This is a genomic window from Succinivibrio dextrinosolvens (genome assembly GCF_900116345.1).
GTDB classification, from domain to species: Bacteria; Pseudomonadota; Gammaproteobacteria; order Enterobacterales; family Succinivibrionaceae; genus Succinivibrio; species Succinivibrio dextrinosolvens_B.
On sequence record NZ_FPAH01000004.1, the window covers coordinates 1 to 57,671 of the forward strand.

A 57,671-nucleotide genomic window follows, 5' to 3' on the forward strand; every position below is an offset into this window, starting at 1 on the left:
ACCAGCTGGAGCAGTTTCTAAAATACAAAGCTCAAGAGACGGGCTCTGAAGTACTTAGGGTAAGTGCAAAATACACATCTCAGAGATGTCCCGTATGTGGAAGAATCCACAAACAGAGCAGAGACCATAACAGACATCTGTATAGCTGCCCATGCGGCTATAAATCCAATGATGACAGAGTTGGAGCCATGAATATTCAGAATCTTGGAAAGAGATGGCTGTCAGGAGAAAAGAATCCTAGATACAAAAAGGATAATAAATGATTAAGAGTAAACTCTTTTTCAAAGCGGGCATTGTCAATTGTCCGATGATGCTGGCAGTGTAGGAAGATTACCAATTGGTATCGCTTGTACCTATATTATGCTGACTAGCAAGCCCTCGGGATTTATCCGAGGGTATTTGACCTAAATCAGATTTCCGTATACGTAGCTTTCCTTCGCGGTCTTGCATTTGGATTTTCATCTGCATAGCCCACTATTATGATTCCAGTTACATAATCTTTATCCGTTAATCCTAGTATATTTCTCATTTCATCCTGCTCATACCAACCTGTCCAGCATGTAGCTAATCCCATATGTTGTGCCTGTAATAAAATATGAGTAATAGCTATTGCGCTATCTCTAATGGTACGCTCCATACTATCGTCTTTACGATATGTTGATTTTCCTACACAAACAATAAACACAGGTGCTTGAAGCATCCACTTTTGATTATGGTCTAGCTCACAAATCTTCTCTTTCATTTCTTTTGATTTCACAACAATGAAATCCCATGGCTGTTTATTAGAACCGGAAGGTGCCAATGAAGCAGCTAATATCAAATCACTTATTTGCTCATCTGTAACACTTGTTGATTTATACTTTCTGATACTTCTTCGATTCAGAATTTCAGGTAAAATATCCATGATTTCTCCTTTTTTTATTCAAATCTGTTTCTATTCATAATCACTACAAGCGAGATGGAATCCCTGTCTACCACATTCTATCTGTCTGCCAGGCTCCAATTGCCCCTAGATGATCAGAATGTGATACAATACCATTCACGACCGGGGAGACTGCCAAGGCAGAACCACATCCGGAGGTATTGATGATTATTATATAACATGCCGGAAAACCCACGATTTGAATCGTGGGATATAAGGCATATCGTTTATTTTATGTAATCTGTAGTTATATATTATTTCCGTTTATTTCTTACTTTTTCTGTACTGCAACGGTGTCATTCCACAAAACTTTTTAAAGGCTGTAGCAAAATAAGCTGCATCAGAAAAACCACAGTCAAAAGCAATATCAATAATCCTGTCATCTGTAGTTCCTAGACGCTTTTGAGCAATCATCATTCTGTAGCTTACAAGATACTCATTAAAACTCTGACCTGTAGATTCTTTAAACAGCTTCATGAAATGACTTTCAGAATAGCCACAGTACTCTGCCGCATCACGAACCTGAATACTTTTTCCATACATGATTTCAACAAAATAAAGAGCCTTTCTGATAAGAGTAAAGGTATCAGCATAAGATCCCACATCAGGATTTACTTCTCTTGAAAAACGGTATATTGCATCTGCAATCAGAAATACCTGACCTAAAACCAGCATCTGCCTTGAGGTGTAGCTTTCATGACGATGAATAACAAGTTCATTGACAGGATTGTATAAAGTCCTCTGCAATGGAGTGTTTTTCTTAAGAAAGCAGTCAATTTCACGACTGTGATTTGCCAGCTTTGATAGATAAGAATCGTAAATTTCATCGAATAAGGGAGCACCTTTTAACAGACTGAAATCAAAAATAATATTGAAGTACTCTGTAAAGGTATCTTTGCTTGCCATACTAAGTAAATGGGCATTGTCAGGCAGAATAACCGCCATATCATCCTGATAGAGGATCTCCTCTTTATCCATTATCCTGACCCTTAAAGCGCCACGAGTGACAAATATAAGCTCAAAAACCTCGTGATAATGCAAAGGATAGGAAGTTATAAAATCCGGCATTTTTACATGGTAAACAGTAAATGGATAATTTAATTTTCCATGAACCTTAGATTCTCGGAACGCATTTTCAGTCATTTTTAAAATCCACAATAAATTACATAATATGGTTATTAAAATAATTTATCACTTTGTTGTTAATTTTAAGCTATTTATAAGTGAATTTTAAATAAAGGTAAAAAACACATAATAGGATTTTAAAAGAATTTAAGATTTTTTAAAAAGCAACTTTATGCCATCTCCATTATTCTGAGAATAAAGGAAATCATCCTGATGGAGGAATTATGAATAAAAGTGCTATTTTTCACCGCAATGATTTAAACAATATCTATGCCTTAGACAAAGACACCTTAAGAATTATCTTAAGAACAGGAAAAGATGTTAAAAGTGCAACCCTTTTTGCCAATGATCCGTATATAAACGGTATTTCCAGCAATGCGCCATGGTATGGAAAAGCTTATCAAATGAAGGTGCTGTATGAACTTTCTGACAATTATCTTTTCTATGCAGATATCAATCCTGACTATAAAAGACTGCAGTACTACTTTGAAATATCTGATGACAACCAGAGTGTGATTTATCTTGAAGATGGCTGTCATGAAAAGGATTTTATTACTGACAGATTCATCAAGCATTATTTTAAGTATGGCTTTATCAATGAAGCTGACATTATGACTGTGCCTATATCAGCAAAAGAGACGCTCTGGTATCAGATCTTCCCAGACAGATTTTCAAAAAAGGACTGTGATTTTTCAAAAGAGTGGATTGAAGGCTATTATGATAATTCCATGAAATCATTTAATGGAAATTTAAAAGGTATTACAGACAAACTTTCATATATTTGCGATTTAGGAATTAACGGCATCTATTTAAATCCGGTATTTATGTCTAAATCAAACCATAAGTACGATGTTGATGACTATAAAAAAGTCTCTGAAGATTTTGGCAGCAGCGAGGATTTAAAGGAACTTGTAAACAAGGCACACAGCCTTGGCATCAAAGTTATGTTTGATGCAGTTTTCAATCATTCCGGACTTGGCTTTTTTGCCTGGCAGGATGTAATGAAAAACGGCACGAAATCACCTTATTATGACTGGTACTTTATTAACGGCGATGTTAATGATGAGAACTTCTTTAAAGATCACAACACCCGTGATAGCCGTTATTACTCTTTTGCATATGTTCACAATTTGCCTAAGCTTAATACCAGCAAAAAGGAAGTTCAGGACTATTTTATTGACATCTTAAAATACTGGATTGATGAATTTAACATCGATGCCATACGCTTTGATGTTGGAAATGAAATCTCACATGAATTCATAAAAAGAATAAGATCTGAACTTAAAGGGCATAAAGAAGATCTGTTCTTATTAGGAGAAATCTGGATGGATTCAGGTTCATATTTAAGAGGTGATGAATACGACAGTGTAATGAACTATCCTTTAAATCAGAAACTTATAACATTCTTTGAAGATGAAAAGCAGACTGCAGATGACTTTATGTACGGCGTAAATTACTGTTTGTCCCTATATCAGAAGCAGTGCAATGAGGTAATGTTCAATCTTTTATCAAGCCATGATGTAGATAGAATAACCACCCGCATAAAATCAAAGCAGAAAGCTCTTGAACTTTATGCCATTCTTTTAACGATGCCGGGAGCTCCATGCGTTTATTATGGAGATGAACTGTTGCTTGATGCCCCTTCAAGAGGCACTATGCCATGGAATGAACTGTTAAATAATAAAGAAATGACTGACAGCCTTTATCTTATGAAAAAGCTTATGGAAATAAGATCTTCATATAAAGAACTCTCAAATGAAAAAGTAAGTTTTATAAAAAGTAATAAAAGGTTGTTACACTACTTGCGTCCTCTTTTAAATGGAACTTTAGAAGTTTTTGTCAATGAAGATAAAACCGATGAAATGATAGTTACATCACAGGAGAGCAGAATCCTCTTTGAAAGCAGATATGAGAACGGAATTTTAAAGAGCGGTGGTATTTTAATCATCTTAAAGAATTAATCCTGGAGTCGACAAATGGAAACCATTACAGTAAACAATAAGTCTTTTAACATTGTAAAACTACTTGGCAAAGGAAAAGGCGGTTACTCCTATCTTGCAGATGATGGAAACAGACAGTATGTGGTCAAAAAAATCCATCATGAACCATGTGACTACTATACCTTTGGCAATAAGATAGAAGCCGAGCTTAATGATTACAGACGTCTTTGTGATGCCGGCATCAGAATACCTCACATGATAGATATTGACACCGAAAATGAAACTATCTTAAAAGAATATATTGAAGGTGACACCATCTATCAGATGGTTAAGGAAGACAGGGATGTGTCAACCTTTATTGAGCAGGTAAAAATAATGTGTTCTCTGCTCTACAAAAAAGGACTTAACATTGATTACTTTCCAACGAACTTTGTAGTTCAGAATAATGAGGTCTTCTATATTGACTATGAATGCAATTCATATATGGATGAGTGGAACTTTGAAAACTGGGGAATCAAATACTATTCAAAAACAGAAGAATTTTTAGAGTATATGAATAATCATAAAGATCTGTAAAAGGATCAGATCATGACTGCTGTATCCTGGATTGGTAACAGCAGCTTATTTAATGAAATGATAACATTAAGTACAAATACTGGATATTTATGAAAATCGAACATATTGCTATCTATGTGAAAAATCTTGAACAGGAAAAAGAGTTTTTTGAAAAATACTTCAATGCCAGATCTGGAGCTCTTTATGAAAATAAAACCAAAGGCTTTAGCTCCTATTTTTTTAGCTTTGAGGATGGTGCAAGACTTGAGCTTATGCATAACGAGCAAATGGATGATCCTCATAAGTCATATACAAGAACCGGCTTTATCCATATGGCAATATCTGTTGGCGCCATACAATATCAACTTAAGTCACTTTAAGAAGAATGAGGTATGCTAGCGTCAGTTTTTTCGGGTCGTTATTTAAAAATAGAAGAACAAATTATTTAAAGCATTATGTCTGATACTTCACCTCAACAACTAGCTTCCGGTCCTAAACACGGTAATCTCTTTTCCTTAAGCTGGCCGATCTTTATAGATCTGACCATGCACTTTTTTACCATTATCATCAATACCGCAATGGTAAGTATGCTGTCACTGCAGGCAGTGGCAGAAATGAATCTTGGTGGACAGGCCTTCCAGTTTGCCTTTACTCTGTTTAATTTTGTGAATATCGGTGTCTGCGTTTGCTGTGCTCAGGCCATTGGAAAAGGCAATAAGAAGATGTTAAGACGTATTGTTCATATGTCTTTTGGTCTTAATATTGTATGGGGTATTGCAATTACCTCCGGCTGTTTTTTCGGTGCCAGGATCATCTGCGATATCATGAATATTCCTGAGGATATTTATGAAACCTCAAAAAACTACCTGATGGTCCTATCTATCATGTTCATTGCAGAAGCTGTTAATCTATGCTGTTCTTCAATTTTAAGAGCTTATGGAAGAACCCGTGATCCAATGTATGTGAACATTTGTGGCAACATCTTTGTGATTATCAGCAACTATGCGCTTTTATTCGGTCATTTCGGCTTTCCCCAGATGGGAATTTACGGCGTAGCAATCAGTGCAGTTATCGCTCGTTTTCTGTCAGTCGCTTTCCTTTTCTATCTGATGAGAACCAGAACAAAGATCAGAATTATTCCTAAGTTTTTCTTTGTTGTTAATAAAGATATCCTCAAACAGATTTTTGCAGTTGGAATACCAGGTGCTGGTGAAAACATGACCTGGGATCTGCAGTTCCTGTTCATGACATCAGTAGTAGGTACTCCAGGTTCAACAGCTCTGGCTACACACGGTATCTATATGCAGATGTGTACCATTATTATGCTTTTCTCGATTTCAATTGCTTTAGGTACCGAGATCCTGATTTCTCAGTATGCGGGAGCTATGAAATTAAAGCTTGCCAATAAACAGCTTCTTCACTCTGTGAAAATTGGTCTTTGCATAACCGCTTTACTGGTTATCAATATTCCTATCTGGATGGGTGATGCTGTACTTTCAATTTTTACTTCTGATGCTACGGTTTATGAAATTGCAAGACCAATATTCTATGTATCACTGGTCATGGAAATGGGACGAATTTTAAACATTATCATCATCAACTCTCTGCGTGCGGTTAACGATGCCAAGTTCCCAATGCTGATGGCTATAGTTTCTATGTGGGGCGTATCTGTTCCTGTTGGAACCTTCTTAAGTCTATATATGGGAATGGGGCTTTTAGGTGTATGGATTGGTTTCTGCTGTGATGAGTGTACTCGAGGACTTATCATGCTTCTGCGCTGGAAATCCAAAGCATGGGTATCAAAGGCTAGAGATAACTACAGAAAACATTACAAAACCAAAACTAAAAAGAAGGAATATGCTCTTTAATTGAGCAGTAATCGTTCAATATGTAGAGAGCAGATACTTTGTAAGTTCCATTATCACTGACGGTCTTGATAAGAGTTTTGCTGACACCATACAGGCCATCATCCTTGCAAGATGGCAGATTGAATCAAGACACTGGGTTATTGATGTTGCCTTTGACCAGGACCGACTTCCTTTACGTAATCAGGATTACATCAGAAACTCTACTGTCTATACCAAAATGGCATGTAACGTTTTAAGCTACATCAGAGACAATGTTCCTCTGTATCAATCTAAGCCATGGTCTTTTGACAGCCTGCAGATGTTAGCATCTGATGTTGAGTATGGATTTATGTTTCTTAAAGCTTTCTTTACTCAGGATATGTCTGAAATAGAAAACGATGAAAGATTCATCGGTCTATTTTACAAAGAGCCTGAACCTACAGGTAATGATGTTCCTGACAACCTTGAAGTAAACGGCTTTGAGAACACTATCAGTGACGATACTCCTTTAGGCAGGTTTGCAAGAACCCGCAAAAAGATTAAACGTAAGCGTTAACTGAACAGTTTTTTTACTGAATTACATTTTGAAAGAGCAAGCCTATGTCGTTAAGACACAGGCACTTTGTGCTAGCTGTATAAAATCAGCCTAAATTTACATGCAGAAAACTCTGCTAAAACTTATTAAAACCGGCTCAAACACGTTTGTGATTAAGATCAGATCGTGTTGGCGCCATATATCCGTTTGTGCTTGTAATAATGTGTGTAGTTTGATTATTTGCATATTAAATCGATAAATCGGGATTTGAAGGAATCTTATTATGAATACTGTAAATCAAAAAATCATCCAGGCTGTAATCGACAAGGCAAACATAATATGTCCTAGTTCTTTGACGCTGATTGGAATATATGGTTCGGCTGACACTGAAGACGAGTATGAGAAATCGGATTTGGATCTGCTTATACTGATCGAAAATGATGAGGGATGGAAACTTGGAACAGGATTTATTCTTGATGACAGGAAAATCGGATACGATATATATTGCACTAACCTGAGCGGATTGAGATATGATGCAGAATGCCACCATGCTCGTCTGTCTAAGCTGATGGACTCACGGATCGTGTATGTAAAGAATCAAGATGCATATGACGAGTTAATGACATTGAGAGCGCAGGCAAAACAGCTTCTGAATTCCGAGGAACGCTTTCAAAGAGCTTATGAATCAGTTGATAAGGCAAAAATAGCTTACGCAAACGCCTGTCTGTGCGAGGGATTGGGACAGGTACGTATGGAAGCATACGGCGTTATATCATATATTTCTGATGCTGTAATGCTTTATCACGGGAAATATTTTACACGTGGCGTGAAAAGAACATTTGAAGAACTGGCAGCACTGCCGATTGACGATATTTTTATACAATTAATCCAAAAAGCGATTTCCTGTAAAGATATTGATCAGCTGCGCGATTTGCTTAAGCACCTGATCCTTTATGCGGAAAGTCACATACGAAAAGAGAAACCTAAAGCAAAACCTTCAGAATCACTATCCGGAACATACGAAGAAATGTATTCCAATTGGCGAAACAAAGTTGAAGAAGCAGCACAAAATGCGGATGCTTTTGCTTCTTTTATGAATATGTGCAGTTTTCAATTAATGCTTTCTGAGATCGCGGAGGAAGTTGAAATTGGTTCCTTCTCTGTTATGGATGTGTATGTCCCGGATTCTCTTGAAGATAATGTAAAAATATTTGATAAGTATTTGCAGAAATATGAGCAAGTATATATACGGGCGGGAATAAGCGTCAAACGGTATTCCAATGTTGAAGAATTTGTCGCGGACTATTTGTCTCAATAGCAGATCGTCTGTTTACCAAATTCAGATTTGTCGGTATAACCTATTATCCTGACAAATCTGAATTTGTTGATATCAAAGCGTCAGTATTTCGCTCACGATTTCATAAACGTTCTTATTGACTGTATCCACTTTTATGGTGTCAAGCGTTTGATACATGTCGATCCTTGCAACGCTTCTGTCGATTACATCGTTACTGCGGATCCCCCTGGCGATGTCAGCAGAGAGTCTTTTGCGCAAATTGGTTTCATCGATCATAAGCGAAATTTTTATGACTCTCGCATCTCCTGTGTCCAGTCTATCGATTATTTCGTCAATAATGGATTGTTCATGCATCACCCAGCAGAAAATAATATTTTCATAGGCCATACAGTGGAGAAAACTATTCAGCAGGAAGCAGATGTTGCGCATGACCATGGCTTTTGTTTCTTCTGTTACCTGAAACGGATCGGCATCCCAACACCAATCGCCGTCAAGAAAAACACTGTTCGGCAACTTCTTTTTCAGTTGCTGACTCACCGTCGTTTTACCGACGCCCATTGTACCGCCGATCAGATATATTGTTTTCATATCTGTTCTTCACAAATTCCGATTTATCGATTTAATATGCAAATAATCATACTACACACATTATTACAAGCACAAACGGATATTGCCTTAAGCCTTTCATAAATGTATAGTCTAAAAAAGGAAGCAGCCACTCCGATTACTTTCTTACAAATCTAAATTATCATAGAATACTCATATTTACAGAAAAAATTTCAAACTCTCTCATTTGTCCTCATTTTAAGCTTAGATAATTATGAGAAGGATTTAAAGCTTAACCTCTCTGAACACGCTTTCATACAGCCGATGTGATTACTGCGCGATCATGATGTTTTTTTTTTATTTCCGTTTATTTCTTACTTTTTCTGTACTGCAACGGTGTCATTCCACAAAACTTTTTAATTATTTGCTCTGATGCGTTTAAAGAAATCTGCTTAAAGGCTTCTGCCATTAAAATACCAATACTTAAGGAGAACACTGCTCCTGGCATATTTTCCCAACAATGTCCTGTACCAAGAGGAATGCCTCTTGCGTATAGATTTAAAGAGAAGGAGGCAATAATAACTGTTAGAAGGAGCGCATATTTCTTTTCCAGTGTCTTAAAAATGGCGTAATAAATACAGGAAAGGAAGAACAGATTATTAACATACCAAGCTGGTGCTACTAGATAATTAGTATCGGAGCTTTTTAATACACTGATCAAAAGCGAGGCTAAAAGATTGTCTTCAATTGGATGATAGGCAGTATTAAAATTGTATAAGGCCAATCCAACAATTGTTGTAAATATTACAAGACCTGATAGTCTTAACCATCTCTTCTTTATAAAGAATAAAGCTTCAGATTGTAAATTCTTTGGACTATAAAAAAGAAAGAATCCTGCTATAACGAAGAACAGTTGAGAACGACCTCCATTTACAAAATTATCTAAATAGAAGAATTCCTGCTGCGAGATGTTTATAAAGTTTCCTGCACTATGTTCCAAAATTACGAACATCACTAAAAGAAAACGCAGGATTTCGATATTCATAAATTGTCTTGATTTATAGTGAACGACAACTTTTGATTCGTCTATTTTTTCTCTTTTAAACAGAAAGTTAAAAAGCTGTAAGCAGATAAAATAGGAAATAACGCCTATAGTCAAGATACTTAGAATATTACCATATCTTATGCCAGGAGTTCCCCTCATAGAGAGTCTTTTGTCAATAATTATGGTTGCCTGATCTTTGTCTTTTCCTGAAACCTTAATAGTGGCAGTTTCACGCAGATCACCTTTTAAGAGATTTAAACTATCTCCAACTTTTAAATCTGACTCATTAGTTGCAATTGAATTAAGAGGTGTCTTATCGTGACCTAACTTAATATCCCCAATCTCAAAGCTTCCCGCGGTGTTGTCAAATCTAAACTCAATTCGGTCAATAACTGTGTTTCTTGGTATTTTTAAAATACACTCAAGATTTGAGGTTATTTCTTTTTGAGTTCCAACAGGACATCCTGTTCCAAAAGATCCTCTAAAATTTTTGTTTACAGACTCAAAAGCAGGACGAATAAAAATTTTTGTGGCTGAATCAAAATGAGGGGTGAATTTAAATGAAATTAAAAAATCATCACAGAGAGGTGAATATCTTGAAGATAAACTCATTATTGTGATTACTATTAGAGTAAAAAATAGCGCTAAAAGAACCTTTGTTTTCTTAAACCAAAGGGCTTCCCCCCCCCACTACAATTACGGGAAATGTTTGAATTGTTCATAAATGTAACCAAATAAAATTATTGGAAAATAAAAACATAAAAAGAATTAAATCGATTGAGAAATATTAACTCTAATTCCTAAAAATTAAAACATCTTGAACATAAGCATATAGAAATACCTTCCATATTTTTTCTCAAAGGACATAAATATATTTTCAATTATTTGATGTGCCTCTATTTTTATCATATCCAATTATATTTGTCGCATTTATAATATATTTGAGTAAATATCTTTGTCGCATATCTTATGAAAAACAATAGTATAAAGCTTTACGAAAGGAATGTATTGTCAGGTCAAATTGGGCTAAGGTACAACAAATATATTCCTTGGCTTAAGGTTAAAGACGTGAAGTCTTGTGCTGTAAAAAGCAGGATTTATTCTCATCGTTTTGGAAGGATGTTTCATTTACTTTCTCATGGGGAAGTCATGGCTTTTTATCAGTATGAGTGGGATGACTCCATTACTGAGTTGAGAGAACAATTCCCGCTAGATCCAAAGATAACCATCCAAATATGTGACGACCTTAAGGTTTTACATCCTGGTTATACTCATGGAGGCTCGGTAATGACTACAGATTTTGTCATTACCAAAAAAGGCAAAAGAATTGGAGAAGAAATATACTCAGCTGTACAGATAAAAAACAATCTCTCAGCAATTAATAAACCAAGAACTTATACAAAACTAGAGATAGAACACATCTATTGGCAAAGAAAAGGAATTCCTTGGAAAATCGTTCTGTCTGAGAGTTTTAATAAAGTTTTTTGCAGAAATCTCGAATTTCTTTATCCAATTCGTAATACTCATTTTAATCAAGAATTCCTATGCGAGTTAAGAAATAATCTGAGAGTTTATTTGAAATATGAAGAATATAGACCTCAGGATTTTTATAACCAAAGTATTTCTATTCAATCTCAACCTATTGGAATTACAGAAGGAATAAACATCCTCTGCGCAAAAAAAATCTGGCAGTTTAACATTCGAGACATTCCTTACCATCAATGTAGAATGTCTGATTTTAAGGAGGCTCTTTATGCTAATGAATAATCAAATTATTCTGTGGAATGATGAGGTTTACAGAGTTTTGTGCATCTATAAAGAGCAGGTTGCTTTATATCCAATGGACAGTTCTGATTCGGGAATAAATATCAAAGTATTAAAAACAGCAGAACTTATATCGGCAGAGAAAAATGATGAAATAGTCTCACAGTCTGATATTTATTATGATAACAGGGCAAAAGCTGTACCCGCATTTTATGAAAGACATGTAGAGAACAACTATAGCTTGATTAGAACAATTGTTGAGGATCAGTCTTTGATTTTTAATGTTCGGAACATAAAGAACAGGATCAGAGAGTTATGTATCAATGAGAATAATCGCTCCAAGGAACGTCAAATAAAAAGGCTTTTAAATATATGGTGGAGAAAAGGACAGGCAAAAGGTGTACTTATACCTCAGTTTGGAAAGAAAACTGGAAGACATAGTTGTAAGACCAAGCCGGGAAGAAAATCAAAAATCAGTACTAATGGCGGAACAATAATTACTGAAGAAATCAGGGAAAGATTCGATTACTTCTGTAGAAAAAATGTTTTAAAAGTTAATGGGGATTCGCTAAAAACCGCGTACAGATTATTTCTTAATGAGTTCCTAAATAAACATCCTGAAGTTGAAGAGAAAGACGCTCCTTCTTATCATCAGTTTACATACTTCTATTACAGTGAATATAACATAAGACAAAGAAATGAAGCGCGAAATACCAAGATCCATTTTGACAAAGATATGCGGGCTCTTAAAGGATCTTCACAAGATATAGTGATTGGTGCAGGTTCGATTTATACAATTGATTCAACTCCTGCGGATATTACTCTTGTTGCAGAAGACGACCACAGCAAAATTGTTGGTAGACCCACTCTTTACATTGTTAGAGATGTGTTTACAACTATGATAGTTGGTCTTACAGTGTCATTTGATCCTGCAATGTACAAAACCGCAGCAGATGCGTTGTATATCGCAATGATAAGCAAGGTTGAATACTGCAGAAAATTTGGTCTAGATATTACTGAGGATATGTGGCCTGCAAAAGGAATTCCTGCTTGTGTTGTTGCGGATAATGGAGAGCTTGCAGGCTCAAGAATTGATGTATTTTCTAGCGCCTATCACGTAAAAATAACCACAACCGTACCATATAGAGGAGATCAAAAAGGTATTGTTGAAGAGACCTTTAATGCACTTCAAAAATCTGTTTCTTCAATTTTGCCTGGAATCCCTGATAAGCCTGGCTCCAAAAAATCAGGGTATAAGGAAAAAAGACATGAGGCTGCTTTAACTCTTAAAGATTATACAAAGCTGATGTTGCTTGCTGCCATGGATGTTAATAACCACATATGCAGAACAGTTCCTAAGAGCCTTCCTGCAGAACTAGCTCCAACTCCAAGAAATCTATGGCAATGGAGCAGAGAACAAAACTATACCCAGCTGAGAGAAGTGGAGGATCAGGAAAAACTAAGATTGATGCTTTTACCTAGATTTAAACCAACACTTTCTCGTGATGGTCTCAACGTTAATAAGATTCGCTATTTTTGCGAGGAAGGCGCTAACAAAGGGTATTTTGATAGAGGAATAAGAGAAAAACGTCCTCAAAATATGCAGATTGCAATTGATCCTGCTGATATATCCAATGCATGGCTTTTTCCTGAACCACAAACACAGCCTCTTATGAGTTGGAATTGTACTCTAGCATCAACAAGTAGACATCTTGAAGGAATGACATTGTATGAAGCTGGACTATACATTGGAACAGCAGCAGAAGCAAAAGCAAAAGCCGAAAGAATGGCTGATGTGCTTGGAGGGAAAATTCGTCTAGAGCAGGAGAAACTCGTAAGAGACGCATTAAAAGCAAAACCTAAAACAAGTCTTTCAGTAAATAAGCAGCTAAAACAGGTTGCACAAAACAGAAAAGAAGAAAGGATTAAACAGGAATCACAAAATCCTAGATTGAACTCTGCTCACTCAAATAAACTAAAAAAAACAAATGGAAGTGAGAAGAAAAAACAGATTAAACTATCAAATGATTTCCGATACCCTCAATCATTTGAAGACATTCCAGATTAGATAGTTATGATCTTAGAGAATTTTGAATATCACTTTAGTACGCTTGAATTGTATAGGGGAAATCCTCTAATAGAAGCTCTGCCTGATTTTTTAGAATATAGCATTATTGATATTTCAAAGGCACTTAGAGAATCTCCTTTACCTTGTAATCCTCGAGCAAATCGCAGACAGCGAGATCAGTGGCTGGGAACTTTGGTTGATAAATGCTTTATTCCTTTACCTCGTCATATTCAATTGCTTGAAGTAATCGATCTGATGATTAGACAGGGGTACGTAAATAGAAATCCTAGACAGGAGAAACTTGAAAGAGAAAGATTAGAGAATGCGTATAAGCGCCAGCAGGCAGGAGAGAGAATTCTCATGACCTACGGCAGTACTCAGAAAACGACACCATTGTCTGTGAGTGTACTAGGGTGTTCTGGCGTTGGTAAGACATGTGCCGTAAGCAGAATTCTTTCACTGTATCCTCAAGTATTAAAACATAAGGCAGGACGTGTTGGTTCTGAATGTATTCAGATAGTTTACCTTAGAGTTGAGTGTCCTCATGAGGGAAGCGTTAAATCTTTGTGTATAAATGCTATTGCAGCAATTGATCAGGTTACGGGCGAACATTTCTCTAATTGGGCTCATAGTAGACGTTCTATAGAAGAACTCAAAGCTCGTCTTTCCCAACTTTTAACCATTTACCATGTTGGTTTACTAGTCTTGGATGAGATGCAAAACATCATGGCAAACCGCCAAAACAGAGATACTTTATTCAATTTTTTAGTTAGCATCTCAAATACCTTATATGTTCCTTTAATGTTTATAAGTACACCAAAAATTGCAAAATTTATGGAGCTTGATTTTAAAACAAGCAGACGTTTTGGCTCCTTTGGTACATTTAAATGGGATAGATTAAAAAATACACCTGAAGACCATGCTGAATGGGATATCTTTATCAATGAATTGTCGCAGTATAGCATTCTAATGAACGAATCTCAGTCTATGCCAGAGGATGTTAAAAGCGCCTTCTATTATTACAGTCAGGGGGTTCCGGATATTCTACTGAAGCTATTTATCATAAGTCAGAAGAAAGCTCAGGTTCTTAAAATGGATCGGTTAACTCCAGAACTTATAAGCAATGTTTTCAGAGAATCTTTTTCAGTGGTTGCTACTGCAATTGACGCAATTCGTCGAAACGATCCTATCGCCATAGCTGAATATCAGGATATAGCAATGCCTAATTCCAGTTTCCAAAATATTTCAGATGAAATAAGTGATGAGATTGCTAAGAATGAATTTATGTCTTCTGATTTTAAACAGCCAGAGAACGATTTAAAATCAAGAGTAAAAATATCTTTAGAGCAACTTGGCATAGAATTAACACCTTCACTTGATCAGGCTCTTGAAAGTATTATAACAGGAGATCAGCACCTGTCGCCCGTTGCAGTTTTATCTCGTATTCTTGACGAGTATATGAGTAAAGATAACAAGAAAAAAGCTCGAAAAAAGACTGCTCACAAAAAAGAAGTATTACCCTCAAAACCTGTTTTACCAATTGATACGGAAGGAAATGTTTAGATGGCGATGTTGCCTAAACCGATGGAACGTGAATCTATATATAGCCTTATTTCAAGGACCTGTGATTTATATCGGATTACAGGAAAGGATTTTGCTCAATACTTTTTGGATAAGCCCTCTCTTTTTTTAAATGAATGTTCTCAGTTAAGGTTTGCCAAAACGATTTACGACATAATTTATAAACAAGATAGTGATACACTGTCTTCATTTGATATTTTTCTAAATAATCACTCTGATTTTAAATACGTTACATCGTTTTATACCCAAAAGCAGCGAGTAGAAATATTTGAACATTTGGCTCAACCAATTCCTGAGATTCAAAGAAAATATATAGCAAGACTATCATCTTTCGGTGGTAGATTTTTTGAAGACAAAGTTATATGTCCCAAATGCCTTAAGAAACAAATACAGAATCATGGAACTTACTGGAGACGAATAGAATGGTCTATGTATGGGATGGATATATGCCCTAAACACGGATGTAGGATGTTGTTAGATAATTCGTTTAGATCCTTAAAATCTGTGGAAATATCTTTGCAGGAAAAGAAATACATAGAACAGAAAAATAAAAAAACAGAATTATGGGTTGAAAATATTAGTTTACTAATTAACAAAAAATGTCCTGAGATTTCTCCTATACAAGTCGTAAGCTATTTAAAGGAACATTTCGGAAGAAAAATGTTATCGACCGAATACATTACCGCATATAACGAAACATCACGACGAGTTGAAAAAAAAGGTTTCTTATTGGTTAATAAAGATGATTTGATTGACAATTTAAGTGATTTCTGGGGAGATGATTTTATAAGACATCTAACCTTTTTTAGACATCAAAGGAGCCTTAACAGATATTACGCTGTTGATTCAGTTCCTTCATTATTATCCAATTGGGTCTATTTGACATTAATTCTTCTATTCCTTGAGCCTAAAAAAAACATTATTGAAATAATGAAAGATATTAGCAAAATTGATGGAAAGAAATTTGGTATTCCTAATTTTTCTCCAGAAGTAAGAAAAATCTTTAATATATACATTTAACAAGATAGGTGAGAAAAAAATGCTCTTGTAAAAGAATCTAAACAAATTTCCCTTAATTAAAAATGCGACAAATACAATTGGAATTTTGTGTGACAAATATAATTCGATAACCTCTATTTTTTGCGACAAACTAAATTACCCCTGTACATCAAATGCACACACTCTGTTTAATTAAAACAATATTATTCAAATTATTTATTTCACCTTGTTCCGATAGATCCTTCCGGTTTTATTCTTTATTTTTGTTTGCACCATTATTATCTATCTATTTTCTTTTTTATCTTTTTGTATATAATACTGTTTCTAGTTAGCTTATGCTAACTTATATTATTATACGCTAACTTTTTTTATCGTATGATCGATAATATTTCAGGAAAATAAAAATGAAAAAGACACTTCTAGGAATTGCAATCATAACATCAGGTCTATATGCAAATGCAGCAACTGTTTATGACAAGGATGACACAACCCTTGAGATTGGAGGAAGAGTACAGTCTGTTCTATATAATACAAAATACAATCAGGCTGGAGATCACGATGCATCAATAGTAAATTCATCTCGTTTTTCATTATCAGGAAGAACCAGAATTAACGATTATGTTTCAGGTTTTGCATTTGCCGAATGGGAAATGGCCAATGGAAAAGATGGTATAAGTGCCCGTGAACAGTATGTTGGAGCTGATTTTGAGGATTTCGGCAGGTTATATGCCGGTAAAACCTATGATGCTGTTAAGCATGTAATTCTTGCTACAGATATCTTTGAAGATTTCGGCGGTCTCGCTCAGCCAGAATCAGATGATTTCAGAAACGGAATATTAAAATATGAATATGACAATCACGGATTCTACGCTTCAGCCTCCCTTCAGACAGCCGCAGACAATCAGAAGGTATATGGTGAGCCTGATGATGATGAAGATATCGAAATGAATGTAGACTCTGGATTTGCATTATCAGCAGGCTACACAATTGAAGATGTGGTATTTGGACCACTGTCATTTAATCTAGGTTACAGTTATACCAGACTGCAGAATGATAAAGAAAAGCGCGTAATTGCTGATCCTGATTCAGGAACAGCACTTGATAATGGTAGAAACATAGCTGCTTCAATTTCCTGGGGATCTACTGATGAAGGTCTTTACATTGCAGCCTTATACACTGACAAGAAATGGAACTTTTCCAACAATATCCTAGGTTATACCAGAGGTTACGAAATTGTTGGTGGTTATACCTTTGAGAACGGTATTGGCATATATACCGGTTTTGAAAACTTATATAACACTATGGATGATGGTTACGGAAAACAACCAAACAAAATCGACAGAAGAATTCCTGTATACGTAAATTTCAACGCTAACGAGAACTTCAATGTATGGGCAGAAGCTCGATTCAACGCCGGTAGCACTCCTGAGTTTGGAGGAATGAAATTCCATGAAGAAACAGGATCTGTATTCTCTGTTGGTGCAAGATATACATTCTAATCCGCCGGTTCCATAAAACAAAACACGCAGCTCAGATTAATCATCGGACACTGTCTCCATATTTTGTTCCGATGATTTTTTGTAAAGTCCAATGGATTAGAACGGAGATTAAGAAGGCATTCAGCAGACAAAAAATATGCGACATAAGGAGTATGCCGCATACATTAGTCAAGGAGTAAAAAAATCTTTTTGATTAACCTAGATTGGTAACTTCCTTCCACTCTGTCTCAGTGAACAGCTTGGTAAGATCAATCAGAATTAACAGATCATCCTTGCGGTTGCATACACCGGAGATGAACTGAGCATTCTCTTCTGTACCAACATTAGGAGTATCGTCAATATCATTGGTATTGAGATCTGCAACCTCAGCAACAGAATCAACAAGGATGCCGATCACATGCTTATCAGACTCAATAATCATAATTCTTGTGTTATCTGTAACCTCTGCTGGAGGAATACCGAAACGAGCTCTGGTATCAATTACAGTAACAACGTTACCACGCAGGTTAATAATACCTAGCACATAAGAAGGGGCACCAGGAACAGGAGCGATATCTGTATAACGTAATACCTCACGAACCTGCATAACGTTGACGCCATATATTTCATTACCTAATTTAAAGGTAACCCAACGCAGCAACTCACCTTTTTTTGCATTAACGTCGATTGGATTTTCTGCGATCGCATCTTCTTTTGACATCTCTTAATCCTCGTTATACACACCACACATGATATGGCGCAATTACTCTTTAATTTTATTTTAATAAACTTTAGCAAATTGTAGAGGTTACGTAGTTAAAACTTTGATCATGCACTCATTTGTGCATCAAGATCTTTGAGATTAACACCATTTTCAAACATCTTAATCAACGCTTTCACATGCAGTAACGCACACATTTCCTTTTTAACGATACCAGCAAGCCATGGTCTGTTACCAGCAGTCTGTCTCCAGGTAATATTTTCCTTGCTTAGAATTCTGTTTCCTTCAAGAACATCACAGCCTATTGACCATAGTGTCTTATCAAGGGAAATCATGTATTCGTACTTATCTGACTGTGGAGCATCACTCTTAACCCATTTAAGGGTATCCACAACATTCATTTTACGGCCGCGAATATCAGCAATTCCCTGGAACCAGTCAGGCTTTCCGAATAAAGGAGTAACCTTGTCACACTGGAATATACCACCAAGATTAACCAGAGGTACAGCAAAGCGAATACCTTTTACCAGGAAGAACAGAACCTGAAACTCTTCAGGCATTTCAATATTGGTCCAGTTATATGGAGCCTCATCGTTTTCTGCTTCCTGTTCTGCCTGAGCAACATTCTCATCTGCAACTACAGATTCTGATGCAGCAACCTGCTCCACCTGGGTCTGTTCCTCGACCGCTGTTTCGGTAACGGTCTGTGTTTCTACAGCAGTTTCAACAGCCGTCTCTGTAGGAGTCTCCACAGCAATCTCTGTTTCAAGATGAGTTTTTGGAACTGACTCTAAAAGACTCTCAAGACTCTTGTGTTCTGCAAATGGAAGAGGTTCAGGTTTTTCTTCAACAGTCTGCAACTGAGGCTGTAGCGGAGGAACGTCATCAGATGAGGAATTATCCTCAGGAACGTAATCATCTGCAGCATAATCAATATCATCAGCAGCACTTTCTGCCTGAACTTCTGTATCTGTATTCTCTGCAGCGCTCTCTTCAGACTCAGCAGGCATTTCTGACTCTACCTGAGTGTCAATCGCAGCTTCTGTTTCCTCTGCAGGAGAATCTGACTGTTCCTCTGCAGAAGACATCTCAATATCTTCAGAAGCTGCATATTCAGCAACGGCTTCTTCAGGAACTGATTCATCAGCAACAGCTTCCTGAGCAACCACCTCTTCTTCAGCGGATTCATCAACAGTCTCGTCAGAAGATACACTTTCCTCTGCAGAAGTCATATCCATGTCTTCCTGAGGTACTTCTGAATCCTGTTCTAGGACTGTTTCATCAACCTGTGTTTCACTAACTTCAGTATCAGATCCTATAACCTGCTCATTTTCACTCTGAGCACTTGGTTCTGTCTTGGCAATAACCTTCTCTTCCGACTGAGACTCCGCCTCAGTGGACTGCTGTTCACATTCTTCTTCAAGCATCTGCTTGAAATAAGCTACAAGGGTGTCATCAATATCATTAAATGACATACTAGGATCCTTTATAATTAACTGAGCATAGCATCAACATCACCTGCAATAATATCCATATCTTTATTAACGTCAGATTTTGTATTTTTTTCACCCGAAGCCAAAGAAACTATTGCAGCCGCATTCGGAGATATTCTATCCGGATTAAGCTCAAGCTCTTTTGAGAGTAGTTGTAATAATAATTCACGATAAGCCAATGCACCACGACATTTCTCATCTAGCATGGTTATTGGAAGACCCTTTTGAGAAGACTCTCTGAATAAAGTATCAACCGGAATCTGTCCCTGCCATAAATTATCTTTGTAATGAGCAGTCAGATATTCTAACGAAGTTCTGCTTGCCTTGGTACGTTTATCGTACATTGTAGGGATAACAGTATAGTTAATAATGCAGTTGCTATCTGCTTTACGCATAATGTTAAAAGTACGAACCATACCTTCTAATCCCTTTAAGGACAGAAACTCAGTCTGAGTTGGAACAAGGATTGACGTGCTAGCTACAAGTGCATTCACCATCAAAGCTCCTAAAACAGGAGGACAGTCAATTAAAACTACATCGTAGTCATCCTCGATAAGCTTTAGGGCATTGGTTAGAATACGACCGACTCCTGAACGACCAGACAACTTTCTGTCTATGGTAGCAAGAGTCATACTTGAAGCTATGATATCAAGATTAGGGAAATTCGTATGAGTTATGACAGACTGTACACTCTCCTTGTCAAAGTTTTCCTGAGTATACAGATCATAAAGACTTTTCTCGATATTATTGTAGTCAAAACCTAAATAGCTAGTCAAAGAGGCATGTGGGTCGGTATCAATTATGAGAACATTCAGATTCTCTTTCTGTAACCAACCTGCTAACGATGCGACTGTTGTAGTCTTACCTACACCGCCTTTTTGACTTGCAATTGACCAAACTAGCACAAAAGGCTCCTTAATTTATTCTTATAAACCGAAATCCAGTTCTATAGTGTTACCTTCACCACGCTTAACTTCAACATCACCCTGACCAGCATTAATGCTAGGTTCAGTTGTACCGTTAATCAAACTCTGTTCAACATCAGTTGCGGTAAGAGGAGTCTTTCTTTCCATTGCATATCTAGAAATTGCGATAACAACCTTTCTATTCATTGCTCTTCCGGCAGCTGTCTTATTTGAATACATAGGTGAATACTCACCATAGGCTTCAATTGCCATACGTTCAGGAACAATTCCTGCGCGCTCAAGCTCAGTTAAAACAGAAAGTGAACGGTTTGCAGACAGATCCCAGCTGTTAAGGAAGATTCCATTAGGGATAAATGTATTATCAGTATAGCCACGGATTCTGATGTAGTTATTGATGTTGGAGATTGCAACTGCAATTCTCTGAATAATTGGTCTGGAGGCAGCCAGAATAGAGGCACTACCCTCAGCAAACAGCAGACCGGAATTTACATTGATAGACAGCCAGTGTGGATTTTCCTCAATATCAATATATTTTTCCATACCAGTGTCACTGATAGCCTCAGAGATTGAGCGTCTTACAGCATCAAACTGAGTTCCTACCTTACCTTCACCAATACTGTCAGCGTTAACATCAGACTGACCGCCCTGTTCAAAATGATCAGAGCTACCTCCGGCCTGGAATCCGCCTTCACCGGTCTGAGAACCGCCATCTGGAGCATTGGATTTAGGGTTAACGTTCTTAGATACTGTCTGATTATCAGAAATTACCAGTTCACCTGATGCGTTGGCAGAGTCAGCATTATTCTGACCATCCATCTCATCATCAGATCCTGATGTTGTATCGTCTCTTTCCTGATTAGACTGGGTTGATGTGATCTGGAAATTCATCATCACACCGCCATCTTCGATGATCTGCTTTCCTGTATCACCCTGAGATGACTGCATAGACTGAACAGCTTCCTGAACTTCCTGGGCAAGCTGTTGAGCAAGAGAACCTGGAACCAGCAGAGCTCCGCCTGGAGAGCTGATTGCAGTTTCATTAAAGGCCTGAGCAATACTTTCCACCATTGATTTGGCTTCTGACTGCTTGGCCATAGCGAAAGAATACAGAACCACGAACAGAGCGAACAGCAAAGTCATGAAGTCCGCATAAGACACCATCCATCGTTCAAGGTTTTCGGGCTCTGGAGGCTTTTTCTTCATATTACTGCCTTATTATATTAACTTCCGCCTTCGGTCTTATCGCCACCGGTGTAAACAGCAAGACGGCGCTTTAACATCATGGTATTCTCACCTGATGCAATTGATACAAGACCTTCTAGTGTCATGTACTTGTAAAGGCCCATTTCAGCAATAATACCTTTAACACGGTTAGAAGCTGGAAGACAGATAATGTTAGCAAGAACCAGACCGTAAATGGTTGCAACGAATGCCACCGCAATAGCAGGACCTAACTCATCAGGACGATCCAAAAGTGACATAGCGTGAATCAGACCAAGCACCGCACCGATAATACCCATGGTAGGAGAGTAACCGCCCATAGCTTCTAGCATCTTGGCGTAAGGTTCATATTTAGCTTCTTCAACAGCAATGCCCTGCTCTAAAATTTCCTTCAGAGCATCCTTATCCACACCGTCAACAATCATCTGAATACCGTCACGGGTATAATCATCAGAGGCTGATGATATGGAATTTTCCAGAGCCAGAAGGCCCTGCTGACGAGCAGTTGTTGATAGACCGACTAGAAGTTCAACCTGAGATTCAAAACCAATACGTGGAGGAGCCAGAGTCCATAGCATACATTTGAATGCGCCTATAATCTGAGGCAGAGGAAACTGCACCCAGCAGGCAAAGAAGGACGCACCTACCACAACCAAGAAAGCAGGTAACTCTAACATCATTGCAGGAGATGTACCTTCTAGCATCATAGAACATACAATACATCCGCACGCAAGAAAAATACCAAGAAAGTTCATAGAGACCTGCCTTTTTTCTTATTAACCCAGCTCTTTAACGATACACTCTGCAATCTCTCCCAGAGGAAGAACCAGATCTGTAACGCCAGCATTTACGATTGCCTGAGGCATACCGTAGACCACACAGGTCTCTTCATTCTGAGCCCAGATAACTGCACCAAGCTTCTTGAGGATTGTGCAGCCTTCGCAGCCATCAGATCCCATTCCAGTCAGAATCATAGCCAGAACTTTTCCGCCGTACATCTTTGAGAGGGATGCAAAAGAAACATCCACACAAGGATTGTAGGTGGTTCTGCCAGTATCAGCAATGACACGACATCTTACCTTCACACCGACCTTCTCAAAAATCATCTGAGTTCCGCCAGGTGCAATATAGCAGGTTCCTGCCTCAAGAATATCTCCGTCCTTGGCCTCAACTACATGCAGATTTGAGATAGCATCAAGTCTTGCAGCAAAGGTAGTAGTAAATGATGCAGGCATATGCTGAACGATTACCACCGGAACATTAAGCTTTGGCAGCTTAGGAATAATATCCTGAAGAGCAATAGGCCCGCCGGTTGAGCTGCCTATAGCAACAATAGAATGAGGTTTTCCTGACTTCTTAAAGGTAGTGGTCTCTGACTTATGGTTACCAAAGGTAAACTTCAGAGCACTTGCTGGAGTACCTGGATTTGCAGCCAGCATTGCATTAATCTGGTTATATGCTTCCTTAGCTGAACCTGCTGTAGGGGCAGGAGTACTTGCAGTAGTACCTATAGGAGCACGAGCTGTTGTTACAGCTGGTTTAGCGACAGTAGCTGATGCAGGAACCGTTTTAGTTGCAATGGTTGGTGAAGGAGCAGATGGTCTGAAACCTCTTACACGGCTGCGGGAAACAGCTTTAATTGATGCAATCAGATTCTTGATGGCATCTTCTCTTCGGTGAGCAATGTCATCGAAGTTTTTAGGCATAAAATCTACCGCACCGGCCTCAAGTGCCTTAAAGGTTGCAGTTGCGCCTTCATGAGTCAGAGATGAGAACATGAGAATTGGTGTAGGATTCTTCTTCATGATCTCAGCAACAGCCGTAATACCGTCCATAACAGGCATTTCAACGTCCATGGTTATTACATCTGGACGCAGCTTGGTAGTAAGATCAACGCCTTCCTTACCATCTTTTGCCTCGCCTACAACCTCCATAGTAGGGTCTGATTCAACAATCTCTCTTAGACGCTTACGGAAAAAGCTGGAGTCATCAACAATCAAAACTTTGGTAGCCATAGGTTATCCTTATTCTTCGTTATTATCGTTAGTATTTTCTGGAGCTACTTGTGGAGCATTCTCAGTATCTTCAGCAACCTTTTCTTCTACTACATGCTTATCTGATGGCAGCGGAACACGCTCTGCATCCTTATGAGCATAAGCTCTCATAAGTCCAGGAATATCCAGAATCAGAGCGATACCACCATCAGAGGTGATGGTTGCACCAGCCATACCTGGAGTATGACGCAGGATCTCGTCCAGAGGCTTAATAACAACTTCTTCCTGACCTAAGAGCTCATCTACAACGAAGCCCACCAGCTGAGCAGCAGAAACCTGTACAAGAACAATATGAGCCTTGTTCTCAAGGTATTCCTTGATAGAAACCTTCTCGAACCATTGTTTCAAGAAGAACAGAGGAATAGCCTTGTCACGGATAACAATAGTATTCAGACCATCAACGTTTCTCATTGAATCAAGATCCAGATAGAAGATCTCAGAAACTGAGGTCAATGGCAGAGCAAAGGTTCTGTTAGAAACAGAAATCATCAGAGTTGGCAGAATTGCCAGAGTCAGAGGAACCTTGATTTCAATGGTGGTTCCCTTTCCGTAGGTAGAGATAACATTTACAGTACCGTTAAGCTTGGAAATGTTGGTCTTAACCACATCCATACCCACGCCACGACCTGAAATATCAGTAATCTCAGTATTAGTTGAGAAACCTGGAGCGAAAATCAGATTCAGAGCTTCAGCATCAGAAAGTCTATCCGCAGCGCCCTCATCCAATACGCCTTTCTTAACTGCGACGGCTCTTAAAATATCAGGGTCCATACCCTGACCGTCATCCTGAATCTGTAGAAGAATATGGTCACCCTGCTGAGAAGCTCTCAGTAAAACCACACCGGTCTCAGGCTTGCCTACAGCGACACGATCCTTAGGATCCTCAATACCATGGTCACAGCAGTTACGAACCATGTGAACCATTGGGTCTGCCAGAGCATCAACCAGATTCTTATCTAATTCTGTATCCTCACCTTCCATTCTCAGTTCGATCTTCTTACCAAGCTTACGTGCAAGGTCACGAACAACACGAGGGAATCTACCGAATACTTTCTTAACAGGCTGCATTCGGGTCTTCATTACAGAATTCTGAAGTTCAAGAGTTACAACATCCAGATTGGAAATTGCCTTAGACATATCCTGATCTGAACGTCTTGATGCCATATTAACCAGACGGTTACGTACCAGCACAAGCTCACCGACAAGATTCATGATGTCATCAAGAACCTGAGTTTCAACACGAACTGTAGTATCAACTTCTGGAGCAGATTTTGCTGCATCTGTTTTAGCGGCTGCAGGTTTTGCAGCTGCAGGTGCAGCAGGAGCAGCTGGAGCTGCGGCAGGTTTAGGTGCAGGGGCAGGTGCTGGAGCGGCTGCAGGAGCTGGAGCTGGTGCAGGTGCAGCAGCAGAAGCACTCTTTGAAGCCTCGCTTTGTGCTGTAGCGAGCATCTTGTCAAAATCAGCATCAGTTGCATCAGCAGCCTTGTTTTCATCACCATCAGCACCAGGAGCATGACCTTTTCCATGTAACTGGTCAAGCAGAGCCTCAAATTCATCTTCGGTAATATCGTCAACATCACCTGCTGGAGCTGCTGGTTCTGGTTCTGGAGCCGGTGCAGGGGCAGGAGCCGGAGCAGGCTCAGGTGCTGCGGCAGGAGCAGCAGCTGGAGCTGCACCGCCCGCGGCTAAAGCATGTAATCTGTCAATAAGTTCCTGAGGAGCAGGATCTGGCTGCTGGGCGTTCTTTACAGTGTCGAACATTGATGTGATTTCGTCATAGGCCTGAAGCACAGCATCCATAAGATCTGGAGACATTGAAATGCGGGCATTACGAAGTTCGTCGAACAAGCTTTCTGCAGCATGACAGATGTTAACAAGATTTGTTAACTGCAGGAATCCGGCACCACCTTTAACAGTATGGAAACCTCTGAAAATAGCATTAAGCAAATCCCTATCATCAGGTGTTTTCTCGATCTGGACTAGCTGTTCATTAAGATTTTCAATAATCTCACCAGCTTCTACTATAAAGTCTTGTAGAATTTCCTCATCCATTTTCAGGTCTCCGTTATTATTAGAATCCTAAACTTGCAAGCAAATCATCCACATCATCCTGAGTTGCCGCAATTTTGTCTGATTTGAGTACTTCACCTGTTGCAGGCCCTTGTGGAGAAATTCCATTAACAGCATCACTGTTTTCTAGAATCGAATTCTTTTCCTCATCACTAAAGTGAGTCAAAAACTGCAACAGCTTATCTTCAACCTCAGATACAAGAGTTATCACATTCTGAATCAGCTGACCGGTTAAATCCTGATAATCCTGAGCAAGAAGAATCACATTAAGCTGCTCTGAAACTCTTGCCGCATTATCCTTGGTATGATGAATCAGCGTATCCACATTTCTGCACAGAGTAACGAAATTATCTCTGTTAATTCGGCCCTTCATCAGAGAATTCCATGCAGGCAGAAGTTTATCTACTGAATCATTCAGCGTTTTAACCATTGGAGCACATGCCTCAACTGCATCCAGTGTTTTCGAGGCTGCCGCGTCTGTCATCTGAATTATCGAGGTCAGTCGCTCTGAAGCTCTTGGCATATCAACGTTTGCAATAACTCTTAATCTTTCGTCCTCTGCAAACCTTTTGATAGCCTCGTGCAAATCTCTTGTCAGATTACCGACCTGCTCATAAACCTCATCATTTTTCTGCTGACTGAAGTTCTTTGAAAGAACCAGGAGCTTATCCTCGGCCTGCTCCTGCATACCACATTCAAGCAAGTCCTTGATTTCCTCTAGATCTGCCACAGTAAGTTTTCTGTGTTCTTCTCTAGGCATAGCAATCCTTACTCGAATCTTTCAAAGATCTTGTCAAGCTTGGTCTTTAAAGTTGCAGCAGTGAAAGGCTTAACAATGTAGCCGTTAACACCAGCCTTTGCAGCTTCAACAATCTGCTCTCTCTTGGCTTCAGCGGTAACCATAAGAACAGGCATCGCCTTGAGTTTTGGACTCTGACGAATAGCTTTCAACAGGTCAATGCCCTGCATAATAGGCATATTCCAGTCGGTAACTACGAAATCAAAGTCACCAGCTTCAAGCATTGGAAGCGCAGTAGCTCCGTCATCTGCCTCGTGAGTATTGTTGAATCCAAGATCACGAAGAAGATTTTTAATGATACGACGCATTGTTGAGAAGTCGTCTACAATAAGTATCTTGATATTCTTATCCAAGATAGTCTCCTTTTTACAGTTAGCCTGTAATATTGGTATACCTCTATACTTATAGGGCCTAAGTCGTTAAAAAACCACTTAAATAGTATAAAAGTGTTAAATTAAACCTATTTTCCACTCCAATCTTTGAGCATTGATCGCAATCTTGCCATAGACTGGGACATCAGCTGACAGATTCTTGATTCACTCAATTCAAGAACCTGACCTATTTCCTTTAAGTTAAGTTCTTCATCATAATAAAGTGCCAGAACCTGCTGTTCTCGCTCCGGTAGTTTCTGTATAGCTTCTGCAAGTGAACGTTTGAACTTGGATGTTGCAAGAAAATCAAACAGCTTATCTTTTCTGTTATCATTACCCTCTGCTATAACATCGTCAGTTACCCCAAGATCTTCAATACCAATCATCTGGCTGGAAGAAGAATCCAGCAGCATCTGGTTGTATTTCTCAAGATCTACTCCCAGCTCGTTTGCTATTTCGATATCTTTAGGTTCTCTACCTAGCTGGTGAGAAAGTTTTGTTATTGCGTTTGAGATACTTCTCGCATTCTGATGAACAGAACGTGGTGCCCAGTCGTTCTGTCGCATTTCGTCAATCATCGCACCTCGTATTCTTATGGAAGCGTATGTTTCAAATACAGCACCATGTCCATCTTCAAAATGGGTAATCGCATCCATAAGTCCAATCATTCCTGACTGGATTAAATCATCTAGTTCTACTGAAGCCGGTAATCTGGCCTTAAGATGCAGAGCGATCCTTTTGACCAATGGTGCATAAGTATCCACCATCTGTGCCATATCCACCTGGACCTGAGCCTGATAGGCCTTTGCACCGTTTACCATTCCTGCCATAAAAACTTTCTTTTTCTTTTAAACTTAATACCTTATATATATAAGAATAATTGTTATTATTAATTTTTCTTGTCGGCGGAGATCAAATTTTCAACAAAAAATTCCAAGTGACCGCCTGCAACATCAGGAATCGGCCAGGTTGTAATTCTGTTTGCAAGGGTCTTAAATGCTCTTGCAGCAGGAGAAGTCGGGAACAGATCAACCACACAGGAGCGCTGTCTTATCGACTTTCTCATGTTCATATCTACAGGAATACATGCAACCAGCTCCAATGTTGCGTCAATGAATCTTTCAGTTACAGCCACCAGTTTCTGATACATCAGCTTGCCTTCATCAAGGGAATGAAGCTGATTTCCAATAATCTTAAACTTCTTTACACCGTAGTCTCTTGATAGAACCTTCATCTGAGCATAGGCATCAGCAACTGAGGTTGGTTCGTTACATACAACCATCAGCACATCCTGTGCGGCACGGCAGAAGGAAAGAACCATGTCGGAAATACCTGCGGCTGTATCAACAATGAAATAATCAATATCTTCATCTAAAGTGGAGAAAGCCCTAATCAGACCGGCATGCTGTTCAACGCTCAGTTCCACCATCTGCTTCAGACCGGATGAAGCAGGAACGATTCTCAGACCATGAGGACCTGTCTGCAGAATATCCTTAAGCTCACATTCGCCGTTTAGTACATGACCAAGATTCTTGTCTACTTTCAGACCAAGCATAACGTCAATATTGGCAAGACCAAGGTCTGCATCAAAAAGCATTACCTTTTTACCTAAAAGAGTTAAGGCAACAGCAATATTTAAAGACACGCTTGATTTACCAACACCGCCTTTGCCACCAGTAACAGTGATAACCTTTACTTTACGCTTGTTGGTTCTTTCGTCGATAGCCATTTGATTACCTTCTAATAATAAATAAAACCCTTTTATAAGACCGACTGCTCTAAGGCGTATTTAGCCACATCGTTTTCAACACTGCTTAAAGCCTTTAAAGCAAGAGTTCTGGCATCCGGGACCTCAAGATCCTCTGGTACTCTCTGTCCATCTGTAACATATGAAAGCATGAGTTTCTGCTTGATGCATAGTGACAGAGCATCAGCAAGAGACTCGCTTTCATCAATCTTTGTTAAAATAATTCCTTTAAGACCTATATTAGAAAAATGCTCATATGCATGCTCTAAAACCTTTCTCTGAGCAGTTGCTGGCAGTACAAGATAATGTTTCATCTTTAATCTTGACTGTTTCTTTAAAGCATTTACCTGACTTTCAAATCTTTCATCATGCAGACCTACGCCCACTGTATCTACCAGAACCAGACTCTTATCTCTTAAGGTGTAGAGCATTTCAGGCAGCTCATCGATTGATTTAATGGCAAAAGTTGAGCAGCCCATAATACGTCCATAGGTTTTTACCTGTTCGACAGCTCCGATTCTGTAGTGATCTGCTGTTATCAGGGCCACCCTGTCCGGACCGTACTTCATAACAAATCTGGCAGCGAGCTTGGCAATAGTTGTGGTTTTACCAACGCCCGCAGGTCCAATAAGGGTAACAATGCCACCGTCAGTGACGATTTCATCGCTACCGGTCTTAATTCTTCTCTCAAGATTCTGAGCAAGCTGACGCCAGGCAAAATTAAAAGAGGCATCTGAATCAATACTCTCTGAGAGTTCACTTGAAATTGCCTTATCAAAACCAGAGGAAAGAAGAAGCTCGTATATCATTGCCCTTACAGGCTCTTCTCGTTTTTTAGTGTCAGACATAAGACCTGCAAGTTCAAACTGCAGCAGGCGTCTTATGGAATCAACATCATGACGAAGCTTCTCTATTTCAGATTTTTCTGACTCTGATTCTTTGGAAATATATGAGGAAATGCCGTGTGAAGACTCTACCTTCTTCTCCTTGTTCTTCTCTTCTTCTTTGATGAAAAGATCTCTAAGTCCAGTCTGTTCTGACAAAGGAGCAGGAGCTTTTGCTTTGACTTTTGGAGTCTTTACGGTCTTTTTCTGAGGAGATGAATCTGAAGTAGTCTGCTGCTGACGTTCTAAAATCTCTAATAGGCTCTTTGCAAAAGCCTCGGATTTGCTTCCGCCAACTGTTTTTGCTGCAGGTTTGCTCTCAGATTTGACTTTAGATGAACTTAAGGTAACCTCATCATCTGCTATGATTCTGGAGAGAGGAGAATCCTCCTGAATATTTGAGGTAATATGCCCTTTCGACTTTGCCTGTGACTTTACAGGAGGAGCTTTAATTTCACCTTCCACTCCGGCAATAATCTCAACGTTGGGACCTACGCGTTTGTTTGACATAATTACAGCTTCTGCCCCTAGCTCTTCTTTAATCTTAGCCAGTGCAGTTCGCATGTCTTTTGCAACAAAGCGCTTAAGTTTCATTCTATATCAGTGTGCTCTACCTGTACCGACAGAGAAAAGACACACTGCCTCCTAATCCAAACTGTATTGTTTTGTATATTTGAAATTTTTTTATTCTATTCTAACTAATTATAAAATAAAAATTTTGTTTTTCATCTAGTTACGATTTTCATTAAAAACTAAATACAAGTCAATAAAGGCAAATTAGAAATATATCAATATTGTTAAGTACATTAAGCAATTGCAATTTAATGTTTAATTTATTTATTATTCTTCCGAAAAATAGTACATTTTCCGAAATTTTCAACAAAATTCAGTAATCAGCTCTCTGTTAACGTCCAATTCCCAGATTCTGCTGATTTTGGTTATTTCCAATTACAGACACAATCTTAATCTGTTTATCATCAGGAATTTCCTGATAGGAAAGGACTCTAAGACCAGGAATAGTATTCTTTACAAACCTTGAAAGTGTTGAACGAAGAATACCTGAGGTCAGGAGAATAGCAGGTTCACCTTCCATTTCCTGAGCCTGAGTTGCCTCCATAAGTGATCTCTGAATTCTATCAGCCATACCTGGTTCAATACCGATACCCTCAGAGCCACCGGTCTCGAGAGACTTATGCAGAACCTTTTCAAGCTCAGGAGCCAGAGTAATGACAGGGATAACATTCTCAGAACCTACAATATCCTGAATGATCAGTCTTCTCAGTCCTATTCTGCAGGCTGCGGTCAGAACCTCAGGATCCTGACTCTTAGGTCCGTACTCAACCAGAGTCTCGAGCACTGTACGCATATCTCTGATTGGAACACCTTCGTTTAAAAGGTTCTGCAGGATATGAGTCAGTAAACCAAGATTAACTACAGATGGAATCAGACCATTTACGAGCTTAGGCTGGGATTTAGCCACAATATCAAGAATATTCTGAACTTCTTCCTGTCCAATCAGAGAAGCGCAGTTGTTAGCTAGAATCTGAGATAAATGGGTTGCAATAACAGTTGAACAGTCAACCACGGTATAACCTAAGCCTAAGGCCTTGTCATTGTCGGATTTGCTGATCCAAACTGCATCCAGACCAAAGGCAGGATCTTTAGCTTTTAAACCAGGAATCTCACCGAATACCTGGCCCGGATTGATTGCCATATCACGTTCAGGCTGAATTTCAGCCTCACCGTAGGTTACGCCCATAAGAGTAATTCTGTAGAAATTAGGACCTAAATCCAGATTGTCACGAATATGTACTGGAGGGATTAAGAAACCAAGATCCTGAGAGAGCTTCTTTCTTACGCCCTTTACACGGTTTAAAAGTTCACCACTCTGATTCTTGTCTACCATAGGAATCAGACGATAGCCAACCTCAAGACCGATAACATCAACCTCTGATACATCATCCCAGGATAGCTCCTTGAGATCTGGAGATGGCTTGGCGCCAGATACAGCAGTACTCTTTTCTTTTTCTGACTCTGCTTTTTTCTTTTCAACATAGTGAAGCGCACCGCCAAGACCAGCACAAAGTGAAGACAGAAGGAGAAAAGCAACATGAGGCATTCCTGGAACAATACCCATAACAAAAAGAATACCTGCAGAGATGAGCAGAGTTTTAGGCTTTGAGAACAGGTCTGTTACAACCTGCTGTCCCATTTCCTGTTTTGAACTGCTCTGGCGGCTGACAATAATGGCGGAAGCGACTGACAGCAGCAGTGATGGGATCTGAGCTACCAGTCCGTCACCAATGGTTAAAAGTGTAAAGATAGACGCGGATTCAGCTATCGTAAGATTAAAACTGAAGGTTCCGATAATAATACCGCCAACAAGATTGATGGCCATAATCAGAAGACCGGCTACGGCGTCACCTTTTACAAACTTTGAAGCACCGTCCATGGAACCGTAGAAATCGGCCTCACGCGTAACTTCCATACGTCTTTCTCGGGCCTGATCCTGATCGATAATGCCGGCATTAAGATCAGCGTCAATTGACATCTGTTTACCAGGCATAGCATCCAGAGTGAAACGGGCTGAAACTTCAGCGATTCTTCCGGCACCGTTGGTAATAACCTTGAAATTGATGATAATCAGAATAGCGAAAACAATGATACCTACGGTATAGCTACCGCCCATTACCACATTACCAAAGGATTCAATCACCTTACCTGCGGCTGCGGTACCGTTCTGACCGTTTAAAAGAATAACTCGTGTAGAGGCAACATTCAGAGACAGACGAAGAATTGTCGCCGTCAGAAGAACTGCTGGGAAAGAACCGAAATCAAGAGGCTTCTGGGAATAGATTGAAACCAGCAGCACAACCATGGACAGAGCTATATTGAATGAGAATAGAATATCCAACAGAAATGGTGGCATTGGAAGAGTAATCATGGCCAGACAGGCTAATACCAGTACAGGTGTACCAATTTTAAGCATTGATACTTTTTTTAGCGTTGTCGAACCTATTTCCAGACCCTTGGCTACTTTCTGATTACTCTTTGCCTTAGTAAGTGCGGGTCCAAGAAAATTTATTTTATCTTTTATTGCCACGTGTCAAAATTCCGTCAAGACTACTATCTACACACTTTAGAGCAAATAGCGTGCCTAGTCTTGGAAAAGTTTATCAAACTCCATGATTTTTTGAATCAGAAGTTTGTATTCTTGCCACTTACCTCTATATATTTCCTGTGCATAAGGGTGAATGTTCACATTTTTTGGAAGCGGAGCTTTACTGTTTATAAGCTGAATCATCTGAGGGATCAGCACAAACTCCAGCCACTGATGAAATTCCATGGTATCCATGAAGAAAGGAGTTTCACTTAAAAATGCCCTATCCTCCGGTCTGTTTTTTCCATCAGACCAGAGCTTAAGATTTTTAAGTTCCTTTTCAATTTCAGATAGAGCTAGGATGATAGTTGCTTCTTTAGTTAATTTAGGCATGTTCAGAAAAATACTGTTCCAGAATAGTTACTGCAGAAAGAGAATCAATTGCGCCCTTATCTTTGGCCAGAGCTCTGAATCCTCCGCGCTCAAAGATTTCCTCTTTTGCAGAAGCAGAAGTCAGACGTTCATCAATAAAGACAAGTTCCTTTTTATATTTTTCCTTTAAGCGGTTGCCAAATTTTCTGGCCTTAAAGGTCATCTCCTGCTCTGTTCCATCCATATTTAAAGGAAGACCTACAACAAAGACGGCAGGAAGCCAGTCACGAACCAGTTGGTCTAAAGCCTGGGCATCAGGAATGCCATCCTTAGCACTTATAGATTTCTGAGGAGAACAGGTTTTGGTGGTTGTATTTCCTGTAGCCACACCAATGTGGTTCAGGCCAAAATCGAAAGCTAGAATCGTACTCACATTAAGTTTGCTCCGGCAAAGGAAATAGGAGCTCTGCGGGAATTACCGAACAGAGCAGCTCCCATCACGTTGTACTCCTTTAGGGACTCAAAAATCTCATCACCAAGCATAGCATGCAGGGCATTTGGAAGAACTGTGGTAGTGATTACCAGAGGCAGTCTTCTGGCACGACGAGATCTTAGAAGATCAGGAATAACCTGCTTATCGAATGCAGTGATCTTTTCATTGTTCTGACAAAGAGAATCGATTATCAGGAGATCAACCGTACACAGGCGCTCCCATTTTGAGATTTTTTCTTCAACATCCACTGTGGTATCAGTTGAGCTTGGTGTTCTGGATCTTTTGATTTCCTGATATGAACACAGTTCAACGTCTTTCCACAGTTTGTTCAGAAAATAATTGGCAATGCAGTTTGATAAGACCGTCTTACCTGAACCTGGATTGCCCTGCAGAAGAAACAGCTGAGGCTCAGAGTCCATCTGAGCTGCCATACTGGATGACACACAGAAGCCCTGAGCTGTATTGATGGCCTGATTGTTGAACTGATCCATCTGAATCTTATCAAATGTGTAATCAGGATTGACTCGATGAGAAGCATAAACTGAGTTTATAAAATTCTTATGGTTCTCAGATCTTCTCTTGGCAATCTCCTTGCTGGCCTCAATAGCCTCACGTCTGCGAATCTCTTTGATATCCAAATCTGAATTGTCAATTGAATCAAAATCAATATGCTGACCTGACAGTTTCTCAATTGCATCAACCAGAGTTGCAAAACCGTTTTTAACGGTACCTTTCTTTTTAAAATCTGACATAAAAAAATCTTTGCTCTTAACTTTCCGCGCTTTTTAAGAGTATTAAAAAGATGCATCTGTCGGCAGATCTGAGTAAACAAATCTAATATGCAGAAATGCATCTTTTTGAGGAATCTTTATATAAAAACACTATAGATTATACCTTTTTTCGTGAGCTGACACCGTGTCTTCACACAGAGTTTCAAAATTTAGTTTCTAAAAGGGGTAATCTATGGTGTGCATAATTTAGAAATTGTACTTTAAGGAAGAGAAATAGGCTAGCAGATCGGTAAATTTAAACTTTTGAGAAAAATTTTATAGCAGGCGCAACTGATATATATCAAAAAATTAAAAATTCATGCTGACTTAACTCACAGTATTCTGACCTTGGAATATGATTTTTTTTAAAGAAAACTTATCCTAGTCTTAGTTAACGATTTGAATTGCGATATACATAATAATATTTCAGTCACAGCATATGATTAAATTAAATAAGTTATTTCTTTCTATTGTAATTTCAACTTCCCTTCTCAGCACCGCAGATGCGGGAACCGTAATGTACGTATCTCCACAGGCCAGCGACAATGGAACCGCATATCTTAGTTTCAGCATGGACAGAAAGGTTTCACCAAATGTCATGTATGTCGAGGCAGCTGATCATGAATCAGATGAGATGCGTGAGATATATGAGGACGGAGATCCTTCATTAAAGTTTCTAGGACAGATACCTCAGGTTAATCATACCTTTGCATATATTAAAACCGAATACGGCATTATTAATGAAAATTCACTGATGCTAGGTTTCTGTGAAAACAGTTCTGCACTAAAGTCAGCAAAATCCAAACCATCTGAAAAAGCCATTCTTTCTCTTCAGGAAATAACCAAGCTTACACTTGAGAGATGCGTAAAAGCTTCTGATGCAATTGCTATGCTTGCACAGATGATTGATACCTACGGATACTATGGCACACCTGCAACCCTGGTTATATCAGACAAGGAAGAAGGCTATGTGATTGAGCTGATGCCTGCAGTTAATAATGCAGGAGGATACTATGTCGCAAGAAAAATTCCACAGGGACATTTTTTTGTAGCAGCCGATCAGTTCAGAATTCAGAGTATTGATAAAAACAATCCTGATTTCATCTTCAATGAAAACCTGACTTCCACTATGCAGCAGGCTGATATCGCTCAGATGACGTCAGGTAGTTTAAACTGGCTGCGATCTGTTAAAGGAAATGAGATAAGACCTTATTATTCCTTAAGAAGAGTATGGAGAGCCCTATCGATAGTGGCTCCATCCAAGAACTACTCTCCTTGGGTTTCAGGATGGGCAACCACCGCATATCCATTCTCAGTAGAGCCTGACAATAAGATAAGTCTGTTAGATCTAATTGCTCTGACCAGAGACACCTATACCGGTACCCAGTTTGACAATGCTACCAAGGGAACAGGAGGTCTATTTGCCACACCTTATACCCATGAGAACTACGGTGAGAGATCAATTGCCAACGAGAACACCACCTATACCTTTATAAGTCAGGCCAACAAAGTCACACCATCTGCAATTACCTGGCTGTCATTAGGCCCATCTGGTGAAGGAACCTATGTTCCTCTGACGGTAAACAAGATCCCATCAGTATATGCCGACACCAGCAGAACCGAGTATGACGAGAAGAAGATGTGGTGGCTGAGCAAGCGAATCTCCTATCTGACCGTAGGCTACTACTCAAGTCTCTCTGATATGCTCAAAACCAGAGTGTTAGAGCAGGAACAGCATTCCCTTACTCTTATAAATCATTCTAAAGGACTGCCAAAGGAAAGATTCAACCGTGTAATTGAGAATAACTCCCGTACCGCTTTCAACAGAATGCAGAAGCTTTATGAAAATCTGCTGGAGAAACACGACGGTGGCTATATGCTCCGCTATGCAGAAGGACACAATCCAAAATTCATTCCTGTTGACAGCTATAAAAAGCACGAGGTAGTTCACGTCGACAAAGAAAAGGAAAAAGCAGAGCTCCAGAAAAAAGAAATGAACTCGGCAAATCTCAAGAAAGAAGGTATTCCTTTCTACAATGCTATCGGCATTGACAAACTGCCTGACAGATTAGATATCAATGTTTTTTCAAAGATACTGACCACCACTCAGGAATATATGAAAAAACAGCAGAATAATAAGAATTAGAGGTGATAAGTATGAAGAAATATATTGTTTCGGTTATTGCTCTTATAACAGCGTGTGCAATAAATTCATCCCAGGCATGCACCTCTATGATTATTACCAAAGGAGCTTCAGCTGACGGTTCCTTATATATCACCCATTCAAATGACGGCTATACCGGTGATACTTCTGTAGTCTATGTACCGGCAGCCGATCATAAAAAAGGCGAAATGCGCCAGGTTTATCCTTCCGCATGTGCAAGAGAGGCCTACCCTGACTACAACTGTGACTATACTCCAAGACTAAATGTCAAAGGTAGAGGTCCTGACTATTCCTTTTCCGGAGTACCTATTACAGAGTCCCTAGGAGAGATTCCTCAGGTTGAACATACATACGCCTATCTTGACAGTAACTACGGAATTATAAATGAAAAAGGCCTGATGTTAGGTGAGTGTACAGACAATTCCGAGTACATGGGTTACGTAAGACCTGATGCAGGAACAGGTCTTTTCTACTCCTCAGAGCTAGGTCGAGTCGCCTTAGAGCGATGCACTACCGCAAGAGAAGCTGTAATCCTAATGGGAGAGCTAATAGACGAATATGGTCTGTGGGGAACTGCTGAAACTCTAATTGTGGGAGACAAAGAAGAAGGCTGGGTACTAGAGATGATGCCAAATCCATCCGGAAAAGGCGGCTTCTGGGCAGCACAGAAGGTGCCTGACGGTGAATTCTTTATTGCCGCAAACCAGTTTAGAATCAGAGAGCTGGACAAAAACAATCCGGATCAGATTTTCAACGATCACCTGATTGAGGATTTAAAGGCCATAGGCTGGGCTGCCTTTGACAAGGACGGACGTCTGGACTGGCTGCGCTCTATAAAATCCATTGAACATCTGCACCCATATTACTGTCTGCGTCGAGTATGGAGAGCCATGGATCTGGTGGCACCATCCAAGCATTATCCAGCCTGGGTTGAAGGCTATGACACAAAAGCCTATCCATTCTCTGTAAAGCCAGACAAGCCAATTACCTTAAATCAGATTATGGAGATCCACAGAGATTCTTATGCTGGTACCGAATTTGAATTTGCCACCAAGGCAACTGGAGGTCTTTACGGATTCCCATACTGTCATGCAGCATATGATAAAGAAAGAGTATTGAGCACTCCTGCCATATCCTATATCTGGATCAACCAGAACAACGACAGACTGCCTGCGCCTGTATCATGGCTGGCCTATACCTCCCCTGCCGAAAGTCTTTACGTACCACTTCCGGTAGCACCTATTACAGAGCTTTACAGTCGAGTAAACAGAAAACAGTATGACGATTCAAAGTTCTACTGGAATGTTTCAAATGTAGGAAATCTGACCAGGGCCTACTATTCAATTCTTGCACCAGAGGTTAAAAATACCGCCCACAGGATTGAAAAGGAATCACAGGATCTTATCGAGAGTTCTTTAAACCTCTCAGTTGAAGATTTTAATAATATGCTTTTAGAGAATGCCAAAGCCAACCGTGAGGACTGGATTAAGCTTTATCACAGACTACTGGCAATCCTGGATACCGACAGCTTTAAGTATGTGAAAGGACATATTCCAAGAAACTATGCTCCAACCTCATACGAGAAGGTTGAAAACTAGACAATTTAAGAAAATAGACCTCTATAACGCATTTACATCCTGTCTTTGTCATTAAGACAGGATGTTTTTTTTATGCATTCACCCAGGTTGAAACCAACTCGGCTGAGGCCTTTTTAGGATCAGCAGCAGAGGCAACTGCAGATACCACGAAAAAGCCATCTACTCCGGTCTTTTTCAGTGCAGCAAGATCTCGAACCTTAACTCCACCGCCAACTACAACCGGAATAGGACTGATTCTGGCAAGCTCAGTAAGCTCCTCAAAAGTTCTGGTTATAACCACGCCGTTCTCATCCATTCCGCAGTCAGGCTTGGTTTGAGTCTCATGCAGAGGACCTGCTCCAAAATAATCAATTACAGAGACATCGGTGTTTTTAACATATTCGATGAGTCGACTTGCAGGAGCAGAAAGGCCCACAATAGAATCCTCTCCTAAGAATTTTCTGCATACGCTGACAGGAATATCAGACTGTCCGACATGAACACCGTCAACCTTAATGCCATCATCTCTTGCTGCAAGCACTACATCAAGTCTGTCATCAACTAAAAGCGCTACACTGTCGGCTTTTCCTAAATCAGCAATAACCTTTGCGCAATCCCGGCAAAGTGAAATCATCTCTTTTGCTGATGCAACCTTTGATCTTACCTGAACACAGGTAAAACCGCTTTCAACTGCTACCTTTACAATCTCTGCTACATCTCTGCCCAGGGTGTTCTCTGGACCTAAAACCAGGTAGGCGGATATATCAAGCTTCTGTCTTATACTACTCATTTAATTTTGCAATCTTCTTTTCAAGTCTATCAATTTTGCCATCCATCATATCCTTGTAGCCAGGTCGTACATCAGCCTTTAGCACAACCTCTGTTCGAATGCCTTTATCTGCAAGGATCATTGTGGCATCCTTTACCACCTTCATAACCTCGTCCCATTCACCCTCGATTTCAGTAAACATGGAAGAGGTTCTGTTTTTAAGTCCGGATTTTCTGATGACGTCTACAACCTTTGCTACCTCTGAGGATAATTCATCACCGGTCCCACAAGGTGCTATTGCAACCGCTACTAATGTATTCATACTTTATCTTCCTGATATTTTCAGTGCCTAAGCTTTTTCGATTTTAAGTGAACTGCCGTTAATCTGTTCTGCACTTACAGAATAAAGATTATCGACAAAAGCCATTTGGAAAGAGGCAGGGCCCTTGCAGTTCTTCTCTGCAGCTCCTGAGGCAACTTTATAAACAGATGATGCAGTCAAAGCTGCAATAAAAGGAGTTGCCACAGCAGCGAATACCGCAGTGACTCCGCCTAAAGAGCAGCCTGCACCGGTAATCTTTGTACACAGTTCAGAACCGCCTTCAAGGTAAACTGTAGTTTCCCCATCAGTTATCAGATCAATCTCGCCAGAGACGGACACAGCCCCCTTTGTAAATCTTGCAAGTTCAACTGCAGCCTTTTTTGAAGATACAACCGAATCAGTTGAATCAACACCACGAACACCGTCATGACTCTTACCGGAATCAAGGCCCCACAGATTAGCCAGAGCAATAATCTCTGAGGCATTACCTCGGATAATGGATGGAGGACAGTCTTTTATGGATAGAAGCAGACTTTCTCTTAAGGCTCCAACTCCAATACCTACAGGATCTAAAACCCATGGCGTTGAGCTATGTTTTAACACTCTGATAACTCTAGGAAGTGTCTCTGCGTATACAGGAAGCAATGTTCCCATGTTGATATAGAAGCTACCGCCAATCCTTGCCATAGCTTCCGCCTCATCTGGAAGATAAATCATTGCAGCAGAGCCTCCCACTGCAAGCTGGGCATTTGCCACAAGATTTGTGGTTACGGTGTTTGTGATCGAAGGGGTTAGAGGAGTAGTCTCTCTAGCCTTTTGAATAGCAGCAATAATCTGCTGTTTTAATTCCTGTTCTGTCATATAGAAATCCGATATGTGTGATTGGAAATATACGATTACTAATGCATTTCAGTAATCAGACTTTTAATAAACTCGGCACTTAAAGGTGAACTGGAAGTAACAGCAAAGGAGAAGCTGCCATAGGACCAGGAGGCGACAAAGAAACCGTCCACCCTGCCTTTTAAGGTAACGCTATATGCCTTAATCTGTTGAACATCTATTTTGTTGTATATGTTGTAATCACCAGAGATATCCTCATGACCTCTGGCCTTGCGTAAATGAATAGATTTATCCCCTTCTCTGAAAACAACCTGAATCAGATTGTTTTTTATATAGGAGATATCTTTTTTTGAATAGCCTTCCGCGCTCTGAGGACAGTCAAATTCAAAGCCTGCCCCCTGTGTAGCTTTGTCAAGAGAATCTACGTACACAAAAGGATTGGGAATCATTACTCTTTGCTCCTCTTTGAATTTATTCTCACTGCAGCAGCCGTTAATAAAAGGAACCATAACAGAGGCGATGATAATTAGAAATTTCTTAAGCATTGATTATTTCAAAGATTCTACTTTTATGAGGAATCTCTGACTCCGGTTATCTGTTTGTTTTATTTTCTCTTTTTATCATAGCAAATTTTAATATCCAGATTACACTATGCATTATTTCTTACCATTCAGCTGTAATAAGACTGTAGATATAATTTTCTGCTTAAATATCTATTATTTGCTATGGGCGACATTTCAAAAAAAATAATCTACTAAACTTGATCTTTGAGAGGCTGTTTTTTATCAATTACGGCCTTATGTAAAAAATACACCAAAGCTTTTTTACTACCAAACCTGACATTTTATAGAGGATTTCATGATCAAGTTAAGTAATCTGATTAAGACCGTATCCTTATGTTCTGTCCTTGTTTCAGGATTATGTTTCGCAGAAGGACTTCCACAGATCAAAGCCACCATGTTTATGGAACAGGAAGGCTTTTTAATGTGGTATGCAAAAGAACAGGGCTGGGATAATGAACTGGGAATAGATATTAAGCTGGAGATTTCCCAGACCAATGGTATCGATGAGATGAATAAACATCGAGATAATCCAAATGTATGGAATATCACTGCAGCAAGCAGTATTCCTTTCATTATCGGTAGTAACAATATGGATTTGAAAATCATCGGCATGGCCTGTGATGAAGGTCCATCTACCAGTGTCATGGTTAGAAAAGACAGTGATATCCTCAAAGTAAAAGGCTGGAATCGAGATTATCCTGAGATCTGCGGAAGTCCTGAAACCATCAAAGGCAAGACCTTCCTGGTTAAGGGTATTTCCTCAGGTGCTTATACCCTTGCAGCCTGGCTTGATATCTTCAATCTGAATTTCTCTCATGTGGTGATCAAGGATATAACCGGTCCGGAAATTCTAAAGGAAATGGAAAATAAGAATGTTACCGGTGCCGGACTATGGTCTCCTGATACCTATGAGTCAGAGTATATCGGCTACAAGAACGTTACCACCGCAGGAAATATTGATGAATACATCCCTATCATGTTCTTAGCTGACAACAGCTATCTTAAGGATAATGAGGAGACTGTAGGCAAGTTTCTGGCGGTATATCTGAGAGCAGTTGAAAAACAACGTGAGGATGCCTCCCAGCTGGTTTCTGCATATCAGAGATTCTTAAAGCACTACACGGGACGAGACTTTAGTGAATCTATCTGTCTTAAGGACTTAAAGGATCACAGCATCTATACTCTGGATGAACAGCTCAGCTTGTTTGAGAACAAGGACAACAAAAAGAGTGAGATTCAGAAGATTGAAAGAACTCTGACCACTGGTCTGATGCTGATTATGAAGGATCTGCCATCTCAAAATCCTAACATCAAGATCACCAACCATATGAAGGATCCTAACTACATCACCGACAAGTATTTAAAGATTGCTAAAAAATACATGAAGTAGAAAAATGTAATGTCAGGTTAAATAAGAGGAGAGCATCAGCTCTCCTTTCTTTTGTCTGCAGAATATAGAGATTAGAGAAGATTAGCAGCTTCTTAAGCTGTAAAGATTTTCCTGCTCACATGCTTTTGTGCTTACAGCAGGATTATCAGACTTCTGATTTATTACATCGCCTATAACTTTATCAACATCAATCAGCTCAACCAGATCCTTATCAACCTGGACTGCACCTAACATATAGGTATCAGCGCTGTTGATATCAGATGGTAGCAGAGCGTTATCATTGATATTAATGATACGATCAGCCTTTGAAGCTAAAAAGGCATACTGAGAACTGCCTGCTTTAATTACAACAATGAGACTCTGTCTGACATTCTGGGTCTTTCTTCCGCATAGAACTTCGCACAGGTCAATCACAGGAATGGTTACGTCATTGTGAATGGTAACTACACCAACAACATGCTTCTGAAGCTTAGGCAGTACAGTGATTCTTGGGCAAGGCATGATTTCCTGTACTCTGCTTACATTAACCGCGTAAAACTGTCTTGAGCTGCCTAGTCTGAAAAGAAAAATACCAAAATCGTTTAAAACACTATAAGAGTTCATCGAAATATCCCATGCAAAACAACTTTTGCATATTTGTTTGTTTTTTACATACAGTCCTTATTTGTTGAAAAATAAATTATTCAATTTAGCTTTCAGATGCGAAATGATACTCTTTTTTTCACAGAGATAAAGATCCTAATAAAAAATTTTTTTAATAATAATTATTCTCAACAAGCTCATATCAACTCTTTTTATAAGTTTTCGCTAAGTTGTCATTTTTATACTCAGATTGTCTTTTATAAGATTTTCTTTGAGGTAAGTCAGTATGAAAAAAACAACCTTAGGTATGATTGGTGCTGCTATTATTTTTGCATCAGGCGTTGCTGTAGCAGATAACTACAAACATGACAAGTATCATGGTGACGGCTATGGCAGACATAATCCAATGGGAGTAATGTGCAATGTAAAAAGCACAAACCTTCCTAGAGGCTTCGGACTTGAGCTTAATGAAATGACCGTAAAACAGATTTTAAGCGACAGTAAAGAAGACGATATTGTTCGAATTAAAGGTCGTTTAACCAAGTATCTAGGAGACGAAAAGTTTGAGCTGACTGACAACAGCAACGATACAATTATTGTTGAACTGGATGAAGACCGTAACTGGTCATATCTCGAAAAAGATATGCCTATCGAGGTTGTCGCAAAGGTAGATGATGAAAAGGTTACCAAAATCCTAGAAGTAAGATGTGCAAGACCGGACTTTGGTGACAAGATGCCTCGCCCTCCTCGTGCAAACGGCCCACGAGGCTTTGAACAGGGTGATATAAAGTAACTATTCCTGAATGTTTGTTGAGACGGAAAGGATATCTGGATTTTCAGATATCCTTTTTTATTTTTTTAATTGCTCATTTCCAGAACAGACGAGCTCTGGAAGAAAACCGCTCATTTAAAAAATTATCGCGAACTCTTCCCTATAAGGATTATCAAACGAAAAATGCTTATTACACGAAATAATTGGAATTAGAAATAGAAGCTATTTTTCAACATTCTCTGGTCTGGTTCTATAGATACGAAGGAACCACATATACTGTTCTTCTCGACCTTTTAGACCGGCTTCAATAGACTTATTTACCCTTATAACATCAGCTTCTAGATCATTTGTCGGATAATTTTCAAAGTGAGGATAAAAAGTGATTTCAATTTTATGTTCTTTTTCGTTGTAGGTCGGAGTCATAGGAACAACAAGAGCATCAGATAATCTGACTATTCTTGGTACAGCGGTAAGAGTAGCTTTTTTTGATCCCCAGAAATCAACAAAAAGAGAGCCGTCAGGACCTAAATCCAGATCAGGATAGAACGCAAAATAATAACCATCTTTTAATGACTTAATAATATTTTTAATTCCATCTTTGCGCTCATATACTTTTCCCCCGAATTTTAATCTCATTTTGTTCATACAATAGTTGTGAACAGGATTATGGGTACTATGTACTAAGCCTACAACCTTTTCGTATTTTGAACCAAGATAAATACCACTACTATCTAAGGTCCAACAGTGCGAGCCAACAAATAATATTGGCCGGTTCTTGGAAACCGCCTTATCAAGATTCTCCTGACCTGTAACTTTGAAAGATCGTTTTACATATTCTTTGCTTCGAACAAAAGGAACGCCATAACCTAGGACAACTTTAAGTCCGATGCGGACAAAATTCTTATAAATATTATCTTTTTTATCTTTTTCCAAATCAGGAAAAGCATAATCAAGATTGGTGTATACCTTACGTCTAAAAGATTTTGGAATAAGAAATAAACAATGGCTCAGGATTTCAGCAAGAAAATCTCTTATTCTTACAGGGATATACGCAAGGATACAAAAAAAAAGATTAACAACCATGTTCCAATAAACTTTGGATGTAATAAATCTATGGTGAATTTATTTTCAATTCTCTGATCAATCATTTTTTGATTATTTTTATAGGATTATATTCAGCATAAGTTCAAGTATATAAATATTTTATAAGAAAATACAACTCAATGAATATTCGAAGAAAAAGAAAATAATAAAAATTAAAAATAATGTGACAAATTTCACTTATAGAAAAAAAAATGTCAGCTTATTTTTATATCTGTTTCACAATCAACTTATCAAAAATTCTGTATAAATAAAAAATAAGATATATTACGCTTTGCGAAAAAAATTATGGATTAAAGATGCTCTATCAACCTGGGGTATTGAATACAAACATCCAATAAGGAATGATTATGAAAAAGTCCCTAAAAATTTTAGCTGTCATCACCAGCTCATTATTACTTACAAATACAGCACTTGCAGACAATTCATCAAAAGCAACAGATAGTTGGTTTGATAATGTTGAATTTCAGGCTGAATTCCTAAAATACCACTATAAAGATAACCGCTATGTTAAGAACTACAATCTGCATGCTTTAACTCAGGTATATGATTGGAGCATCTTCTCTTTACATGCTGGTGCCACTTTCACAGTTGCTGACGGATATATAATAAGAGGTAATATGAAGCAGAACAGTGATGCTGTTGGACTAGGACCAGCTATTGTTGCTCGATTCGGAGGAGAAATCATAGACAACTTTCATATCAGTCTGGATTTAGGTGGAAGTATGAGATTTTTTACAAAAAATCATCCGGCAACAGCAAGAAAATATGATTTTCTATGGAGAATAGGACCTAGAATTGCTTATGATTTCTCAGAAAACGGATCTGTAGGCTTTAACTACGTTGTTTATGCACATGCATCAAATGGACATAGCGATCAGAATCCTGGTTATGAGATGAAAGGATTTAACTTTAGTCTTGATTACAAATTCTAAAATGGTACGGTAGGTTTTTTTTAGTAATTCCTACCCTGTTTAAATTTGCCGCAAAATAGCGGCAAACTATCTGATAGATTGGAACAAAAGGTTATTTCTATAAGTATCTTAGCTTTTTTTAATCTGAAGCAGATAATCTTATGTGCACATAAAACTGACCGATATGGTAATGCCAATTAGAAATATGACTGTAAATTTCATGCTATATGCGACTCTACAGTACAGCAAAAACTCTCAGAGAATGGTATTCAACTCATTAGTTTTAGCGCTTTATAAGGTAGATCATACTAACCACTAGAAATATCTCCAATTTTTATTCCTGAAGATAAAAGCTAAGTTTCATAGCTCATCAGCAACCTCAAAATCGTCAATTAAAAGAATAAAGAGGCTGGATACAGATTTACTGTAATCTAGCCTCAATTTTCTTTGTAAATCATTCTTGATCTTAATCAGAGTTACTTTGGAGCTAGGCAGAAGTAATCTGATAAATTCTACTCTGATAAGAGCTTCTTATAGTTATCGCACATCTTCTGAATGTCTGAATCTGAAATATTCAGACAGCCATAAGCTACACGAATTGGAGCCACATCCATTCCTGTGTAGTTGCCGGTTGCAGTCAGAGGCAGGAAGAGCTCACCGATAGTGGTTGCCTTATAGTCTTCCTGTGGACCGCCGGTACTTAATACAAGCTGTAGCTTCTTGCCCTGTAGAGCATGGCCCTGTGAACCATAAGCCCATCCGTGTTCAAATACTCTGTCGATGTATGCCTTAAGCATAGGAGGAGTACTGAACCAGAATACAGGACACTGGAAAATCAGTCGGTCATTCTCTTCAATCAGCTTCTGTTCAGCCTTAACGTCAATCTTTTCTGGATCCTGACCGTACAGCTGTTCAAGATTGCGGATGGTGACATTGCTGACATCTTCTGCAGCCTCTAGAAGAGCTCTGTTTACTCTGGATTTTTCAAACCAGGTGTGAGAGAAAATAATTAAAGTTTTCATAAAAACCTCTTCTGACAAATTTTTATGACAGAATAATTTTATTTGTAAATCAACATGTTAAATTTACAAAAAAGGAAAAAAAAGCACCTCATTGTGAAGTGCCTTTTTTCTTTAAATTATTTCTTCTTGTTTACTGCATCTTTTAGAGCTGCGCCAGCTGAGAATACAGGAACCTTGCTTGCTGCAATCTTAATAACTTCACCGGTTCTTGGGTTGCGGCCCTGACGAGCCTTTCTTGCTGATACCTTAAAAGTACCAAAACCAATTAACTGAACAGCATCACCCTTTACAAGAGCTCCCTGTACAGCCTCTAATAAAGCCTCTAAAGCCTTCTTAGAGTCAACCTTAGTTAATGCGCTACGCTTTGCAATTGCGTCAACAAGTTCTGATTTATTCATAATATACTTCCTTATGTGAGAACGGGATGATCTGAATATACAACAATTCACTATTAGAGCAAGATTCAAAAGGCTTTTTTTATCAAAAAGTGTGAGGAGATTAGTATTTATTAGGCAAGAAACGTTATCTATAGCATAAAACCGCTTATATATCAGCTTTACAAAAGGCAATAAAAGAGGCGACCTCTACTTGCGTGTTTCTGCATCCTTACGAGCAGCTGCGTAAAAGTCGCCTCACTATACCTATAGTATAGGTTAAAATCTCACAAATGCGATATTTAAGCCATTTTTAAGCATTTTCTAACTAAAAATCAACAGTTTCCACGATGAACAAATTTTAAATACTCCGAAGCTATGGAACATAGTCTGTCAATTGTCTCAATTGGAGTAGGATAAAGCTCCTGTTCCTTATAACGGGGAAAAAATCTGCTTATGTGCAGAGGAATGTCTGGACTTATTGAGTACAAAAACTCTGCTTCAGAGTGCATATCCTCCTCAGAGTCATTTTTGGTAGGGATTATGAGAGTAGTAACCTCAACATGACACTGAGAGTGCGCTAGCCTTATGTTTTCCTTTACTGTTTCAAAATCACCTTTTACATAATCGTAAAACTGCTGTGAAAATCCCTTAAGATCGATATTCATTGCATCAACATACGGAAGAAGCTTTTCAAGATAATCAGAACAGATGCCGCCGTTAGTAACCAGAACAGACTTTAGGTTATGTTTTTTTAGCTCAATTGAGGTATCAAGAACAAACTCATAGCTTATAAGAGGTTCGTTATAGGTAAATGCAATTCCTAGATTCCCCTGCTCTTTATTTTTCAGATCAATTGCCAGTGCAACCAGCTCTTCAGGAGTGACCTTCTGATATTCACAGCTCTTATCTGCCATGGATATTGAATGATTCTGACAGAATGGACATTTAAGATTACAGCCAAAACTGCCCACAGAGAGAATATAGCTCCCAGGATAAAAGTGGTATAAAGGCTTCTTTTCAATAGGATCTAAGGCCACAGAGGTGATACAGCCATAGTTTAAGTCTCTGATCTGACCATTCTGATTCCCCCTGCCTTTGCATACACCTATTGCCCCCTCGGCAAGATTGCAGTGCCGAGGACACAGACCACATCTAACCTTCTGCGTCATATTGAAGTCCACACAAAATTAAAAATGTCTTATAACTTCAAACCGTTCCAGCTCGACTGATTCGTCGTCAGAAATGTAGCCCTTGCGTCTGCAGATCCTGATCTGCTCCTGAGGGGTATCAACACCTTCTAGGTCTGGCAGCAGTACACCACTCTTATGTCCGGATCTTACAATCACACCATATTTTTTAGGATCGAGTTCATCAATAGAGCTGATTTTCTCAGGTTCTGTCAGTACATCCACACTTACAGTTATAAAAGGAAGCTCCTCCTCTCTTACAGGGTCAAATCGAGGATCATGAGAGCAGGCATTAACGGCAAACCTTATGATTTCATCAGCTACACAATCACAGTTAGGAGAAAGAGAGCCGATACATCCGCGAAGCTGACCGAATTTTTTTAGAGACACAAAAACAGCAGCCTTCTTTTTAAGTAAATCCTTTGAAAGACCATCCGGTCTTTGCATCATAGAATGTGTTTTAACATAGTGTTCCATTGATGCTCTAGCTAGAGAGGTATACTCATCCCCTGACTCTTTGGATTTATTGTTTTTCTCTTTCTGAGCATTCAGAAATTTCTCAAGATAGTTATTGTCTTGATCATCGCCTGTTACTTTGAAACTGGCAACAGCGTAACCAACACCAAAAGGTCCTTCGTAGGATAAAAGACTTCCCTCTATAGCTTTTCTGTCAAGGACTCCGGCCATCATCACAAAAGGTCTGAAGCCACATTCTCCAGCCCCATCACATACAGGTGCAGGAATAGATAAGAGCTCATTAAAGTCAGAGTCTTTAAAGGATTCAGCTATAGCCTTATCAAAAACAGGACCATTGCTGTCAAAGCCATAAGGTCCATCCTCTAAAAGACGGTGAGATAAATCTCCGCTGCCAATAAAGACAGTTTTTCTCTTTAGTCTTGCAGCAACCTCAGCAACAACCTGTCCAACCTTGTAATGTTCACAGATATCAAGTCCGCTGATACCGATTCGAACAACTTTATAGGCTTTCAGATATTTATTTAAAAACCACATCGGGATCATGGTTGCATGATCAAGCTCGCTCATTTTATGCCCAAGTCTGCCAGCACTTATATCCTTAGACTTCAACTCATCGCACAGCTCATCGACAAAACCTTCATCATAAACAGCATCGATACGGACTGAACCAGCCCCAAACTGAGAGAAACTTCCTGATTCTCCAGAACCTGAGGCCACATGAATATAGTCTGCATAAGTTTCCATGTGAGGAGAGACAATAACTACGGTTTCCGGCTCCAAAGAGGCAACAAACTCCATAACCTTGTTATAGGAGTCAATAGTGGACTGAATCTGTTTTTCTTTTCCTAGGCCAACCTCTGGAATGATTAAAGGAGGATGAGGTACAGCAACAGCAGCAAGAATAGACATATAAACTCCTTATGGTTATTTGGTTAACCTAACTTGTATTTTCTATATTCAGTTTGAGCTGTTTTCCATTACTTTTACAGCCATTGAGCTTTTTTAGATATTACATTGTGAATTGTTTCACATTCTATATTCTCATACCGATATCTTTTTATTTTCATGAATGTCTCATATTGCTATCTATTAATTCTCCATTTACGCATCATAACGTTTGTAATTATAAACATCTTTACCTATAATGTTTATAAATATGAACGTTTAGAGGTAATTCTATGGGAAAAAGGATTGTTCTTACCCCCAGTATTAAACGAATACTTCAGACTATGGGAGAACAGATAAAACTTGCTCGTTTACGACGTGACATTCCTGTAGAAGTCATAGCCGACAGAGCTGGTTTGGGACGAACGACTGTATGGTCAATTGAGAAAGGTAGTCCCTCAGTATCCATGGGAGCCTACGCAAAAGTTCTTCATGCCATTGAGGGTATGGATCAAGATTTGTTGCTCATTTGTAAAGACGACAAAAAAGGAAGACTGCTGCAGGATATGGGACTTACCATTGCTCATAGGGCATCGAAGAGAAAGAATGAAAGATAATAAAACGATTTTTTGCTACTTGGACGACTATTATCGTGACCAATTTTATATTGGAAACCTTTATGTCCAAAAATCACATGGCGACGAAGTCTACTCCTTTGAGTGGTCCGAGGAGGTATTGGCAGGAGATGAGCATATATTCTTAGATCCGCAACTTCATACTGATATAACAGGGCGTCAATATGCTGAAAAAAACATTTTTGGAATGTTTTCTGACTCCTGTCCTGACCGCTGGGGGCGTCTACTCATGAAAAGACGTGAATCAATACATGCACGTAAAGAGGATAGAAAGCCAAAAGCCCTACGGGAAAGTGATTTTCTTCTAGGAGTTCATGATGAAAGTCGCATGGGAGCGCTTCGTTTTCGTACAGAGCCACAAGGAAATTTTCTAGCTTATGATAAAGAACTAGCAACTCCACCTTGGACAGAACTTCGCCGTCTGCAGGATGCCTCCAGAAATTTCGAGACAGACTCAGGTAACGATGAAGATTGGCTAGCCCTTCTTATGGCTCCAGGCTCCTCACTAGGAGGAGCAAGACCTAAAGCAACAGTTTGCGACGAAAAAGGCTGTTTATGGATAGCAAAATTTCCGTCAAAACATGATACAGAAAACACCGGTGCGTGGGAAATGGTAGCCCATGACCTTGCAAAAATGTGTAATCTTAATGTCCCAGAAGCAAAAGCTTTAGATATAACAAAAGAAGGAACAACCTTTTTGGTAAAGCGATTCGACCGATTTGGTGATAAACGTATTCATATGGCTTCAGCCATGACAATGTTAAACAAAACTGACAATGATCATGATGCATCATATCTTGATATTGCAGATTGGTTAACATCACATAGTCCGAAAGCCTCTGCTGATTTAAAAGAGCTTTGGTGCAGAATGGTATTTAATATTGCCATATCAAATACTGATGATCATTTACGCAATCATGGATTTCTGCTGGATAAGGATGGGTGGCGTCTTTCACCGCTGTTTGATGTAAATCCAAATCCTTATGGAAGCAATTTATCCTTGGGAATCACGGAAGAAGATACTGAGCTGGATTATTCTCTGGCTTTGGAAACGGCTGAATTCTATCAACTAAAGAAGACTTATGCTGAGCAGATTATAAGCAATATAAAAACAGTAGTTGCAGATAACTGGCTTACGTTGGCAAGAAAATATAACATTTCTCGTTCTGCAATAGACAGGATGAGTCCTGCATTTACAATGTAAATCAACCAGAATGTAAAAAAAAATGCCGATCGAAGTGATCGGCGAAAGGAGGAATTCCCTACCACTTAAGGCGGGGAACTTACTATTTTCGAGAACAAATTATTATTTTTTTCAGCAATTAACCTAGACGAGTGAAGGTTGCACCATCACATGCCTGAGTTTCGAAGATGGTTGCACCGATACCTGAAATCTTCTGGTACTTGGCGTTGATAGCATTCTTAACCACTTCAACATTCTTAGGCTCAACAACAGCAACAACACAGCCACCGAAACCGCCACCGGTTTGACGAACAGCAGCGTATTCCTCACCTAATGCTTCCTTAACAATATCAACGATAGCATCGGTTTCCTTTACAGTGATTTCAAAATCAAGTTTCTCTGACATATGAGATGCATACATCAGCTTAGCAAGAGTCTTAAGATCACCAGCCTCAAAAGCCTTAGAAGCTTCTAGAACACGCTCATCCTCAGTGATTACGTGACGGGCACGACGATAGGTCTCGTCATCCATCTTATCCTTGCATGCATCCAGCATTTCCATGGTAGCGTCGCGTAACAGAGGAACACCGATAATCTTTGCAGCCTTTTCGCAGCTCTCACGGCGATCGTTGTACTCTGAACCAACGAGCTGGTGCTTGATATTTGAGTTGATGATCAGAATCTCAAGATTTGAAGGAACAGCAACCTGAGTTAGACCGTATGACTTGCAGTCGATACGAACAGCGTGATCTTTAGTACCGTTTGCAGAGATAGCCTGGTCCATAATACCGCACTTCATGCCGATGTAAGCTTCAGCAGCCTGGCCCATCAGAGCGATATCCATTAAAGCGATGTTTAAATCAAAAGCATTTGATACCAGGTGACCGAAACATACCTCTAAAGATGCAGATGAAGATAGACCTGCTCCTGGAGGAACGTCACCCTTGATAGCAATATCAAGACCTTTAACCTTGCTGCCGAACTTCTCGCAGATCTGGTAAGCAACACCGCGCAGGTAGTTTACCCAAAGCTTGGTTGGGTGCTTTTCAATCTTTGCAGCTAATTCGAACTCGTCGTAATCATTATTCATATCAACGGCTAAAATGCGCATAGTGTTGGTGCCGTTTGGCTTGGCAACCATGCAGGTACCGTATTTGATAGCACATGGAAGAACAAAGCCGCCGTTGTAGTCAGTGTGCTCACCGATGATGTTCACACGACCAGGAGCATACTCCTGCATGGTTGGTTTTGTTCCGAATTTGTCTTCAAAAGCTTTTAGGCAAATTTCTTTGATATCTGACATTTTTAAATCCTATGTTTATTTATTTAATGAATAATGAGTCTCTGATAAATCTCTTAAGCGGGTAGCAGCCTGCTCAGGAGTTAAATCACGCTGCTTCTCAGCTAAAAGCTCGAAACCTGCAACAAACTTCTTAACAGTTGCACTTCTTAATAGAGGTGGATAGTAGTTAGCGTGCAGCTGCCACTCTGAGTGCTCTTCACCGTCTACAGGAGCATTGTGCCATCCCATTGAGTAAGGGAATGAGCATTCAAACAGATTGTCATAACGGCAGGTCAGCTTCTTGATAGCTAAAGCTAAATCATTACGCTGCTCATCATTCAGCTGATTGATGGTCTGAACCTTGAACTTAGGCAGAATCATGGTCTCAAATGGCCAGAATGCCCAGAAAGGAACTAAAGCAACGAAATATTCAGTTTCAAAAATGATGCGTTCTTTCTTCTTAAGCTCAGCATTTACGTAATCTAAAAGCAGTGGAGTATTGTGCTTCTCGAAATACTTCTTCTGCTGTCTGTACTCTTTCATAACTTCTTCAGGGATGAAGTTACATGCCCAGATCTGTCCATGTGGATGAGGATTTGAGCAGCCCATAATTGCACCTTTATTCTCGAATAACTGTACATACTTATAGGTCTTTGAAAGCTCAGTGAACTGGTCGCCCCACAGATCAACCACGCCACGGATCTCTTCAACATCCATTACAGGAAGAGTCTTTGAATGATCTGGGCTGAAGCAGATAACTCTGGCAGTACCGCGGGCAGGCTCTAGCTGGAATAACTCCTCAGATTCAGGAGCATCCAGTGGAGTATCTGGAGTTAATGCAGCAAAGTCATTGGTGAAAACGAAATTCTTCTCATACTTAGGATTAGAATCACCGTTTACACGGGTATTACCTGGGCACAGGTAACACTTAGGATCATAAGTTGGCTTAATCTCGTTAGCCAACTTCTCAACCTGTCCCTGCCAAGGTCTCTTTGCTCTGTGAGGAGAAACCAGAATCCACTCGCCGGTTAGAGCGTTGAATCTTCTGTGTGGATGATCAGTTAAGTTAAATGATGTCATAGTTTTTTCTTACCTTTGTTTAAATCTTTTAGTCTTCGTAGCCGTTTGGATTGTTCTTCTGCCAGTTGTAAGAATCTGCAGTCATATCATCCAGAGTCTTCTTAGCTACCCAGCCTAGTTCATTCTTAGCCTTTGATGGATCAGCATAGCAGGCAATAACATCGCCCTCTCTTCTAGGAGCAAACTTGTATGGAAGCTCTCTGCCAATTGCCTTTGAGAATGACTTAACCATATCTAATACGCTGTATCCGGTACCGGTTCCTAAATTGTAAATGTGAGTTCCTGGTACATTCAGACAGTGATTTAAAGCTGCAACGTGACCTAAAGCCAGATCAACAACATGGATATAGTCACGGATACAGGTACCATCTGGTGTAGGATAATCATTTCCGAATACAGATAGCTCCTTTAATCTGCCAACAGCGACCTGAGTTAAGTAAGGCATCAGGTTATTTGGAATACCACGAGGATCCTCACCGATCAAGCCTGACTCATGAGCTCCGACTGGGTTGAAGTAGCGCAGAAGCACCATTGAGAAAGAAGGATCTGCAATCTGAAGTTCCTGACACATATATTCAATATCAACCTTGGTCTGTCCGTATGGGCAGTTTGCTCTCTTTACAGGTGAACTTTCGGTTAAAGGAAGTGCATCAGGCTCTCCATAAACAGTTGCTGATGAGGAGAAAATAAAGTTTTTGCAGCCGTAAGCCTTCATTACAGACAGAAGGGTACGTGCACCGTTAACATTGTTATCATAATATTCAAGAGGCTTTTTAACAGACTCGCCTACAGCCTTTAAACCAGCGAAATTAATAACACCGTCAATCTTATAGTTCTCAAAAACCTGCTCTAACTGCTCACGTGAACGGATATCACCTGAAACAAATGGAATGTTACGACCTACAATCTTGTTGATTCTTGCAAGTACAGCTGGCTTTGAATTGTAGAAGTTATCAAAAATAACAGGCTCATAACCGGCTTTTACCAGTTCAATTACTGTATGTGATCCAATGTAGCCTGCGCCACCAGTTACCAGAATAGTAGTCATATTAAATCCTCGAAATGCAATAGTAATGCCCATGTAACCGTTTACATGGCAAATTATATACCTCATTGTTTTTTTAGCAAGAGATAAAAGTTGATCATATTCACATTTTTAATTATTTGATTATTTTTAATCAGCTCAGAGCACGTTGTTACATACAGCTATCATATTGATTCTTATATATTTATTATGTACAGATAGAGTCTTTTAAAGTTTATCTCAGAATAATTTTCAAGGATTTTTTTCAGATTTTTCTTTAAAAATAAAAGAGATAAAGATGATATGAGAGAAACAGAAGCTCCAGAGAAGAGGTAAGCGTTTACAGAAAATCAGGAAATATTGTGAACGAAATACAGTAGTTATGCCGTGAAAACGCCGTTTTGTTTTCATTTATAACGAAATTTACTTATAATTAGCCTTGGTAATCCAAAATTAACACAATAATTATAAATACAGCAAAAAAGGTAGCACTGAACTTTTCAAGTCATACCACAAGTACCTTTCAGATATAAGAAAAAAAATATGACCGCAACAATTAGAGATGTAGCAAAGAAAGCAAATGTTTCTGTTGCTACTGTATCCAGAGTATTAAACGGCACTGCCAAGGTAAGTGAAGCATCAAGAAATGCTGTACTGGCAGCTCAGAGAGAATTGGGCTTTTATCTTAATGCAAATGCTCGTACCCTTGCAAAAAAGGACAGCGAAACCATCGGAGTTCTGGTTTCTGATATTTCCGATCCTTATTTTGGAACCATGATTAAATCATGTGATATGGCAGCCAATGCTATGGGAAAATCTCTATTGATTGCTCAGGGATTCTACGATCCTCAGAGAGAACAGAAGGCAATAGACTCCCTGCTCTCCCATCAGTGTTCTGGAATGCTGGTGCATGCGCTGGCTATTGATGATATTGTGCTCTCGGACTACATGAGACGTTTTCCTTATATCGTACTTATCAACAGAAGACTCAGAGGTTTTGAAGATCGCTGTGTAATCATTGATAACCACAACGGCATGTACGACCTTACCAACTACCTAATCAAGTTTGGACATAAGAAGATTGCCTATGTGACCTCATCCTTTGGTATCTCAGATGCCCAGGAACGATTCTCAGGATTCAAGAAAGCCTGTGCTGACAATAATATAGAGATCAATCCAAGACTGATTCTTTCCGTGCCTCCATCACTTGAGGGAGGAAAGATGGCTGCCGAACAGCTTATAAAAATTGGACTGGATCAGTTCTCAGTAGTCATGTGCTACTGTGACACCATTGCGGCATCGGCCATGTCTACCTTTGAAAACAACGGTATAAAGATTCCAGAAGATGTGTCTATAACCGGTTTTGATGATCTGTTTATTGCCTCCTGTCTAAACCCTGCCCTGACAACAGTAACAAATCCTATCGGAATAATGGGAAAGGAAGCCTTAAACCTCTCACTTGCAAGATACAAGAAGGATTACGATTTTACAATTCCTCAGTTTAAAACAGAGCTTATTATCAGAAAATCAGTTCAGGAAATAAAAAACTGAAAAAAAATAAAACAATCTGAACAAAAATGTAGGTAGTGAAGATACGATTCAATGTAAAATAACATAACTGTTTGTTAGATATAGAGTTATATGGCTAAATTATCACTTCACGTTTCAGAAAAAGAAAGACAGAAAGAAAGCAAAGAGAATAAAAGATTCTCAACCTCTCAGAAGGGATGGGGTAAGGGCTTTACTGAAAAGCCGGTTTTTGTAAAGAGAATGATGCTTCCACACTTCTGGAGTGCCTGGTTTGCTTTGTTCGCTCTTTTTTTAATCGTAAATGTTCTCCCATATAAAGTTCAGATGTTTCTTGGCAGCAAGATCGGCAGACTGATGGGCACAATCCTGCCTGCAAGAAAATATGTTCTAAAAAGAAATCTTGAGCTGGCATTTCCTGAGATGTCTGACGATGAAAGACACGAACTTTCAAAAGAAATTCAGAGAAATTCAGGCATGGCGATTTTTGAAACAGGAATGGCCTGGTTCTGGCCTGACTGGAGATTAAAGCGCCACGTTGTAATTGACGAGAAAGAGCTTGAATACGCAAAAGAATGTGTAGAGTCGGGAAAACCAATCCTTCTTTTATCTGCACATTTCGTTCATCTTGAGCTTATGGCCAGAATATACGGAACATATGTAAAACCAGGAATCGGTGTTTACAGACCAACCGACCATCCGGTCTGGGAGTGGGCTCAGGTAAAAGGCAGACTAAGGAAGAATCTAGCGCTGGTTTCTAAGAATGATCCCCGTTCCATGATTAAGGCATTAAAGACCGGAGCTCCAATCTGGTATGCTCCAGATCAGGACTACGGTAGAAGAGTAAGTGTCTTTGCTCCATTCTTTGCAGTTAAGGAGACAGCAACTGTGGCTGCAACCCATAATCTTGCAAAAATCGAAGGTACAATGCTTACTCCTGCATGGACTATTCGTGAAGGTGATAAATATCATCTTTATCTGAAAAAAGAACTTCAGAACTTCCCTACTGAAGATACAATAGCTGATGCGGCAACCATAAATAAGGTAATTGAAGGTATGGTAAAAATGGCACCTGAACAGTATTTATGGATGCACAGACGTTTTAAGACAGCACCTGACGAGAATGAAAATCGTTATCCAGGACTTGAGGAGTAAAACGGTGAAAAGGCTTTTATCTATAGCAGCATGTCTAGCTACCGTTCTGACCGGCTGTATGTCAGCTGAGGAACAGGCAGCTGCAAACAGGATTATCACAGCACTGCCAACAGAGGTTGA

At 39.3% G+C, this 57,671-nt stretch carries 55 protein-coding genes and 1 pseudogene (1 of these 56 running past the window's edge); 22 read left to right on the forward strand and 34 right to left on the reverse strand.

All coding sequences use genetic code 11. From position 1 onward, the window contains the following. A partial coding sequence (locus tag BM308_RS01895; protein WP_143098548.1) for a zinc ribbon domain-containing protein occupies positions 1-263 on the forward strand: 263 nt, incomplete at its 5' end. Between the two features lie 146 nt (positions 264-409). On the opposite strand, the gene BM308_RS01900 is transcribed toward BM308_RS01895, so the two are convergent. Further along, on the reverse strand, positions 410-904 hold the full coding sequence (locus BM308_RS01900) for a nitroreductase family protein (protein WP_202107945.1): 495 nt from the start codon (positions 902-904) through the stop codon (positions 410-412). Positions 905-1,186: 282 nt separating this feature from the next. Beyond that, positions 1,187-2,065, reverse strand: a complete 879-nt coding sequence (locus BM308_RS01905) for an AraC family transcriptional regulator (RefSeq protein WP_083425397.1) — start codon at positions 2,063-2,065, stop codon at positions 1,187-1,189. Between the two features lie 206 nt (positions 2,066-2,271). Here BM308_RS01905 and BM308_RS01910 point away from each other — a divergent pair, with 206 nt between their 5' ends. From BM308_RS01910 to BM308_RS01935, 6 genes are all read left to right on the forward strand, one after another. Then, entirely contained in the window at positions 2,272-4,008 is a 1,737-nt protein-coding gene (locus BM308_RS01910; protein WP_074942608.1) for a glycoside hydrolase family 13 protein, read from the forward strand. A gap of 15 nt (positions 4,009-4,023) precedes the next feature. Then, complete coding sequence (locus BM308_RS01915) at positions 4,024-4,563, forward strand: BUD32 family EKC/KEOPS complex subunit (protein WP_074942609.1); 540 nt, start codon at positions 4,024-4,026, stop codon at positions 4,561-4,563. An 89-nt stretch (positions 4,564-4,652) separates the two neighbouring features. Next, positions 4,653-4,922 carry a VOC family protein gene (locus tag BM308_RS01920; RefSeq protein WP_074942610.1) on the forward strand — a complete coding sequence of 90 codons (270 nt, stop codon included), beginning with the start codon at positions 4,653-4,655 and terminating at the stop codon, positions 4,920-4,922. Positions 4,923-4,997: 75 nt separating this feature from the next. Then, positions 4,998-6,410, forward strand: a complete 1,413-nt coding sequence (locus BM308_RS01925) for an MATE family efflux transporter (RefSeq protein ID WP_074942611.1) — start codon at positions 4,998-5,000, stop codon at positions 6,408-6,410. A gap of 217 nt (positions 6,411-6,627) precedes the next feature. Then, positions 6,628-6,945 carry a hypothetical protein gene (locus tag BM308_RS01930; protein WP_074942612.1) on the forward strand — a complete coding sequence of 106 codons (318 nt, stop codon included), beginning with the start codon at positions 6,628-6,630 and terminating at the stop codon, positions 6,943-6,945. A gap of 262 nt (positions 6,946-7,207) precedes the next feature. Continuing rightward, complete coding sequence (locus BM308_RS01935; RefSeq protein WP_074942613.1) at positions 7,208-8,242, forward strand: hypothetical protein; 1,035 nt, start codon at positions 7,208-7,210, stop codon at positions 8,240-8,242. A gap of 72 nt (positions 8,243-8,314) precedes the next feature. Here the strand turns inward: BM308_RS01935 and BM308_RS01940 are convergent, their stop codons facing one another. Further along, positions 8,315-8,809 (reverse strand): AAA family ATPase, encoded by a 495-nt coding sequence (locus BM308_RS01940; RefSeq protein WP_074942614.1) that lies wholly within the window; start codon positions 8,807-8,809, stop codon positions 8,315-8,317. Between the two features lie 325 nt (positions 8,810-9,134). Then, the gene (locus BM308_RS01945; RefSeq protein WP_074942615.1) at positions 9,135-10,424 is read right to left on the reverse strand and encodes an acyltransferase family protein; all 1,290 of its coding nucleotides are present in this window, start codon (positions 10,422-10,424) and stop codon (positions 9,135-9,137) included. Positions 10,425-10,781: 357 nt separating this feature from the next. Here BM308_RS01945 and BM308_RS01950 point away from each other — a divergent pair, with 357 nt between their 5' ends. From BM308_RS01950 to BM308_RS01970, 5 genes are all read left to right on the forward strand, one after another. Then, positions 10,782-11,579, forward strand: a complete 798-nt coding sequence (locus BM308_RS01950; RefSeq protein ID WP_083425398.1) for a TnsA endonuclease N-terminal domain-containing protein — start codon at positions 10,782-10,784, stop codon at positions 11,577-11,579. After that, positions 11,566-13,644, forward strand: coding sequence for a Mu transposase C-terminal domain-containing protein (locus BM308_RS01955; protein ID WP_074942617.1), 2,079 nt, complete (start codon positions 11,566-11,568; stop codon positions 13,642-13,644). The genes BM308_RS01950 and BM308_RS01955 overlap by 14 nt, the downstream gene beginning before the upstream one ends. A 6-nt stretch (positions 13,645-13,650) precedes the next feature. Next, positions 13,651-15,207: an ATP-binding protein gene (locus tag BM308_RS01960; RefSeq protein ID WP_074942618.1), complete on the forward strand. Its 1,557-nt coding sequence runs from the start codon at positions 13,651-13,653 to the stop codon at positions 15,205-15,207. After that, on the forward strand, positions 15,208-16,245 hold the full coding sequence (locus BM308_RS01965; RefSeq protein ID WP_074942619.1) for a TniQ family protein: 1,038 nt from the start codon (positions 15,208-15,210) through the stop codon (positions 16,243-16,245). 383 nt (positions 16,246-16,628) lie between these two features. Further along, positions 16,629-17,723: a porin gene (locus BM308_RS01970; RefSeq protein WP_074942620.1), complete on the forward strand. Its 1,095-nt coding sequence runs from the start codon at positions 16,629-16,631 to the stop codon at positions 17,721-17,723. A 193-nt stretch (positions 17,724-17,916) separates the two neighbouring features. Here the strand turns inward: BM308_RS01970 and BM308_RS01975 are convergent, their stop codons facing one another. The 17 genes and pseudogenes from BM308_RS01975 to BM308_RS02050 all read right to left on the reverse strand — a co-directional run bounded on the left by BM308_RS01975 (position 17,917) and on the right by BM308_RS02050 (position 34,705). Further along, positions 17,917-18,423, reverse strand: a complete 507-nt coding sequence (locus tag BM308_RS01975; protein WP_074942621.1) for a chemotaxis protein CheW — start codon at positions 18,421-18,423, stop codon at positions 17,917-17,919. A 107-nt stretch (positions 18,424-18,530) separates the two neighbouring features. Then, entirely contained in the window at positions 18,531-19,898 is a 1,368-nt protein-coding gene (locus BM308_RS01980) for a chemotaxis protein CheW (RefSeq protein WP_074942622.1), read from the reverse strand. A 17-nt stretch (positions 19,899-19,915) separates the two neighbouring features. After that, positions 19,916-20,821: a ParA family protein gene (locus BM308_RS01985; protein WP_074942623.1), complete on the reverse strand. Its 906-nt coding sequence runs from the start codon at positions 20,819-20,821 to the stop codon at positions 19,916-19,918. Between the two features lie 21 nt (positions 20,822-20,842). Next, on the reverse strand, positions 20,843-21,937 hold the full coding sequence (locus BM308_RS01990) for an OmpA/MotB family protein (RefSeq protein ID WP_373604436.1): 1,095 nt from the start codon (positions 21,935-21,937) through the stop codon (positions 20,843-20,845). Then, positions 21,916-22,045: pseudogene (locus BM308_RS13575) on the reverse strand (flagellar motor protein MotB); the annotation flags it as partial. The pseudogene BM308_RS13575 and the gene BM308_RS01990, both read right to left, overlap by 22 nt. Before the next feature lie 17 nt (positions 22,046-22,062). Next, a complete protein-coding gene (locus BM308_RS01995) occupies positions 22,063-22,818 on the reverse strand; it encodes a flagellar motor protein (RefSeq protein ID WP_074942625.1) in 756 nt (251 codons plus the stop codon). Positions 22,819-22,839: 21 nt separating this feature from the next. Next, positions 22,840-24,078, reverse strand: a complete 1,239-nt coding sequence (locus BM308_RS02000; protein WP_074942626.1) for a protein-glutamate methylesterase/protein-glutamine glutaminase — start codon at positions 24,076-24,078, stop codon at positions 22,840-22,842. A 9-nt stretch (positions 24,079-24,087) separates the two neighbouring features. After that, a complete protein-coding gene (locus BM308_RS02005; RefSeq protein WP_074942627.1) occupies positions 24,088-26,169 on the reverse strand; it encodes a chemotaxis protein CheA in 2,082 nt (693 codons plus the stop codon). A gap of 19 nt (positions 26,170-26,188) precedes the next feature. Further along, positions 26,189-26,947 (reverse strand): protein phosphatase CheZ, encoded by a 759-nt coding sequence (locus BM308_RS02010; protein ID WP_074942628.1) that lies wholly within the window; start codon positions 26,945-26,947, stop codon positions 26,189-26,191. Positions 26,948-26,955: 8 nt separating this feature from the next. Next, positions 26,956-27,339, reverse strand: a complete 384-nt coding sequence (gene cheY, locus BM308_RS02015; protein ID WP_031492288.1) for a chemotaxis response regulator CheY — start codon at positions 27,337-27,339, stop codon at positions 26,956-26,958. A 107-nt stretch (positions 27,340-27,446) separates the two neighbouring features. Continuing rightward, complete coding sequence (locus BM308_RS02020) at positions 27,447-28,178, reverse strand: RNA polymerase sigma factor FliA (protein ID WP_218152525.1); 732 nt, start codon at positions 28,176-28,178, stop codon at positions 27,447-27,449. 68 nt (positions 28,179-28,246) lie between these two features. After that, positions 28,247-29,086 (reverse strand): MinD/ParA family ATP-binding protein, encoded by an 840-nt coding sequence (locus BM308_RS02025; RefSeq protein WP_074942630.1) that lies wholly within the window; start codon positions 29,084-29,086, stop codon positions 28,247-28,249. Between the two features lie 32 nt (positions 29,087-29,118). Further along, the gene (gene flhF / locus BM308_RS02030) at positions 29,119-30,582 is read right to left on the reverse strand and encodes a flagellar biosynthesis GTPase FlhF (RefSeq protein WP_074942631.1); all 1,464 of its coding nucleotides are present in this window, start codon (positions 30,580-30,582) and stop codon (positions 29,119-29,121) included. A gap of 310 nt (positions 30,583-30,892) precedes the next feature. Then, a complete protein-coding gene (gene flhA, locus BM308_RS02035; protein ID WP_074942708.1) occupies positions 30,893-32,977 on the reverse strand; it encodes a flagellar biosynthesis protein FlhA in 2,085 nt (694 codons plus the stop codon). Between the two features lie 168 nt (positions 32,978-33,145). Further along, positions 33,146-33,481 carry a YqcC family protein gene (locus tag BM308_RS02040; RefSeq protein ID WP_074942632.1) on the reverse strand — a complete coding sequence of 112 codons (336 nt, stop codon included), beginning with the start codon at positions 33,479-33,481 and terminating at the stop codon, positions 33,146-33,148. Further along, positions 33,474-33,893 (reverse strand): Holliday junction resolvase RuvX, encoded by a 420-nt coding sequence (ruvX, locus tag BM308_RS02045; protein WP_074942633.1) that lies wholly within the window; start codon positions 33,891-33,893, stop codon positions 33,474-33,476. The genes BM308_RS02040 and ruvX overlap by 8 nt, the downstream gene beginning before the upstream one ends. Continuing rightward, on the reverse strand, positions 33,890-34,705 hold the full coding sequence (locus BM308_RS02050) for a P-loop NTPase family protein (RefSeq protein ID WP_074942634.1): 816 nt from the start codon (positions 34,703-34,705) through the stop codon (positions 33,890-33,892). Before BM308_RS02050 ends, ruvX begins: the two co-directional genes overlap by 4 nt. A 535-nt stretch (positions 34,706-35,240) precedes the next feature. Between BM308_RS02050 and BM308_RS02055 the strand changes: the two genes are divergently transcribed. Together BM308_RS02055 and BM308_RS02060 are read left to right on the forward strand one after the other, a co-directional pair. Further along, positions 35,241-36,869, forward strand: a complete 1,629-nt coding sequence (locus BM308_RS02055) for a C69 family dipeptidase (RefSeq protein WP_177214398.1) — start codon at positions 35,241-35,243, stop codon at positions 36,867-36,869. A gap of 11 nt (positions 36,870-36,880) precedes the next feature. Next, a complete protein-coding gene (locus tag BM308_RS02060; RefSeq protein WP_074942636.1) occupies positions 36,881-38,485 on the forward strand; it encodes a C69 family dipeptidase in 1,605 nt (534 codons plus the stop codon). 70 nt (positions 38,486-38,555) lie between these two features. Here the strand turns inward: BM308_RS02060 and BM308_RS02065 are convergent, their stop codons facing one another. The 4 genes from BM308_RS02065 to BM308_RS02080 are packed head-to-tail and all read right to left on the reverse strand — an operon-like array spanning position 38,556 to position 40,940. Beyond that, a complete protein-coding gene (locus BM308_RS02065; protein WP_074942637.1) occupies positions 38,556-39,254 on the reverse strand; it encodes a thiamine phosphate synthase in 699 nt (232 codons plus the stop codon). Then, complete coding sequence (locus tag BM308_RS02070; RefSeq protein ID WP_074942638.1) at positions 39,247-39,555, reverse strand: MTH1187 family thiamine-binding protein; 309 nt, start codon at positions 39,553-39,555, stop codon at positions 39,247-39,249. The genes BM308_RS02065 and BM308_RS02070 overlap by 8 nt, the downstream gene beginning before the upstream one ends. Before the next feature lie 27 nt (positions 39,556-39,582). After that, positions 39,583-40,416 carry a hydroxyethylthiazole kinase gene (gene thiM / locus BM308_RS02075; RefSeq protein ID WP_074942639.1) on the reverse strand — a complete coding sequence of 278 codons (834 nt, stop codon included), beginning with the start codon at positions 40,414-40,416 and terminating at the stop codon, positions 39,583-39,585. Between the two features lie 38 nt (positions 40,417-40,454). Next, complete coding sequence (locus BM308_RS02080; protein WP_074942640.1) at positions 40,455-40,940, reverse strand: hypothetical protein; 486 nt, start codon at positions 40,938-40,940, stop codon at positions 40,455-40,457. A gap of 313 nt (positions 40,941-41,253) precedes the next feature. Between BM308_RS02080 and BM308_RS02085 the strand changes: the two genes are divergently transcribed. Continuing rightward, positions 41,254-42,348, forward strand: a complete 1,095-nt coding sequence (locus BM308_RS02085) for an ABC transporter substrate-binding protein (RefSeq protein WP_074942641.1) — start codon at positions 41,254-41,256, stop codon at positions 42,346-42,348. Between the two features lie 81 nt (positions 42,349-42,429). On the opposite strand, the gene BM308_RS02090 is transcribed toward BM308_RS02085, so the two are convergent. After that, positions 42,430-42,951, reverse strand: a complete 522-nt coding sequence (locus BM308_RS02090) for a chemotaxis protein CheW (protein WP_074942642.1) — start codon at positions 42,949-42,951, stop codon at positions 42,430-42,432. A 265-nt stretch (positions 42,952-43,216) separates the two neighbouring features. Here BM308_RS02090 and BM308_RS02095 point away from each other — a divergent pair, with 265 nt between their 5' ends. After that, positions 43,217-43,723: a NirD/YgiW/YdeI family stress tolerance protein gene (locus BM308_RS02095; protein ID WP_074942643.1), complete on the forward strand. Its 507-nt coding sequence runs from the start codon at positions 43,217-43,219 to the stop codon at positions 43,721-43,723. Positions 43,724-43,924: 201 nt separating this feature from the next. On the opposite strand, the gene BM308_RS02100 is transcribed toward BM308_RS02095, so the two are convergent. After that, positions 43,925-44,785, reverse strand: coding sequence for an LpxL/LpxP family acyltransferase (locus tag BM308_RS02100; RefSeq protein WP_074942644.1), 861 nt, complete (start codon positions 44,783-44,785; stop codon positions 43,925-43,927). A gap of 368 nt (positions 44,786-45,153) precedes the next feature. Between BM308_RS02100 and BM308_RS02105 the strand changes: the two genes are divergently transcribed. Further along, a complete protein-coding gene (locus BM308_RS02105; protein ID WP_074942645.1) occupies positions 45,154-45,738 on the forward strand; it encodes a hypothetical protein in 585 nt (194 codons plus the stop codon). A 491-nt stretch (positions 45,739-46,229) separates the two neighbouring features. Here the strand turns inward: BM308_RS02105 and BM308_RS02110 are convergent, their stop codons facing one another. The 4 genes from BM308_RS02110 to amrA form a co-directional block, all read right to left on the reverse strand. After that, positions 46,230-46,739, reverse strand: coding sequence for an NAD(P)H-dependent oxidoreductase (locus BM308_RS02110; protein ID WP_074942646.1), 510 nt, complete (start codon positions 46,737-46,739; stop codon positions 46,230-46,232). A 116-nt stretch (positions 46,740-46,855) separates the two neighbouring features. After that, positions 46,856-47,137, reverse strand: coding sequence for an HU family DNA-binding protein (locus BM308_RS02115; RefSeq protein WP_074942647.1), 282 nt, complete (start codon positions 47,135-47,137; stop codon positions 46,856-46,858). A 311-nt stretch (positions 47,138-47,448) separates the two neighbouring features. Continuing rightward, entirely contained in the window at positions 47,449-48,285 is an 837-nt protein-coding gene (gene amrS / locus BM308_RS02120) for an AmmeMemoRadiSam system radical SAM enzyme (RefSeq protein WP_074942648.1), read from the reverse strand. Positions 48,286-48,303: 18 nt separating this feature from the next. Next, positions 48,304-49,689, reverse strand: coding sequence for an AmmeMemoRadiSam system protein A (gene amrA, locus BM308_RS02125; protein ID WP_074942649.1), 1,386 nt, complete (start codon positions 49,687-49,689; stop codon positions 48,304-48,306). 320 nt (positions 49,690-50,009) lie between these two features. On the opposite strand from amrA, the gene BM308_RS02130 reads away from it, so the two are divergent. Further along, positions 50,010-50,282, forward strand: coding sequence for a helix-turn-helix domain-containing protein (locus tag BM308_RS02130; RefSeq protein WP_218152523.1), 273 nt, complete (start codon positions 50,010-50,012; stop codon positions 50,280-50,282). Further along, the gene (locus BM308_RS02135) at positions 50,272-51,504 is read left to right on the forward strand and encodes a type II toxin-antitoxin system HipA family toxin (protein WP_074942651.1); all 1,233 of its coding nucleotides are present in this window, start codon (positions 50,272-50,274) and stop codon (positions 51,502-51,504) included. Before BM308_RS02130 ends, BM308_RS02135 begins: the two co-directional genes overlap by 11 nt. A gap of 118 nt (positions 51,505-51,622) precedes the next feature. Here the strand turns inward: BM308_RS02135 and galK are convergent, their stop codons facing one another. The 3 genes from galK to galE are packed head-to-tail and all read right to left on the reverse strand — an operon-like array spanning position 51,623 to position 54,893. After that, positions 51,623-52,786, reverse strand: coding sequence for a galactokinase (gene galK / locus BM308_RS02140; RefSeq protein WP_074942652.1), 1,164 nt, complete (start codon positions 52,784-52,786; stop codon positions 51,623-51,625). Between the two features lie 15 nt (positions 52,787-52,801). Then, the gene (locus BM308_RS02145) at positions 52,802-53,845 is read right to left on the reverse strand and encodes a UDP-glucose--hexose-1-phosphate uridylyltransferase (RefSeq protein ID WP_074942653.1); all 1,044 of its coding nucleotides are present in this window, start codon (positions 53,843-53,845) and stop codon (positions 52,802-52,804) included. Between the two features lie 28 nt (positions 53,846-53,873). Continuing rightward, on the reverse strand, positions 53,874-54,893 hold the full coding sequence (galE, locus tag BM308_RS02150; protein WP_074942654.1) for a UDP-glucose 4-epimerase GalE: 1,020 nt from the start codon (positions 54,891-54,893) through the stop codon (positions 53,874-53,876). Between the two features lie 519 nt (positions 54,894-55,412). On the opposite strand from galE, the gene BM308_RS02155 reads away from it, so the two are divergent. The 3 genes from BM308_RS02155 to BM308_RS02165 all read left to right on the forward strand — a co-directional run. After that, complete coding sequence (locus BM308_RS02155) at positions 55,413-56,420, forward strand: LacI family DNA-binding transcriptional regulator (protein WP_074942655.1); 1,008 nt, start codon at positions 55,413-55,415, stop codon at positions 56,418-56,420. A gap of 90 nt (positions 56,421-56,510) precedes the next feature. After that, positions 56,511-57,551: an LpxL/LpxP family Kdo(2)-lipid IV(A) lauroyl/palmitoleoyl acyltransferase gene (gene lpxL / locus BM308_RS02160; RefSeq protein WP_083425399.1), complete on the forward strand. Its 1,041-nt coding sequence runs from the start codon at positions 56,511-56,513 to the stop codon at positions 57,549-57,551. A 4-nt stretch (positions 57,552-57,555) separates the two neighbouring features. Next, positions 57,556-57,671, forward strand: partial view of a DUF4156 domain-containing protein gene (locus BM308_RS02165; RefSeq protein WP_074942656.1) — the 5' end (the start) only. The gene runs 283 nt beyond the window's last position; 116 of the gene's 399 nt are visible here — the first part of the coding sequence; the start codon lies at positions 57,556-57,558; its stop codon lies off the right edge, out of view.

Coding starts and splice junctions, on each gene's coding strand:
- BM308_RS02135 (WP_074942651.1), top strand. CDS start 50,272: ATGAAAGATAATAAAACGATTTTTTGCTACTTGGACGACTATTATCGT.
- BM308_RS02070 (WP_074942638.1), bottom strand. CDS start 39,555: ATGAATACATTAGTAGCGGTTGCAATAGCACCTTGTGGGACCGGTGAT.
- BM308_RS01905 (WP_083425397.1), bottom strand. CDS start 2,065: ATGACTGAAAATGCGTTCCGAGAATCTAAGGTTCATGGAAAATTAAAT.
- BM308_RS02155 (WP_074942655.1), top strand. CDS start 55,413: ATGACCGCAACAATTAGAGATGTAGCAAAGAAAGCAAATGTTTCTGTT.
- BM308_RS02025 (WP_074942630.1), bottom strand. CDS start 29,086: ATGGCTATCGACGAAAGAACCAACAAGCGTAAAGTAAAGGTTATCACT.
- BM308_RS02000 (WP_074942626.1), bottom strand. CDS start 24,078: ATGGCTACCAAAGTTTTGATTGTTGATGACTCCAGCTTTTTCCGTAAG.
- BM308_RS01925 (WP_074942611.1), top strand. CDS start 4,998: ATGTCTGATACTTCACCTCAACAACTAGCTTCCGGTCCTAAACACGGT.
- BM308_RS02010 (WP_074942628.1), bottom strand. CDS start 26,947: ATGCCTAGAGAAGAACACAGAAAACTTACTGTGGCAGATCTAGAGGAA.
- BM308_RS01950 (WP_083425398.1), top strand. CDS start 10,782: ATGAAAAACAATAGTATAAAGCTTTACGAAAGGAATGTATTGTCAGGT.
- BM308_RS02065 (WP_074942637.1), bottom strand. CDS start 39,254: ATGAGTAGTATAAGACAGAAGCTTGATATATCCGCCTACCTGGTTTTA.
- BM308_RS01990 (WP_373604436.1), bottom strand. CDS start 21,937: ATGGCCAAGCAGTCAGAAGCCAAATCAATGGTGGAAAGTATTGCTCAG.
- BM308_RS01935 (WP_074942613.1), top strand. CDS start 7,208: ATGAATACTGTAAATCAAAAAATCATCCAGGCTGTAATCGACAAGGCA.
- BM308_RS01900 (WP_202107945.1), bottom strand. CDS start 904: ATGGATATTTTACCTGAAATTCTGAATCGAAGAAGTATCAGAAAGTAT.
- BM308_RS02060 (WP_074942636.1), top strand. CDS start 36,881: ATGAAGAAATATATTGTTTCGGTTATTGCTCTTATAACAGCGTGTGCA.
- BM308_RS01975 (WP_074942621.1), bottom strand. CDS start 18,423: ATGTCAAAAGAAGATGCGATCGCAGAAAATCCAATCGACGTTAATGCA.
- BM308_RS02085 (WP_074942641.1), top strand. CDS start 41,254: ATGATCAAGTTAAGTAATCTGATTAAGACCGTATCCTTATGTTCTGTC.
- BM308_RS01915 (WP_074942609.1), top strand. CDS start 4,024: ATGGAAACCATTACAGTAAACAATAAGTCTTTTAACATTGTAAAACTA.
- thiM (WP_074942639.1), bottom strand. CDS start 40,416: ATGACAGAACAGGAATTAAAACAGCAGATTATTGCTGCTATTCAAAAG.
- BM308_RS02095 (WP_074942643.1), top strand. CDS start 43,217: ATGAAAAAAACAACCTTAGGTATGATTGGTGCTGCTATTATTTTTGCA.
- BM308_RS02005 (WP_074942627.1), bottom strand. CDS start 26,169: ATGGATGAGGAAATTCTACAAGACTTTATAGTAGAAGCTGGTGAGATT.
- galE (WP_074942654.1), bottom strand. CDS start 54,893: ATGACTACTATTCTGGTAACTGGTGGCGCAGGCTACATTGGATCACAT.
- BM308_RS01940 (WP_074942614.1), bottom strand. CDS start 8,809: ATGAAAACAATATATCTGATCGGCGGTACAATGGGCGTCGGTAAAACG.
- BM308_RS01970 (WP_074942620.1), top strand. CDS start 16,629: ATGAAAAAGACACTTCTAGGAATTGCAATCATAACATCAGGTCTATAT.
- BM308_RS02020 (WP_218152525.1), bottom strand. CDS start 28,178: ATGGTAAACGGTGCAAAGGCCTATCAGGCTCAGGTCCAGGTGGATATG.
- BM308_RS01995 (WP_074942625.1), bottom strand. CDS start 22,818: ATGAACTTTCTTGGTATTTTTCTTGCGTGCGGATGTATTGTATGTTCT.
- BM308_RS01920 (WP_074942610.1), top strand. CDS start 4,653: ATGAAAATCGAACATATTGCTATCTATGTGAAAAATCTTGAACAGGAA.
- BM308_RS02115 (WP_074942647.1), bottom strand. CDS start 47,137: ATGAATAAATCAGAACTTGTTGACGCAATTGCAAAGCGTAGCGCATTA.
- BM308_RS02055 (WP_177214398.1), top strand. CDS start 35,241: ATGTACGTATCTCCACAGGCCAGCGACAATGGAACCGCATATCTTAGT.
- BM308_RS02130 (WP_218152523.1), top strand. CDS start 50,010: ATGGGAGAACAGATAAAACTTGCTCGTTTACGACGTGACATTCCTGTA.
- BM308_RS01945 (WP_074942615.1), bottom strand. CDS start 10,424: ATGAGTTTATCTTCAAGATATTCACCTCTCTGTGATGATTTTTTAATT.
- BM308_RS02105 (WP_074942645.1), top strand. CDS start 45,154: ATGAAAAAGTCCCTAAAAATTTTAGCTGTCATCACCAGCTCATTATTA.
- BM308_RS01930 (WP_074942612.1), top strand. CDS start 6,628: ATGGCATGTAACGTTTTAAGCTACATCAGAGACAATGTTCCTCTGTAT.
- BM308_RS02080 (WP_074942640.1), bottom strand. CDS start 40,940: ATGCTTAAGAAATTTCTAATTATCATCGCCTCTGTTATGGTTCCTTTT.
- BM308_RS01965 (WP_074942619.1), top strand. CDS start 15,208: ATGGCGATGTTGCCTAAACCGATGGAACGTGAATCTATATATAGCCTT.
- amrA (WP_074942649.1), bottom strand. CDS start 49,689: ATGTCTATTCTTGCTGCTGTTGCTGTACCTCATCCTCCTTTAATCATT.
- amrS (WP_074942648.1), bottom strand. CDS start 48,285: ATGACGCAGAAGGTTAGATGTGGTCTGTGTCCTCGGCACTGCAATCTT.
- BM308_RS02145 (WP_074942653.1), bottom strand. CDS start 53,845: ATGACATCATTTAACTTAACTGATCATCCACACAGAAGATTCAACGCT.
- BM308_RS02090 (WP_074942642.1), bottom strand. CDS start 42,951: ATGAACTCTTATAGTGTTTTAAACGATTTTGGTATTTTTCTTTTCAGA.
- BM308_RS01955 (WP_074942617.1), top strand. CDS start 11,566: ATGCTAATGAATAATCAAATTATTCTGTGGAATGATGAGGTTTACAGA.
- BM308_RS02100 (WP_074942644.1), bottom strand. CDS start 44,785: ATGGTTGTTAATCTTTTTTTTTGTATCCTTGCGTATATCCCTGTAAGA.
- BM308_RS02050 (WP_074942634.1), bottom strand. CDS start 34,705: ATGTCAGATTTTAAAAAGAAAGGTACCGTTAAAAACGGTTTTGCAACT.
- BM308_RS01960 (WP_074942618.1), top strand. CDS start 13,651: ATGATCTTAGAGAATTTTGAATATCACTTTAGTACGCTTGAATTGTAT.
- BM308_RS02110 (WP_074942646.1), bottom strand. CDS start 46,739: ATGAAAACTTTAATTATTTTCTCTCACACCTGGTTTGAAAAATCCAGA.
- lpxL (WP_083425399.1), top strand. CDS start 56,511: ATGGCTAAATTATCACTTCACGTTTCAGAAAAAGAAAGACAGAAAGAA.
- BM308_RS02040 (WP_074942632.1), bottom strand. CDS start 33,481: ATGCCTAAATTAACTAAAGAAGCAACTATCATCCTAGCTCTATCTGAA.
- flhA (WP_074942708.1), bottom strand. CDS start 32,977: ATGCTTAAAATTGGTACACCTGTACTGGTATTAGCCTGTCTGGCCATG.
- flhF (WP_074942631.1), bottom strand. CDS start 30,582: ATGAAACTTAAGCGCTTTGTTGCAAAAGACATGCGAACTGCACTGGCT.
- galK (WP_074942652.1), bottom strand. CDS start 52,786: ATGTCAGATATCAAAGAAATTTGCCTAAAAGCTTTTGAAGACAAATTC.
- BM308_RS01910 (WP_074942608.1), top strand. CDS start 2,272: ATGAATAAAAGTGCTATTTTTCACCGCAATGATTTAAACAATATCTAT.
- BM308_RS01980 (WP_074942622.1), bottom strand. CDS start 19,898: ATGTCATTTAATGATATTGATGACACCCTTGTAGCTTATTTCAAGCAG.